This window comes from Pseudomonas sp. IT-P2 (genome assembly GCF_949767575.1).
GTDB lineage: Bacteria > Pseudomonadota > Gammaproteobacteria > Pseudomonadales > Pseudomonadaceae > Aquipseudomonas > Aquipseudomonas pharyngis.
Window position 1 is genome coordinate 57,672 of sequence record NZ_CATKQA010000007.1, and the last position, 57,671, is coordinate 115,342.

Sequence of the window (57,671 nt, forward strand, 5' to 3'; positions counted from 1 at the left end):
CGATCTGGTGCAGACTTGCCGCGATCTCTCGGACATGGCCGACGCCAGCATCGATCAGGCCTATCAATGGTTGTACCGCCGCCATTGCGAGCAGTTCGGCACGCCGACCGGCCGGCGCAGCGGCGAACCACAGCAAATGGTCATCCTCGGCATGGGCAAGCTCGGCGCGGTCGAGCTGAACCTGTCGTCGGACATCGACCTGATCTTCGCCTACCCCGAGGGCGGCGAAACCGTCGGCGTGAAGCGCCCGCTGGACAACCAGGAATTCTTCATTCGTCTCGGCCAGCGCCTGATCAAGGCCCTCGACCCGATCACCGTCGACGGTTTCGTGTTCCGTGTCGACATGCGTCTGCGCCCGTACGGCTCGTCCGGCGCGCTGGTGCTGAGCTTCAATGCGCTGGAGCAGTATTACCAGGATCAGGGCCGCGACTGGGAACGCTACGCGATGATCAAGTCGCGGGTGGTGGCTGGCGATCAGGTGGCGGGCGAGCAGTTGCAGGAAATGCTGCGGCCGTTCGTGTACCGGCGCTATCTGGACTTCTCGGCGATTGAAGCGCTGCGCACCATGAAGCAGCTGATCCAGCAGGAAGTGCGGCGCAAGGGCATGGCCGACAACATCAAGCTGGGTTCCGGCGGTATCCGTGAAGTCGAGTTCATCGCCCAGGCTTTTCAATTGATTCACGGTGGTCGCGACCTGAGTCTGCAACAGCGCCCTCTATTAAAGGTGTTGAGCACGCTCGAAGGGCAGGGCTATCTGCCGCCGGCGGTCATCAGCGAGCTGCGCGAAGGTTACGAATTCCTGCGTTACACCGAACACGCGATCCAGGCGATTGCCGACCGCCAGACCCAGATGCTCCCGGACAGCGCTCAGGATCAGGCGCGAATCGCGTTCATGCTCGGTTTCGCCGACTGGGAAGCGTTCCACGAGAAGCTGATGTTCTGGCGCGGCCGGGTGGCCTGGCACTTCGCGCAAGTGATCGCCGATCCCGATGAGGACGAGGGCGCCGAGAGTGAAGTGGTGGTCGGCGGAGAATGGCTGCCGCTGTGGGAAGAGGCGCAGGACGAAGAGGCGGCCTGTCGCCAGTTGGAGGAGGGCGGTTTCGCCGACGCGACCAAGGCCTTGAAGGCATTGGCGAGCCTGCGTGCCAGCCCGCAGTTGCGAGCGATGCAGCGTCTGGGGCGCGAACGTCTCGATGCCTTTATTCCGCGCCTGCTGGCTCAGGCGGTGGAGCACGAAAATCCCGATCTGGTGCTGGAGCGGGTGCTGCCGCTGGTCGAGGCGGTGGCCCGGCGTTCGGCTTATCTGGTGTTGCTGACGGAAAACCCCGGCGCGCTGCGGCGTTTGCTGACGCTGTGCGCCGCCAGCCCGTGGATCGCCGAGCAGATCACCCGTTTCCCGCTGCTGCTCGATGAACTGCTCAACGAAGGCCGCCTGTTCAAGCCGCCGCTGGCACCGGAACTGGCTGCCGAATTGCGCGAGCGCCTGACGCGGATCCCGGAGGACGACCTCGAACAACAGATGGAAGCCCTGCGCCATTTCAAACTGGCGCACCGCTTGCGGGTCGCTGCCTCGGAAATCGCCGGCAGCCTGCCATTGATGAAAGTCAGCGATTACCTGACCTGGCTGGCCGAAGCAATTCTTGAGCAAGTGCTGGCCCTGGCCTGGCGCCAGACCGTGGCCAAATACGGCACGCCGCTGCGCACCGATGGCACGCTGTGCGATCCCGGCTTCATCATTGTCGGTTATGGGAAAGTCGGCGGGATCGAGTTGGGGCATGGTTCGGATCTGGATCTGGTGTTCATCCACGATGGCGATCAGCAGGCCGAAACCGATGGCCCGAAACCCATCGATGGCACGCAGTTTTTCACCCGGCTCGGCCAGCGGATCATTCACTTGCTGACGGCGCAGACCAACTCCGGCCAGCTGTACGAAGTGGACATGCGCCTGCGTCCGTCCGGGGCGTCCGGGCTGCTGGTCAGTTCGCTCGGCGCGTTTGCGCGCTATCAGGAAAATGAAGCCTGGACCTGGGAACATCAGGCCCTGGTGCGGGCGCGGGTGCTGGTGGGCAGCCAGGATGTCGGCCAGGCGTTCGAGAGCGTGCGGGCCCAGGTGCTGGGCAAGGCGCGGGATCTGGCGAAGCTGCAGCAGGAAGTGAGCGAGATGCGCGCCAAGATGCGCGACAACCTCGGCAGCAAGAGCACCGCCGCCGGTACCGGGGCGAATGCCTTCGAGGCCACGGCGCCGTTCGACCTCAAGCAGGACGCCGGAGGTATCGTCGATATTGAATTTATGGTGCAATACGCGGCCCTGGCGTGGTCGCAGACCCACCCGCCGTTGCTGCGCTGGACGGACAATATCCGCATTCTGGAAGAGCTGGAACACGAAGGGCTGATGCCGGCCGAAGACGCCAGCCTGTTGCGCGAGGCCTACAAGGCCTATCGTTCCGCCGCCCACCGGCAGGCCTTGCAGAAGGACGCCGGGGTGATACCGGGCGATCAGTTCGCGGACGAACGGCGGCAGGTGATGCGGATCTGGCGTGAGCTGGGGCTAAGCTGATTCTCGAGACGGGGAGGCGTGAAGCCTCCCCGGTTCGTTTATGGAAACCACATGAATATTCTGATCGTTGGGCCCAGTTGGGTCGGTGACATGGTGATGGCGCAGACACTGTTTCAGTGTCTCAAGCAGCGCCACCCACAGTGCGAAATCGACGTGCTGGCCCCGGAGTGGAGCCGGCCGATCCTCGAACGCATGCCCGAAGTGCGCAAGGCCTTGAGCTTCCCGCTCGGCCACGGCGCGCTGGAGCTGGCGACCCGTCGGCGAATCGGCAAATCCCTGGCCGGTCAGTACGACCAGGCGATCCTGCTGCCGAACTCGTTGAAGTCGGCGCTGGTGCCGTTCTTCGCCGGCATCCCGAAACGCACCGGCTGGCGCGGCGAATTCCGCTACGGCCTGCTCAACGACGTGCGCACGCTGGATAAAGAGCGTTATCCGCTGATGATCGAGCGTTTCATGGCGCTGGCTTACGAGCCGAACGCCGAGCTGCCAAAACCTTATCCGCGCCCGAGCCTGCAGATCGATCCGGTGACCCGCGAGGCCGCATTGGCCAAGTTCGGCCTGACCCTCGACCGCCCGGTGCTGGTGCTGTGCCCCGGCGCCGAATTCGGTGAAGCCAAACGCTGGCCGTCCGAGCATTACGCCAAGGTCGCCGAGGCGCGCATCCGTGAAGGCTGGCAGGTCTGGCTGTTCGGTTCGAAGAACGATCACGCGGTGGGCGAAGACATTCGCGCGCGGCTGATTCCGGGCCTGCGCGAAGAGTCCGTGAATCTCAGTGGCGGCACTTCGCTGGCCGAGGCCATCGACCTGATGTCCTGCGCCGACTCGGTGGTCTCGAACGATTCCGGTCTGATGCACGTGGCCGCTGCGCTCAATCGCCCGTTGGTGGCGGTCTACGGTTCGACCTCGCCGGGTTTCACCCCGCCGCTGGCCGAGCATGTGGAAATCGTCCGCCTGGGTCTCGATTGCAGCCCTTGCTTCGATCGCACCTGCCGTTTCGGCCATTACAACTGCCTGCGCCAGCTGATGCCGGACGCGGTCAACGATGCCTTGCAGCGTTTGCAGGGCTCTGTGGTCGAGGTCCATTAACTTGCGGGTATTGCTGATCAAGACTTCATCGCTGGGCGACGTGATTCACGCGTTGCCGGCGCTGAGCGACGCCGCCCGGGCGATTCCCGGGATCAAGTTCGACTGGGTGGTGGAAGAAGGCTTCGCCGAGATTCCGACCTGGCACCCGGCCGTAGGCAAAGTGATTCCGGTGGCGATCCGCCGCTGGCGCAAAAACATCTGGAAAACCATCACCAGCGGCGAGTGGAAACGCTTCAAGCAATCCGTTCGGGCGAACAAATATGACCTGGTGATCGACGCTCAAGGCCTGCTGAAAAGCGCCTGGCTGACCCGCTACGTCAAAGCCCCGGTGGCCGGTCTCGACAAGGGCTCGGCCCGCGAGCCGATCGCCGCGCGTTTTTATGACCGCAAACTGGCGGTGGCCCGTGGGCAGCACGCCGTCGAGCGCGTGCGCCAGTTGTTTGCGATTGCTTTGGGTTACGACTTGCCCAAAGGCCTGGGCGATTACGGCCTCAACGTCGAGCGTCTGGTCGAGCTGCCGCGCAAGAATGCCTACGTGGTGTTCCTCCACGGCACCACCTGGGACACCAAGCACTGGCCGGAAGCCTACTGGCGCGAGCTGACCGAACGGGTCGGCTACCTCGGCGTCGGGATCAAGCTGCCGTGGGGCAATCCGCTGGAGAAGGCCCGGGCCGAGCGCATCGCCGCCGGTTTCAAACACGCCGAAGTGTTGCCGAAACTGAACCTGGCCGGGGTCGGCAAGGTATTGGCCGGCGCCCAGGCCTGCGTCGCGGTGGACACCGGCCTCGGTCACCTTGCCGCCGCTTTGGATGTGCCGACGATTTCCCTGTTCGGCCCGACCAATCCGGGCCTGACCGGCGCCTACGGCAAGCTGCAGATTCACCTCGGCAGCGATTTCCCGTGCGCGCCGTGCCTGCAAAAGAAATGTACGTATCAACCGACCGCGCAGGATGCCCGTCAGTTTGACCTGAAACGCGAGTGGCCCCTGTGCTTCACGCGTCTGAATCCCGAGCGTGTTGCCAGCCGACTGAGCACGTTGTTGATGGCTGAGGAGCTGCGCTGATGCAATTGGCTTTTGTCCTGTACAAATATTTCCCGTTCGGCGGTTTGCAGCGCGATTTCATGCGCATCGCCCTCGAATGCCAGAAGCGCGGGCACCAGATCCGCGTCTACACCCTGATCTGGGAAGGCGACGTGCCACCCGGCTTCGAAGTGCTGGTGGCGCCGGTCAAGGCGTTCTTCAATCACCGGCGCAACGAAAAGCTCAGCGCGTGGATGGAAGCGGACCTGGCCAAGCGTCCGGTGGATCGCCTGATCGGCTTCAACAAGATGCCGGGGCTGGACGTCTACTACGCCGCCGACGGTTGCTTCGAAGACAAGGCGCAGAACCTGCGCCATTCGCTGTATCGCCGCTGGGGCCGCTACCGCCACTTCGCCGAATACGAGCGTGCGGTGTTCGCCAAAGACGCGAAGACCGAAGTGCTGATGATTTCCGAAGTGCAGCAGCCGCTGTTCATCAAGTATTACGACACGCCACTTGAGCGCTTCCACCTGCTGCCGCCTGGCATCGCCCAGGATCGCCGCCGTCCGGCGGATGCCGACCAGATTCGCGCCGGTTTCCGCGCCGAATTCAACCTCAAGGACGACGAACTGCTGCTGGTGCAGATCGGTTCCGGGTTCAAGACCAAAGGTGTCGATCGCAGCCTCAAAGCACTGGCCGCACTGCCCGCCGAGCTGAAGAAACGCACCCGGCTGTTTGTAATCGGCCAGGATGACCCCAAATTGTTCCAGATGCAGAGTGCGACGCTGGGCCTGGGCGACAACGTGACGTTCCTCAAGGGGCGCAGCGATATCCCGCGTTTCCTGCTCGGCGCCGACCTGTTGATCCACCCGGCGTACAACGAAAACACCGGCACGGTGCTGCTTGAAGCGCTGGTCGCCGGGTTGCCGGTGCTGGTCAGCGCGGTCTGCGGTTATGCCCATTACATCGCCGAGGCCGACGCCGGGCGAGTGCTGGACGAGCCGTTCGATCAGGCGCAACTGACGCAATACCTGACTGACATGTTGAACGACGACGCTGCACGGGCGGCCTGGAGCCGCAACGGTCTGGCCTTCGCCGAGACGGCCGACCTCTACAGCATGCCGCAGCACGCGGCCGATGTGATTCTGGCGGAGCACGCTTAAATGAAGTTGATGCTGGCTGAACCGTTCAAGAGCCTGTGGGCCGGACGCGACCCGTTCGCCGAGGTCGAGGGCTTGCAGGGTGAGGTGTACCGCGAGCTGGAAGCCCGCCGGACGTTGCGCACGGAAGTCGACGGCAATGGCTTTTTCGTCAAGATTCACCGCGGTATCGGTTGGGGCGAGATCTTCAAGAACCTGCTGACTGCCAAGCTGCCGGTGCTCGGCGCGGGCCAGGAATGGAAAGCCATCCAGCGCTTGCAGGAAGTCGGCGTGCCGACCATGACCGCCGTCGCGTACGGCGAGAAGGGCAGCAACCCGGCGGATCAGCATTCGTTCATCGTCACCGAAGAGCTGGCGCCGACCATCAGTCTCGAAGACTTCAGCATCGACTGGGTCAAGCAACCGCCGGAGCCGAAACTCAAGCGGGCGCTGATCGCCGAGGTCGCGCGCATGACCGGCATGATGCACCGCGCCGGGGTCAACCACCGCGATTGCTACATCTGCCACTTTCTGCTGCACACCGACAAACCGATCACCCCGGAAGACTTCAAACTCTCGGTGATCGACCTGCACCGTGCCCAGACCCGCCCGGCGATCACCCAGCGCTGGCGCAACAAGGACCTGGCGGCACTGTACTTTTCCGCACTGGACATCGGCCTGACCCGCCGCGACAAATTGCGCTTCCTCAAAGGCTATTTCCAGCAACCGCTGCGCCAGATCCTGGCCGAAGAAGCGCCGTTGCTGAGCTGGCTCGAAGGCAAGGCCAACAAGCTCTACGCACGCAAGCAACGTTACGGGGATGCGCTCTGATGGCGGGTTGGAATCTGGAGCCTGAGTACAGTGAACTTGCGCAGTATTTCGGTAGCCTCGAAGCGGTATTTGCCCTGCAGGGCGAGCGCCTGACCCGCGATCCCTTGTCCGAAGTCATTCGCGTGCAGCTCAACGGCGTCAACTATTACGTCAAGCGCTACAGCGGTGCCGGCAAGGGCCTGCGGCGTTATCTGGGCAAGCCCCGGGTGAAGATGGAATGGCAGAACCTCAAGCGCTTCGCCAAGTGGGGCATTCCCACCGCCGAAGTGGTGGCGTGGGGTCTGGAGCGCAACGGCATGGCTTACGATCGCGGGGCGATGATCACCCGTGAACTGCCGCGCACCGAAGACCTGTCGGCGCTGGCCGAGCGCAACGATCCCAAGCTCAGGGATCGTGCCTGGGTCGACGGCGTCAGCCGGCAACTGGCCGGTTATACACGTGTCATGCACGACCACCGCTTTACCCATAACGATCTGAAGTGGCGCAACCTGCTGATCGACGATCAGGCGCAGTTGTATCTGATCGACTGCCCGAACGGCGATTTCTGGCGCGGTTTCTGGCTCAAATACCGGATCACCAAGGATCTGGCCTGTCTCGACAAGGTGGCCAAGTATCACCTGTCGAACACCCAGCGCCTGCGCTTCTACCTGCAATACCGCCAGCGTGACCGGCTGAATGCCGCCGACAAGCAACGGATTCGCCACGTGGTGAGATTTTTCGAGGGACGCGAATGACTGATTTTCTGGCCGCTGAAGACCGTGCGCTGCTGGAACGCCACGGTCTCGGCACGTTCGATGCGCTGTGGTCCAAGCAGCTCGACGCCGTGGATGAGCCCAACACCGATGGCGGGGGCTGGAGCAGCGTGTTTCGTCTGGAGCTGGAGGGGCATGGCTATTACCTCAAGCGCCAGTGCAATTACCTGACCCGCACCCTGCACGCGCCCTTCGGCGAGCCGACGTTCGCCCGGGAATTTCGCAACATCAGTCGTTACAACAAGCTCGGCATCCCGGCGTTGCAGGCGGCGTTCTTCGGTGAGCGCAAGGTCAACGGCGAAGTCCGTGCGATCCTGCTGACCCGGGCGCTGGATGGCTGGGACGATCTCGATTCGCTGTTGCAGCGCTGGTCGGACCTCGATGCCGCGCAGCAATCGGCGATTCTCAAGTCTTGCGGCCTGTTGGCGCGCCATCTCCACAGCATGCGTCAGGTGCACGGCTGCTTCTATCCAAAGCACATTTTCCTGCGCGCCGAGGGCGACGGCTATCAGGCGCAGTTGATCGACCTGGAAAAGACCCGGCCGTTGCTGTTCGGTCTGCGTGACCGGGTCAAGGACTTGGAACCACTGCTGCGCCGAGCGCCGGAGTGGAGTGACGCGCAATTGCGTGAGTTGCTGGCGGCGTATCTCGATCAGCCGACGGGCAGTTCGCTGGTGGATGCCTGGGTCACGCGGCTGACCGCGCGGCGCAGTCGCAAGGAGACCCGCTGATGCAGCTGTCCGACCTGAAAAATGCCGGGCGCACGCCGAGTCTGCCGCTCACGGTTTCGCTGGCCGATGCGGCGGGCGTTGCCGATTTGCAGTTGCTCAGTCTGTTGCGGGTGTTGCCGGGGCAGCGTTACGTCGGTGCCGGTGTGTGGCGCGGGCGTCCGGTGCTGGCCAAGTTACTGGTCGGCAACAAGGCTGCGCGGCATTTTCAGCGTGAGCTGGAAGGGGTGAAACTGCTCGCTGCTCAGGGCATGACCACGCCGTTGCTGCTGGCTGATGGATTGATGGAGGGCGAGGGTGGCTGGCTGCTGTTCGAGTTCCTCGAAGGTGCCGAAAGCCTGGGCGATGCCTGGAACAAGGTCGAATCCTTGCCGGTGCTGGCCGACGAACAATCGGCGGTGCTGGCCGAAGCGCTTGGTGCCATTGGTCAGTTACACGGCAAAGGTTTGTGGCAGGAAGACCTGCACCTGGACAACCTGTTGCGCCACGGTGGTCAGCTGTATCTGATCGATGGCGCCGGCATCTGTGCAGAAAGTGCCGGCCAGCCATTGTCCCGGCAGAAAGTGCTGGAAAACCTCGGGGTGTTTTTCGCCCAGTTGCCCAAGTCGCTCGAGCCGTTCACCGAAGAATTGCTGGTGTATTACCTGCTGAGCAACAGTGAACACGCGCTGCCGCTGGAGGCCTTGCAAAAGCAGATCGACAAGGTGCGCGCCTGGCGCTTGAAGGACTTCCTGATCAAGGTCGGTCGTGAATGCACGCTGTTCAGCGTCAAGCGCGGCGCGTTCGGTCTGCGGTCGATTCGCCGCGAGGAGGAGCCCGCGATGCTGCCGGTGCTGGAACAGGCCGATGCCTTGCTCGATCAGGGCCATCTGTACAAGACCGGCGGCGCGGCCAGTGTCGGCAAGGTCGAGGTTGCCGGGCGTCCTCTGGTGATCAAGCGTTACAACATCAAGAATTTTGCCCATTGGCTCAAGCGCTTCTGGCGTCCAAGCCGCGCCTGGCATTCCTGGCGCGAAGGCAATCGCCTGGCGTTTCTCGGCATTGCCACACCAAAACCGCTGGCAGTGCTGGAAACCCGCTTTCTCTGGCTGCGCAGCAAGGCTTATCTGATCACCGAGTACCTGGCCGGACCGGACATCATCGAGCGTTTTGCGCCGTATGTTGAAAACGGTGCGGCGCCGGAAGCCGAGTTGCAGGCGCTGGATCAGCTGTTTGCACGGTTGATCGCCGAACGCATCAGCCATGGCGACTTCAAGGGTCATAACCTGTTCTGGCAGGAAGACCGCTGGGCGCTGATCGATCTGGACTCGATGTGCCAGCACGGCTCGGTGAGCAGCTTCGCTCCGGCCTATGCCCGGGATCGTGCGCGGTTCATGCGCAACTGGCCTGAGAGCAGTGCGCTGTATCAGGTAATTGATCAGCGCTTGCCCAGGGATGTAGCGGGCGCTGCGTGATTATTTTCGCCAGCGCGTAAGACGTTTCTGCAGTTGAATTCGGGTAAGGCATGTGGCGACAAATCCTTGTGATTTGTCCTACGGCCTTTCCGGAAGCCATGAACTGCCCCTCGCAAAACCCCGATGCTAGTTTGCCCCGACGTTCCCGGAGGGCAAATCTTGACCATCAAAAACGCTATCACGATCGGCGCATTATCCCTGGCACTGTCCGGCTGCGGCACCGCCGTCACGGTGTTGCAGGACGACGACGGCGCCACGCGCGGCCTGCGCAAACAGAAGACCTACTGTCAGTCGATTCCGCGCATCTACAGCGGGCTTGCCCATGATTTCTGCCTGCTGCACGCGCCGCCCGATCCTACCGGCATTCTGGTACCGGTCGTCCTGCTCGACCTGACCCTGTCCGGTGTGTTCGACACGGCTTTCCTGCCGTACACGATCTATCGCCAGGCGGTGGACGGGAATATCAGTGTTTATTGGCGACCAAGCCGTGGATAGTCCCATGGACAAGGGTTCTGTGGGTTGAACGACATGGGGCAATTCGCGCAGGGTCATTCCCGCCACGTTTACGCTATAATCCCGCCCTTTAGCTGTCTCTCGCCCGGTGCGAGGGCACATCATTTTTCAAGGCGCATCGCGCCTGAATGCAGACTAAAGAGGCTAGACCCCTGTGGCATTGACGATTCTTGGCCTGTCCGGCGCCCTTAGCCATGATCCTTCAGCAGCCTTGTACATCGACGGCAAGCTGGTCGCGGCGGCTGAGGAAGAGCGCTTCGTGCGCGATAAACATGCAAAGAACCGCATGCCCTACGAATCGGCGAAGTTCTGCCTGGAGCAGGCAGGCATCAAACCGTCCGACGTAGACGTGGTCGCGATTCCGTTCGCTCCGATCAGCATTTTCGGCAAGGCCCGCTGGCAGTACGCCAAGCGTTACTGGTACGCCCCGGACCGTGCACTCGACGCGATCCTGATGGGCAACCGTCGCTACAAGCGCTATCGCAACAAGATCGTCTGGTGTCTGGAGCAACTGGGCTTCGATCCGAAGAAAATCAAGATCGAGCCGGTTGAACACCACCTGGCCCACGCTTCCAGCGCCTACCACTGCTCGGGTTTCAAAGAGAAAACCGCGATCCTCGGCATCGACGGCAAGGGCGAGTACGCCACGACCTTCTTCGGTTATGGCGAGAACGGCAAGATCCACAAGATCAAGGAATTCTTCGATCCGGACTCCCTCGGCGGCCTGTACGGTGCGATCACCGAGTTCCTCGGTTTCGACATGCTCGACGGCGAGTTCAAGGTCATGGGCATGGCGCCGTACGGTGACGCCAGCAAATATGATTTCTCGCGCCTGGCTTCGTTCGAGAACGGCGAGCTGGTGATCAACACCGACTACGCCAACGTGATCGGCCTGCGTCGCTATAAAGAGAAGGGCAAGGGTTACTACTTCTCGCCGAAGCTGATCGAGTGGCTGGGTCCGAAGCGCGAAGGCGATATTGCCGACGAGCCGTACATCCATTACGCCGCCAGCATTCAGGCGCTGTTCGAAAAAATCGCGCTGCAGATGATCGACTACTACCTGGGCGACGTGCTCAAGGAAACCGGCAAACTGGCCTATGCCGGTGGCTGTGCGTTGAACGTCAAGCTCAACCAGAAAATCATCGCCCGTGATGACGTCAAGGAACTGTTCGTACAGCCTGCCTCCGGCGATGCTGGCACCGCAGTCGGCGCAGCAGCTTACGTGTCCAACGCCCGTGGCGTGCCGGTCGAGAAGATGGAACACGTCTACCTCGGCCCGTCGTACAGCAACGAAGACGTGATCGCCGCGTGCGCCCGTCACGAGAACAAGCCGACCTGGCGCAAGCTCGACAACATGCCGGAGCAGATCGCCAAAATCATGGTCGATGGCAACCCGGTGGCCTGGTTCCAGGGCCGCATGGAGTTCGGTCCGCGTGCACTGGGCGGTCGTTCGATCATCGGCTGCCCGAGCGTGGCTGGCGTGGCTGACCGCATCAACCACCAGATCAAGTTCCGCGAGCGCTGGAGGCCTTTCTGCCCGTCGATGCTCGACACCGTTGCGCCGCAGATGATCAAGATCGATCACCCGGCGCCGTTCATGACCTTCACCTTCGAAGTGGCGGAAGAGTGGAAGACCCGCGTGCCGGAAGTCGTCCACGAAGACGGTACGTCCCGGGCTCAGGTGCTCAAGCGCGAATACAACCCGCGCTACTACGACATGATGAAGGCGCTGGAAGTGCTGACCGGCAACGGCGTGTCCCTGAACACCTCGCTCAACCGCCGCGGTGAACCGATGATCTGCTCGCCGACCGATGCCCTGAACATGTTCTTCGGCTCGGATCTGCAGTACCTGATCATGGAAGACATCCTGGTGGTCAAAGAAGGCGCAAACGCTTATGACACGCTCGGCTGAACGCCATGTGCTGCAGTTCTGTCACGGCTATGACGGGCCGTTCCTCGACTGTGCGCGGCAGTACGCCAGCCTGTTCGCGGGCACCGGTTATCGGGTCACCACGGTTTTTTTGACCGGGGCTGCCGATAGCGAGGTGGCCGCAGCCTGCGCCTCCGATGAAGTGTTGTTCATGGAATACAGCTCCAAGGCCATTCGTGGCCTGAAGCTGGGCGCCATCGGCGATCTGCGCAAGATCGCCGCTTCCCGCAATTTCAGTTTCTGCATCGCCCATCGCTTCAAGCCGATCTACATCGCCTTGCTCGGCACTTCGCTGCCGGTGATTGGCGTGCACCACGCGTTTGGCGATTACAACCGCGGTTCGCGCAAACTTTTTGCGCACATTTTCCGCAAGCGTCTGAGCCTGCTCGGCGTGTCCGATGCGGTGCGCGACGACATGCGTCGATGCCTGCCGAAATGGCCGGCGGCGCGCATCCAGACCCTCTACAACCGCATCGATGTCTCGGCGTTGCAGATGAGTCAGGTGTCGGCCCGTGAAGCCCGCGAGACCCTCGGTCTGTCAGCGGATGCGTTCATTGTCGGCAACGTCGGTCGTCTGCACCCGGACAAGGATCAGGCCACGCTGCTGCACGGTTTTGCTGCGGCATTGTCCGGTCTGCCGGCCAACAGCCAACTGGTGATTCTCGGCAAAGGGCGTCTGGAACAAGACCTCAAGGAACTGGCCCGTGAACTGGGCATCGGTGATCGCGTGTTGTTCCTCGGCCAGGTGCCGGACGCGCGTAATTATTTCCGGGCATTCGATGTGTTTGCCTTGAGTTCCGACCACGAACCGTTCGGCATGGTGCTGCTGGAGGCCATGGCCGCCGGCGTGCCGTTGCTGGCCACGGCGTGCGGCGGGGCGAAGGAAGTGGTCGAAGGCGTCGGGATCCTGTTTCCGCTGGGTGACGCCGAGCATCTGGCCCAGGGCCTGAAACATCTGGCCGGTATGGACGAGCAGCAGCGTCGTCAGTGCGCCGAGATGATGTTCGACCGCCTGCGCGAGCGTTTCTCCGACCGCGCCGTACGCGACACCTTCTGGCATTTGCCGCAAGTTACCGATCTGGCACCGAGGGGCTGATGCTCAACCGATTTCAAGGCTGGCGCGAACGTGGCTGGTCGCCCGTTGACGCCTCAACTTATGCACAGGCCTGGCAGCGTTTTGGCGGCAGCGTCGCGACTCATCCCATGGTCGTCGAGCGTCTGGCGGATCTGGCCGGCATCCCGGTGCGCTATCTGGCCTGGGAGCAGCAGGGCGAAGTCAAAGCCGCGATCCCGACCTGGGGCCGCGACCTGGCCTTGTCCAAGGACGTGCTCAAGCGCAACGGCAAGAAAGGCTTGTTCGACCTGGGCAACGCCGAGCTGATCCTGCCGGCCGCCGTTGATGCCCAGGCCCCGCTGCGCCATCGCGGACGCTACCTGTCGGCGCTCAACGAAAACCGCTTCAGCGGCCTCAAGTTGCAGACCGAACAACTGGCCATGGCCCGTACCCCCGAAGAACTGTCGAAGAAGTTTCGCTACAACCAGCGCCGTGAACTGCGCCTGCTGGAAGAGGCGGGCGGCGTGGTGCGGCCGGTCAGCGACTTCTCCAGTGCGGAGTTGGCGGCGATCTACTGCGACCTGTTCCAGCGTCGCTGGGGTTTCCCGGCCACTGGCGCGGCACGCATGGCCGAAGTCATCGAACTGTTGCGCGAGCTGTTGATCGGCTCGGTGATCTTCCTCAACGACGCACCGATCGCCATCCAACTGGTGTACCGCGTCGAAGCCCCGGAGTGGATCAGCGTCGAGTACATCAACGGCGGCGTCGACCCCGAAACCCGTGAATTCAGCCCCGGCAGCGTCCTGAGTTTTCTCAATACGCAAAGTGCCTGGGAGCAGGCGCGGGCACTGAACAAGCCGCTGCGCTTTTCCTTCGGTCGCGCCGACCGTGAATACAAGGATCGCTGGTGCAATCCTGTGCCGGTCTTCACCGTATGAGTCAGCCCATGAGCCGCAAACAGCAACTGCTCAAACGTCACCGGCGCAATAAACGCATCGGCCTGCTGATCGCACTGATCGTGTTGATCATCCTCGGCGTGCTGGTGGCCTGGTGGTTGCCGCTGGTGCTGGCGGTGGTCGGCTGGATTGCCCACGAAGCGTGGTTCGCCGATCACCTGTTCTATTCGCCGAAAGACGATTACCAATACAGCTTTCCGCCGTTCACTCCGCAGCCAAAAGTGCATTTGAACGGTGAGCAATTGCGCCTCGACGAGGGCGTGATGCTGGTGGACGACGCCACACTGATCCTCGCCGTGAAGGTCAAAAGCAGCTTCCTGGGACGCTTCTTCGATCCTCGGGTCGAGTTGGCCGATGGCGCCCATCCCGACGTGCAGACGTTCGAGCGCGGCGTCAACGGTCTGCGTTATCTGAACCTCAGTGGACAGGCGCAGGCGCTGTCGCAAGGCCAGTTGCGTCTGCGCGGGCGCTTTTGCCGGGTCTCCGGCGAGCCGGTGCTGTGGGCGCTGGAGCAACCGGACTACCGTCAGCAGCGGGTGATGGTCATCGCCCCTCACGCCGACGATGCCGAACTGGCCGCCTACGGACTGTACAGCCAGGCCAAAGAAGCCTGGATCGTGACCCTGACCGCCGGCGAGATCGAAGCCGAACACTATCAACAGATGGGACTGAACAAGGTCGACGCGGCGCGGCTCAAGGGCCGCTTGCGTGCCTGGGACAGTCTTGCCGTACCGCGCTGGGCCGGTGTGCCGCAGGAACATTGCGTGCAACTCGGGTATTTTTGCCTGCAACTGGCGGCGATGCAGGCTGCGCCGAATCAACCCGTTGGCTCGCGGGAAGCCGATCTGAGCGACACACGCCTGTTCCGTCAGCTGAATCCGTTTGTCTTGCCAGGCGATGCCGACGGCGCGCCGACCTGGAACAATCTGCTGGCCGACCTGCGTGATGTGCTGTTGCGTGCGCGCCCGGATGTGATCGTGCTGCCGCACCCAACGCTCGATCCGCATCCCGACCATATCTGCGCCCAAGAGGCGGTGCTGGAAGCCTTGCGCGGTCTCGATTACCAACCGACGCTGCTCGGTTACGCCAACCATTTGCATGACAACGACCGTTGGCCGATGGGCGACAGCGGGCAGGGCATTGCCCTGCCGCCGACGTTCGATGCGACCCTCGCGATGCAGCCGCTGTGCCTGCCGCTGTCGATCGAACTGCAGCGGGACAAGGCCATGGCGCTGGGCATGATGCATGACCTGCAGCCACCGGCGCCGTTCAAGCGTCGCCTGCGCCGGCTGTTTCAGCGACTGCTGGCTGGTCGGCGTCCATCGGTCTACGGCGAGAACGAATTTTTCCGCAAAGCGGTCAGACGCCAGGAGTTGTTCTGGGTACTGAAGCAGAGCGAAACAGGCGCGACGGGATCGCACCGGGGAGAGGTATGAGTCAACGCGCAAAGGTGCTGCAGCTGCAGCCCGATTACAACGTCAAATCCCATGATTTCGCCGACCTTGCCGAGCAAATCGTCAAGGCGCTGCCGACCGATCGTTACGAAGTGACCGCCGCCTTCCTGCGCGGTAAACCCGGACCGGGCGAGGCGGTCAGCCGTGCCGACCGTTCGGTGTATTTCGAGTTTTCCGACAAGTCCCTCAAAGGCATGCGCCTGCGGGCGATGTGGCAGCTGTACAAGTTCTGCCGCCGGGAAAAGTTCGACGTGGTGATCTGCAACCGCTTCAAACCGGTGAACATGATGCTGACGCTCAACCGCTGGTTGAAGGTGCCGTTGTGCATCGGTATTTCCCACGGCTTCGGCGAGTACGACCGCTTCTACCGTCGTCGCCAGACTCAGCGCCTGATCGACCGCCACTGGCGTTTCGTCGGCGTTTCGCCGGCGGTCAAACAGTACCTGCTGGACTGCGATTGCGGTTTCACTGATCAGAACACCTACGCGATCACCAATGCCATCGACATCGAGCAGGCCGAGGGTTTGCAGCACAGCCGCGAACGTGCGCGCGAATTGCTGGGGATCGATCCGAAGGTGCGCCTGATCGGTGCGCTGGGGCGGCTGGTGTCGGTCAAGGGCCACACTTACCTGTTGCAGGCCTTCGCCCAACTCAAAGACAAATACCCGAACACCCAACTGGCAATCATCGGTGCCGGACGCCTGCAGGCGCCGCTGGCCGCCGAGATCGAACAGTTGGGACTGAGCGGCCGGGCGCACCTGCTGGGCTTCAAGGAAAACGCCCTGCAATACGTGCGCGCGTTCGATATCTGGACCATGCCGTCGCTGGCCGAAGGTCTGGGCCTGGCCTTGCTGGAAGGCATGAGCGGGCATCTGCCGGTGATCGCCTCGAACGTGCCGGCCATGCTGCCGCTGATCGAGGGTGCCGGTGGCCTGTCTATCACCCCCAAGGACGTACCGAGCCTGGTGGCGGCGCTGGACACCTACCTCGCGCTGTCGGATGACGAGCTCAAGGCCAAGGGCGAGCAGGCTTACCGCTATTTGCAGGAACAGCACGACATCGAGGTTTTCCGCCAGGAATACCTGAACCTGATCGACTCCGGCCTGGAGCAGGCCCGCAAGGAACAGCCATGAGCGATACAAGTGCCCTGAGCGGTGCCCAGCCCCTGGTCACCGTCATCATCGCGTCCTACAACCACGGGCCGTACATCGAGGAAAGCATCCTCAGTGTCATCAATCAGACCTACCGGAACATCGAGCTGCTGGTGATCGACGACGGTTCGAAGGACGACAGCGTCGAGCGCATCAAGGCCTTGCAGGAAAAGCACGGCTTCGATTTCCGGGTGCAGCAGAACCAGGGCCTGACCAATACGCTCAACGGCGCCATCGCGCGGGCCAAAGGCAGCCTGATCGTACCGTTCGGCTCCGACGACATCATGTACCCGGACCGGATCGCCACCCAGGTCGCCTATATGGACGGCAAACCGGAAGTGGGCATCTGCGCCGGCAACATCGAGCTGATGGACGCCGACGGCAATCTCTATCCGGAAAAGCGTCAGCGCCGGGACGTGCCGTTCCGGCGCCTGGATTTTGATGACATGTTCCTGGAGCGCAAACCGTATCCGCCGGCGCCGACCCTGATGATCCGGCGTGAGGCGCTGGACAAGGTGGGCGGGTTCGACCCGACGATTCGTCTTGAAGATCTGTACATCGAGCTGAAAGTGACCCGCGCCGGGTACTTCATCGATGGCCTGAACGTGGTGATGGCGCGCTATCGCAAGCACGCCACCAATTCCTACAAGAACCACCGTTTCATGATCGAAAACATTCTGCGCACCTATGCGCTGTTCAGCGATCATCCGCTGTACGACGAAGTGCGCTACAAGTCGCTCAACTCGATGTTCCTGAAAACCGCCAACCGCGATCGCAAACTGGCGCGGGAGCTGCTGGCGCAGATTCCTTTCAAGGCCTGGAACAAGAAGACCTGGCGCGGTTTGGGCCGGTTGCTGTTCTCGCCGCTGGAAAAGGACTGAGGTCGTTGTCGCTCGCGGTCAGCGAGCGACTTTTTCCGACAGTTTCTTGCTGCCTTTCTGACGCTGGCGAATCCATTGCACCACGTTCCTGCCCGCATTCATGCCGGGTTGCTCGATGTAAAGGAATGTCGCGCTGCTGATCAGAATCAACAGGCACGTGCAGGCAGCCATCAACGGCAGGTAAACCCAGGTCTCACGGGCATCGAGGTCCAGCGCCAGCGGCAGGCGCTGAACCATCAGCCAGAGCACGAAACCATGGAGCAGGTAAGTGCTGTAGCTGATCTCCCCCAGCCAGCGGATGCTGCGCGGTTTCAAGGCGCCGAACAGGGTGTTGCCCGAAGCCACGATCACAAAAAACAGCGACAGCAGAAACAGCGGAGCGGTTTTGAACGCCCGGTTGAACACGGTGAACGCCAATGCCAGCGCCACCAGGGCAATTACGCTGGCCAGCGTCGTGCGGCTCCAGGCCACCAGCTGCGGGCGCCGGACCCAATAGGCGGCGGCAATTCCGCCGAGAAAACTGGCCAGGAAATGCTTCTTGAGCGAATGCTCCCAGCCGACCAACTGGTACAGCGCGTAAATCCCGATCAGGCACAGCACTACTTGCAGCCAGTTGCCGCGATAGACGAATACCACGGCCGCCAGTGGCAGCGCCAGATAGAAAAACACTTCGTAGGCCAGCGTCCAGGTGACGTTGGAGATCAGCATGCCGGTTTGCGGATACTGGTTGACGTCGGGGCGATCGAACGTCAGCCACAGCAGGCCCTGTTTGAACAGCTGTGACACCGGCTCCTTCAGTTGCCAGTTCTGCAGGTAGAACACGGTGACGAACACCGCCAGCATCAATGGCAGATACAGCGGATACAACCGGAACACTCGCGAAATACCGAAGGCCAGCCAGTCGTGCTGACGGCCCTGGGCCAACAGACGACTCCAGAACAGAAAACCGGTAATCATGAAGAACAGGGCCACGCTGCCCTGGCCCAGCATCGAGTAGAAATTGCTCGGCGGAAATTCGAACACGCCCGTGCGCAGAAAGATCCAGGTAATGATCGAGTGATGCACGAATACACCGAATGCCAGATAGCCGCGCAGGCCATCGATGCTGGCATAGCGGCTTTCACCCGAATGCTGCAGATGGCGTGCGATTTTCGGCACGGCCCGCAGCAGCAACGCGGCGGTGACGGTGGCCAGCAGATAGGCGGCCGGCGCAATGAACGGACTGGTCTGAATCATCAATGAACCCGAGCCGGCGTGTTGCCGGCCAGCACTTGCCTGTGCAGATTGTCTACGGCGGATTTCGACGCCGTTACGGCGTACCCCTGGAGCAGCGCTTCGAGGTGATCCTCGAACAGCCAGCGTTTGTCGACGGTGTAGCGTTGCATGTGGCGCAGATTACGCTGGCGCAGTGACAGGCTGAGGGGTGAAGGGTAGATCCGCAGGTCGGCCAGATCGATCAGCCCGAACTCGCCATCCTCCAGCACCAGCACATTGCCCAGATGCAGCGAGCGGAAATACACACCCTGCTCATGCAGGCCGGCCATGAATTTGCCAAAACGCTCCACCAGCGCCTGTCGCACGGCCGGCGCGGTGATTCCCTGCAAGACCTGGCGCAGGGTATGGCCTGGCAGCGGCGTGTAATGTACGGCACTGCTGCCGTCGTCGAGGCGATACAGGTTCAGCACCTGGGGCGTGGGAATGCCCATCCGGCGCAATTGCTCGCTGTTGACGGCAAACCGCTCGGAATACGGATTGAAACTGCCCGAGGTATACCAGCGGCGGCGGCGAAACAGCTTGAGAAAGCTGCCATCGGACAGGCGCAGCACCTTCGGCCCCAGACCGTCCTCTTCAATCACCTGAGCGTCAGTACTCAGCTGTTGCAGCGCGGATGCCGAAAGCTTCCGGACCGGCATCGTCAAAAGGCGTCGGGCACGCTGATTGATGCTCAGGGCTGCAATCAATGCCAGCGGAATCCACAGCAGGAACCAGTGCTCCTTGGGTCTCGAGATGATCCCGCCACCCTCGGTCAGTCCGGCGCCGATACCGAACACCAGCCAGGTCGAGGCGATGATCAGCAGCGGCTGCACGCGCTGGCGCCAACTGCTCAGCAACCCCCAGGCCTGAAAAAACAGCCAGGGCAGCATGCCGAGGATGCCGACGTAATAAAGCACGCCCAGCGCAAAACTGTGCGGTTCCTGAAAGTTGTAACCGACACCCGGGTCAATCGAAAGTGCGGCGTTGTAGCCGTGGCCGATCCATGGGTGTTCGGCGATTTTTTCCAGGGCTTGCTGCCAGATTTCGAAACGGTAGGAGTCACCGCGTTCGATGATCATCTTCGAGAACAGCACCGACACGGCTGCACCAGCGACCGCCAATGTCCCCAGCAGCACCAGCGAGCGTCGGTTCCAGCAAATCAGGCTCAGCCACAATGCCGCCATGGTCAGCGCCACCAGCGGGGTGCGCGAGCCGGTCCCGATCACGGCCATGAACATGATCAGCATCGCGGGGATGCTGAGCCAGTACAGCCGGCGATTCTTGCAGGTCATGCTCAGGCTGAGCCAGTAGGCGCAGAAAAATCCGAACAGATGGGAGCTGAGCAACGGGTTGTCAAACGCGCCGCCGCCGATCAGGCGCTCGCCGGGTGCAGAGTGGAGCACGAATGGAATCAGGAAAATGATCGTTGCGACCAGGGCCACCAGCGCGGCGCCGAACAGTAATGGCGAAAGAATGTCGCTGCGGTAACGAACCAGCAGGAAACACCCGGCGAACAGCATCAGGGTATGCAGCGGGGGTTTGAACATGCCGCCTATCGGCTCCCCCTGCGGCCCCCAGCAAAGGCTCAGCAGTGCCCAGGCGGCAAACAGCAGCAACGCAATGAATACTGGCTCACGCAGCATTTCCTTGAGTTCCCTGGGGCGCAGGCACAGTGCAATCAGCGTCGGAATGCTGAACAAACCGTAAAACAGCTTGTGATGAATACTGCGACCCGGCAGGAAAAACAGCGCGCACAAGAGCAGGAAGTAGCCGACGGGAAGTATCCACAGGCTGATGAAATCGAAAATTCGATTGGACGTACTGCTGAAGCCGCGAAGTTGCATGCTGAGAGATTCAATCCTGAAGTTGATCGGCCATTTCGATGATGGCTATTTGACGCTGAAAAAGACGCATAACAATAACAGCCTTTGGCCGATTGCCAGAACCCTGAAGAAGCTGTGCTAAAGTCAGCGTCCTTTTTATCGACTTTCGCGTGATATGACCGACTCCAGTCCCGCCGCAAGCCCTTCGAGCTTGAAAATCTACTTCCGCCTGCTCGGCTATGTCCGGCCGTACATCAGTCTGTTCCTGATCAGCATCGTCGGTTTTCTGATTTTTGCCTCGACCCAGCCGATGCTCGGCTACATCCTCAAGTACTTTGTCGACGGTCTGTCCAATCCCGAGGCAGTACTGTTTCCCACCGTGCCTTACCTGCGCGACCTGCAACTGCTGCAGGCCGTACCGCTGCTGATCATCCTGATCGCCGCCTGGCAGGGGCTGGGATCTTATCTGGGCAACTATTTCCTGGCCAAGGTTTCCCTGGGCCTGGTGCATGACCTGCGGGTACAGCTCTTCAACAACCTGCTGGTCCTGCCCAACCGTTATTTCGACAAGCATAACTCCGGTCACCTGATTTCGCGCATCACCTTCAACGTGACAATGGTCACGGGGGCGGCAACAGATGCGATCAAGGTCGTAATCCGTGAAGGCATGACGGTGATCTTCCTGTTCGCCTCCCTGCTGTTCATGAACTGGAAGCTGACGCTGGTGATGGTTGCGATCCTGCCGCTGATCGCCGTGATGGTGCGCACCGCCAGCAAGAAATTCCGCAAGCAGAGCAAGAAAATCCAGCTGGCCATGGGCGACGTGACCCACGTGGCGTCGGAAACCATCCAGGGCTATCGCGTGGTACGCAGCTTTGGCGGCGAAGCCTACGAGGAAAAGCGCTTCCTCGATGCCAGTCAGGGCAATACCGACAAGCAGCTGCGCATGACCCGCACCGGGGCTATCTACACGCCGCTGCTGCAACTGGTGATCTACAGCGCCATGGCGATCCTGATGTTCCTCGTGCTGTACCTTCGCGGCGACGCCTCGGCCGGTGACATGGTCGCCTACATCACGCTCGCGGGCCTGCTGCCCAAACCGATCCGTCAGTTGTCCGAAGTCAGTTCGACCATCCAGAAAGGCGTGGCCGGGGCCGAAAGCATTTTCGAGCAACTGGACGTCGAGCCGGAAGTCGATACCGGCACGGTCGAGCGCGACTCGGTCAGCGGTCGCCTCGATGTACGCAACCTGAGCTTCACCTATCCGGGCACCGAGCGTCAGGTGCTCGATGACATCAGTTTCTCGGTCGAGCCGGGGCAGATGGTGGCGCTGGTGGGGCGTTCGGGCAGCGGCAAGTCGACCCTGGCCAACCTGATCCCGCGCTTCTATCACCACGACAAGGGCGAGATCCTGATCGACGGTGTGGAAGTCGAGCAATACAAACTGCTCAATCTGCGTCGCCACATTGCCCAGGTGACTCAGCACGTCACGCTGTTCAGCGACACCGTGGCAAACAATATCGCCTATGGCGATCTGGCAGGGGCACCGCGCGAAGACATCGAAAAAGCAGCGCGTGATGCCTACGCGATGGACTTCATTTCGCAACTGCCCGAAGGCCTGGACACTCAGGTCGGCGAGAACGGCGTGCTGCTTTCCGGCGGCCAGCGCCAGCGTCTGGCGATTGCCCGGGCCTTGCTCAAGAACGCGCCGCTGCTGATTCTCGACGAGGCCACCTCGGCCCTCGACACCGAATCCGAGCGACACATTCAAGCCGCCCTGGATCAAGTGATGAAGGGCCGTACCACGCTGGTGATCGCTCACCGTCTGTCGACCATCGAGAAAGCCGACCTGATTCTGGTCATGGATCAGGGCCGGATCGTCGAGCGCGGCACCCACGACGACCTGCTGGCACAGAACGGCTACTACGCCCGTCTCAATGCCATGGGTCTCGACGCCCCGGCCGAAGACATCGCCTGATCCCCCGGAAAACCCTGTGAGAGCGGGCCTGCTCGCGACAGCGGTGCAACAGTCAACATCAATGTTGAAGGTGCATGCGTCATCGCGAGCAGGCTCGCTCCCACATTCATTTGTATCCAGTCCTTTACCCTTCTTGACCAAACCGGCATAAAACCGGCCGTCGCGCTTGTTAAGGTTCCTGAACGAACTCTGACTTCAATCGAAGGGGCCATCCTCTTCGCGCGGGTGCTGGCATGCTGCAACGTTATCTGTGGAAATTGCTGCCCAAGCCGCAGCGGGCCTTTCTGCTGGGGCGCCTGTCGGTGGTCGACCGGCAAGTGGTGAACAAGTCGATGTCGGCCAGTCTGGCGTTTCCCGCTGCCTTCGAGCAGCGCGACTGTCTGTTTATCCACGTGCCCAAATGCGCCGGCAGCAGCTTGTGTGCGGCGATGTTCGACGGCTGGCGTCCGGGACACTTGCCGTTGTACTGGTACGAAGAGCAATTTCCCGAGCAATATGCCGCCGCCTACAAGTTCGCCTTTGTGCGCGACCCGCTGGAGCGCGCCTATTCGGCTTACGCCTTTTTGCATGGCAACACCTTGAGCGGGCGCGATCACGCCGCTCAGCAAATGGTTCGGCAGTATCGGGATTTTGATGACTTTGTCGCACGCTGGCTGCACCCGGAGACGATTTCGCGGCAGCTGCACTTTGCTGCGCAAACCGACTTTCTCACCGATTCACTGGGGCATCTGGCCCTGGACTTCATCGGTTACCAGGAGCATCTCGAGCAGGATTTCAAACAGGTCTGCGAGCGCTTGGGGATGGTGTGTCAGTTGCCGCACGTCAACAGCTCCCGGCAGCGCCAACCGCTGAAGGCGCGGGAGTTCTGCTCGGCGCGAACCCGTCGGCTGGTGCGTCGGGCCTATCAGCGTGACTACGAGTTGCTCGGTTATGAATGAGGCTCTGCGCAGTCTGGCGACACTGCCTGTCATCAGCCCCTATAGCCTTGCGCTGTCTCGCCAGGCGCGAGCCGCGCTCAAGGGGCAGCGGCCGCGTTGCCTGTGGCTGACCGGACTGTCCGGCGCCGGCAAGTCGACCCTGGCCAATTCGCTGGACCTGCACTTGCATCAGTTCGGGCTGCACACATTTCTGCTCGATGGCGACAACGTACGCAACGGATTGTGTCGTGATCTGGGCATGGACGATGCCGGCCGCCGGGAAAACATCCGGCGCATGGCGGAAGTCGCCCGGCTGATGGTCGATGCCGGCCTGATTGTCATCGTCGCAGCGATCTCGCCATTTCGTGCCGAGCGAGACGCTGCGCGGCAACTGTTTGCCGAGGGCGACTTCATCGAAGTGCATGTGAGCACTTCGCTCAAAGAGTGTGAGCGTCGTGATCCTAAAGGCTTGTATCAGGCCGTACGTCAGGGCCGTATCCAGCATTTCACTGGTATCGACAGCCCTTACGAGGCGCCGTTGGCGGCGGAGTGCCGGATCGACACGCAAGCGCTCGAGTTGAGCGAAGCCTGCGAGCGGTTGGCAACTTTTCTGCTTAAAAAATGAGCAAAAAAGCCAGCTGTTTCATCCTGTTGCAGCCACCGCACAAGCCTTCGCCAACCCTGTGTTAATATCGCGCCCCTGTTCATTTTGTATGTGGGTTGCTCCATGAAGTTGTCCATGCCGCGATTCGATCAAGCCCCTGTCTTGGTGGTCGGCGATGTCATGCTCGACCGTTACTGGCATGGTGGTACCTCACGGATTTCCCCTGAGGCGCCGGTTCCTGTCGTTAAAGTCGAGCAAATCGAAGACCGTCCGGGCGGTGCCGCCAACGTTGCCTTGAACATTGCCGCGCTGGGTGCGCCGGCGTCGCTGGTCGGTGTGACCGGTGACGACGAAGCCGCCGACAGCCTGAGCAACAGCCTCAAGGGTGCGGGCGTGCGAGCCTTGTTTCAACGCATCGCGCACCAGCCGACCATCGTCAAGCTGCGGGTCATGAGCCGGCACCAGCAATTGCTGCGTATCGACTTCGAAGAACCGTTCGCCACCGACGCCCTGGCCCTCGGCGCGCAGGTCGATGATCTGCTCGAAGGCATCAAGGTGCTGGTGCTGTCCGACTACGGCAAAGGTGCCCTGAAAAACCATCAGGCGCTGATCCGGGCCGCTCGTGCCAAAGGCATTCCGGTGCTGGCCGACCCGAAGGGCAAGGATTTCTCGATCTACCGTGGCGCGAGCCTGATCACCCCGAACCTCAGCGAATTCGAAGCCATCGTCGGCGGTTGCGCCGATGAGCACGAGCTGGTGGCCAAGGGCGCGACGCTGATGCATGACCTGGATCTCGGCGCGCTGCTGGTCACCCGTGGCGAACACGGCATGACCCTGCTGCGTCCGGATCATCCGGCCCTGCATTTGCCTGCGCGGGCCCGTGAAGTGTTCGACGTGACCGGTGCCGGCGACACGGTGATTTCTACCTTGGCAGCCGCGATTGCTGCCGGTGAAGAACTGCCGCACGCGGTAGCGCTGGCCAACCTGGCAGCGGGCATCGTGGTCGGCAAGCTGGGTACGGCGGCGATCAGCGCCCCGGAACTGCGTCGCGCCATTCAGCGTGAAGAAGGTTCCGAGCGTGGCGTGCTGGGGCTGGAGCAACTGCTGCTGGCAGTTGCCGATGCCCGGGCGCACAACGAGCGGATCGTGTTCACCAATGGCTGCTTCGACATCCTGCACGCCGGCCACGTGACCTACCTCGAGCAGGCGCGAGCGCAGGGCGATCGGCTGATCGTCGCGATCAACGACGATGCTTCGGTCAGCCGCCTGAAAGGGCCGGGCCGGCCGATCAACAGCGTAGACCGGCGCATGGCGGTTCTCGCCGGTCTCGGCGCGGTGGACTGGGTCATCAGCTTCGCTGAAGGCACCCCGGAAAACCTGCTGCGCGAGGTCAAGCCGGACGTGCTGGTGAAGGGTGGCGATTACGGCATCGATCAAGTGGTCGGCGCCGATATCGTCAAAGCCTATGGCGGCACCGTTAAAGTGCTGGGGCTGGTGGAAAACAGCTCGACCACGGCGATTGTGGAAAAAATCCGCAAGTCCGAGTGATGCAAACATAAAGACCGCGCCTGCGACGACTCTCCGGAGTTACTCGCAGGCGCGGTCTTTTGCCATTCAGGAATTCACTTTCTTGCGCGGCACGATCTTCTTCAGCAATTGCCTGGCCTTGCCGCGCAAGCGCGCCAGCCCCGTGTCCTTGGGTGGCGGCGTCAAACCCTGCTGGCGCAGCCAGTCTTTCCAGCGAATCCGCTCATCGCGCACCAGCCAGCCGTCCTGCCGGGCGAAACTTTCCGCCAGATAAAGACCGCGAGTGCCCGCCGGGTACAACTGACCTTTCTTCAGCGTATACAACTCAGGCAGCGGTTCGCCGTCCTGCAACGGCATCAAGTACAGATCGGGGCGCTTGCGGTCGAGCCGGGCGACCAGTTGATCGCCTTCCAGTCGTTCATCGACATGGAACAGGCTGAGGTTCTTGGCTTCCTTGGGCACGTCCAGTCGCAAGTCGTAGATCAATTGCAGGGACGCGGTCGGCAAGTGCACGTAAGCCCTCGGCCGTTCGAGCAGTTGCAGATTGGCGCAGCGCACCGGCCGCGCCGAGCCGGACAGCGGCGTCAGGCGAAAGGGCAGGGCCTCGCGATAATGCAGCGCCGATGAGTACGGCGCCGGCAGCCAGGTGTCGTTGAAACGCCCGCCGAGCCAGCCTTCCGGTGTTTCCAGCAGGCATTCTTCGGCAATCTCCTGGATGGCCGTGTGCAGCGGGATATTCAGTTCATGCGCCGGTACGTAGCCGGAGATCAGTTTGAGCACCACATCACCGCGATCCTGCCGCCGCTGGCGTACCAGCACCCAATAATCGCGATTCTGCCAGTGCAGGGTCAGGCGCACCGAGACGCCGAGGTTGGCCAGCTCCAGCGCAAAGCGCTCGGCGTCGGCCACGCTGACCGGCTTGCGCCGCTGCAGGGTCTGGGCGAAATTCAACGGCATGCCCACGCTCTGGTAGGTCAGGCCTTCCGGCGTGGCTTCGACGAACAGCGGCAGCGTCTTGAAGTTGCTCGGGTTCTTTCTGATGAGCGTACGCGGCATGTCGGCTCCTGCTTAAGGCCGCGAGGCGGCGTCAGTGACCACGAAGGACCTGGGCAACGGTCGCAACGTTATGGGCGAGGTGCAGCGGATTGATCGTCCCGACAATGGCACTGGCCACGCCGGGCTGGGCGAACAGCAATTCGAAGCTGGCGCGCACCGGATCCACGCCGGGACTCAGGCACACATGACCGCTGGCCAGGGCCTTCTTCACCAGAATGGCTTTACCGTGGGCAGCAGCATAGTCAATGACCGCCTTCTCGTTTTGTTCGTTCAGATTGTAGGTGACCATCGCGCAGTCGCCTTGCTCCAGTGCTTTGAGGCCACCGTCGACGGTTTTGCCGGAGAAGCCGAAGCCGCGAATCTTGCCCTCGGCCTTCAGTGCCGCGAGGGTTGCGTAGACTTCGCTGTCGTTGAGAATCGCCAGATCGTTGCCGTCGGAGTGCACCAGCACCAGGTCGATAAAATCGGTTTCAAGACGTTGCAGGCTGCGCTCCACCGACATCCGGGTGTGAGCGGCGCTGAAGTCGTGACTCGACTGGCCGTCGACGAATTCTTCGCCGACCTTGCTGACGATCACCCAGTCCTGACGCTGACCGCGCAGCAGTGGGCCGAGGCGTTCTTCGCTGCGGCCATAGGCCGGGGCGGTGTCGATCAGGTTGATGCCCAGCTCCCGCGCCTGCTTGAGCAGCATGCGCGCAGCGTCGTCGTCGGGGATCTGGAAGCCGTTGGGATATTTCACGCCCTGGTCGCGGCCAAGTTTGACGGTGCCCAGGCCCAGCGGCGAAACCAGCAGGCCTGTGCTGCCCAGCGGGCGATGCAGATCGTGCAGGGTCGGCAGGCTCATGGCAGCAGTTGCTCCCAGGCGGGAACGCCCATCGGCGGTTTTGGCAGCTCGGGCAACGGAGCTGCGTGGCTTGGCTGGATGCCGTCGCGTTCCAGGGAGGCAATCACCCGGTCAGCGAAGTCCGGGGCCAATGCGAGCTTGGTTGGCCAGCCGACCAGCAGGCGACCTTCTTCGGCGAGGAACGCGTTGTCCGGGCGGGTAAGACCGGTTTGCAGCGGTTCGGCGCGATCGACGCGCAGGGTCGCCCATTGCACGGTGCTCAGGTCGATCCATGGCAACAACTGGCCAAGTTCTTTCTGGGCGGTGGCGATCTGTTCGGCCGGCTCACGGGCCACGCCTTCGGATTCGGCAATGTCGCCGCCCAGATACCAGACCCACTGACCGTCAGCGGCCGGGTGGGTGGTCACGGTGATGCGCGGTTTGGTGCCGCCACCGAGGCAGTGCGCGTACAGCGGCTTCAGGCCCGGGCCCTTGGCGATGATCATGTGCAGCGGCCGGCGTTGCATGGCCGGATGAGTCAGGCCCAAAGCAGTCAGCAGGTCGGCGGTACCGGCACCGGCGCTGAGGACGATGCGCTGGGCACGAATCTCGCGGCCATCGACTTTCAGACCGACCAGCACACCGCTTTCCAGTAACGGCTCGATGTCGTGGCCGGCGAGCAGACCGTCACCCGACAAATCCGCCAGACGCTGGATCAGGCTTGGCACGTCGATCACCAGCTCGGCGAGACGGTAGACCTTGCCCTTGAAGCGTTTGTCTTGCAGGGCCGGCGGCAGTTGATCGCCCTTGACCTGATCGACCCGGCCACGCACCGCTTTGCTGGCGAAGAAACTGGTCAGATTGCCGGCCAGTGTGCCCGGCGACCACAGGTAATGGGCTTCGGACAACAGGCGCACGCCGGTCAGGTCCAGTTCGCCGTTGCCGGCCAGGGCTTCACGCCAGCGGCGCGGCATGTCGGCGATGGCTTCCGAGGCACCGGTCAGCGCACCGTGCAGCGCGTACTTGGCGCCGCCGTGGATGATGCCCTGGGACTTCACACTCTGCCCGCCGCCGAGGCTGGCACTTTCCACCAGCACGGTCGAGAAACCCTGGCGACGCAGGCGCGCGTTCAGCCAGAGACCGGCGACACCCGCGCCGACAATCAGCACGTCGGTGGAAATTGGAGATGGCATGCAACGACCTCAAGGCTCAAATAAGCCGCAAGTTTCAAGCTTCAAGCTGCAAGCTGCAACCCGAAGGGGAAAAATCGGCTTGGCTTGGCTTGCAGCTTGTGGCTTGAAGCCTGTCGCTGCTGTTAATGGCCGGCGGTTTTCGAGAAGAGTTGAATCACCACCACGCCGAGCACGATCAGCGCCATTCCGAGCATCGCCGGGATATCCAGCTTCTGCCCGTAGATGAACAGCGCCGCGACACTGACCATCACGATGCCCATGCCGGCCCACACCGCGTAGGCCACGCCCACCGGCACGCTGCGTACCACCAGGGTCAGCATCCAGAACGCGATGCCATAACCGACGATGACCAGCAGCAGCGGCAAAGGCGTGCTGAAGCCTTTGACGGCTTTCATCGAAACGGTCGCGATCACTTCGGCACAGATGGCGATGGCCAGGTAGACGTAAGCGTTCATGTTCAAATCCTCGTGTGTAGCATTGCTTGCTGAGGCGGCATTCTAGTGACTCCCCAGATGGGGTAAAGTCATTACCTATCTGTTTAAAAGATGGGTTGGCCTGATGAGCATGCAATGGAATCTGGAGCAGTTGCGGGTGTTTGTCGGCGTTGCCGAGCAGCGCTCGTTTTCCGCCGTGGCACGTCAGCAGCGCAAGGCGCAGTCGGCGATCAGCAGCGCGATTGCCATGCTCGAGGACGACCTCGGTGTCAGCCTGTTCGAGCGTAGCAGTGGTCGCCAGCCGATTCTTACCGAAGCAGGGGAGGCGTTGCTGGAGGAGGCGCGTGAAGTGTTACGCCAGTGCGAGCGCCTGAACGGCCGGGCCGTGGCCATGATGCGCGGGCAGGAAGCGCAGCTGCGGGTGGCCCAGGATGAGGCGATGCCCTATCAGGCGCTGGTGGAAAGCTTCGCCGCGCTGGCCGAGCAGTTTCCCAGTCTGGAAGTCCAACTGACCAGCGCCGCCCAAGGTGAGGTTTCACGCAAACTGGTGGAGCGCCGGGCCGATCTCGGGCTGTTGTTCTATCACGATGAAATCCCTGAAGCGCTGGAGCGCCGGGTGCTGGGCAGTGTGGAAATGGTCACGGTCTGCGGCGTCAACCATCCCTTGGCAGCGCAGGCTTACGTCACCTGCCAGCAACTGGCGCAGCATCGGCAGTTGTTGATGTCGACCCAGACCAGCATTTATCCCGGCAACGAACCGGCCAGTCCGCAGGTATGGCGCGCTGACAGTTTCTACGTGATGGCCGAATGGCTGGTGCGTGACCTCGGCTGGGCCTGGCTGCCGCGCCACGTGGTGCAGTACTCGGCGTATCAGGGCCTCATGGTGGAACTGGACAGCGAATGGACGCCGCCGGCGCTGGTGGTGGAACTGGTCTGGCGCCGTGATGAACCGCTTGGACCGGCGGCGCGCTGGCTGGCGGAGCGATTTGCCATACACCTGCGGGCGATCGGCGGCAAAAGCCGATAAACTCCGCCGCCATGAATAGAACTCTCTACACCGCGCTGTTTTACCTGGGGCTGCCATTGGTGGCGATTCGGCTGTGGCTGCGCTCGCGCAAGGCGCCGGCGTATGCCAAGCGGATTGGCGAACGTTTCTCCTACGGCATGCCGACTCTGCAGCCCGGAGGTATCTGGGTTCATGCCGTGTCGGTGGGCGAAAGCATCGCCGCCGCGCCGATGATCCGCGCACTGCTGCAACGTTATCCACAGCTGCCGATCACCGTGACCTGCATGACGCCGACCGGGTCGGAACGCATTCACGCAATGTTCGCCAACGAGCCGCGCATCCAGCATTGCTACCTGCCTTACGACTTGCCCTGCGCGGCGGCGCGTTTTCTGGATCGCGTGCAGCCGAAACTGGCAGTGATCATGGAAACCGAGCTTTGGCCAAACCACATTCACCAATGCGCCAAACGCGGGATTCCGGTCGCATTGGCCAACGGGCGCCTGTCCGAGCGCTCCGCCAAGGGCTATGGCCGGTTCAACAAACTGACCGCGCCGATGCTTGCCGAGATGAGCCTGTTCGCCGTGCAGACCGAAGCCGAAGCCCAGCGCTTCCGCGATCTCGGTGCGCGGGCGGAGACAGTCGAAGTCACCGGCTCGATCAAGTTCGATCTGACCATCGACCCGCAACTGCTGCAACGCGCCGCTGAACTGCGCGGCCAATGGCAGGCGCTGGAGCGCCCGGTGTGGATCGCCGCCAGCACCCATGAAGGCGAAGACGAAGTGGTGCTGAATGCCCATCGCCGTTTGCTGGCCAACCATCCCGATGCACTGCTGATTCTGGTGCCGCGTCACCCCGAGCGTTTCAATTCGGTGTTCGAGTTGTGCCAACGCGAAGGTTTCGCCACGGTGCGTCGTTCGACCGGCGCGAGCGTCGATGCACAGACTTCGGTGCTGCTCGGCGACACCATGGGCGAATTGCTGTTTCTCTATGCCTTGGCCGACAGCGCGTTCGTCGGCGGCAGTCTGGTAGCCAACGGCGGGCACAATCTGCTGGAGCCGGCGGCGCTGGCGAAACCGGTGATCAGCGGACCGCATCTGTTCAACTTCCTCGACATCGCCGCGCAACTGCGCAGCGCCGGAGCCTTGGCCGAAGTGGATGACGCCGAAGGTCTGGCGACAGAAGTGCAGCGGCTGTTCGAGTTACCGCGCGATGCGCAACGCATGGCCGATGCCGGGCTGAGCGTGATGCGCCGCAATCAGGGCGCGTTGCAGCGCTTGCTCGATGGCCTGGGAAGGTTGATCGACCGCGCATAAAAAAACGCAGCCTCAGGGCTGCGTTTCTTGTTTAAGGCCGGGCCTTGAGCTGCGCTTCCGCTGCCTTGGCCAGATCCGGCGGCAGGAAATCCTTGTCCGGGTTGTAGTCGGCTTTCAGATAACGCGTCAGATCCTGTAAATCACCTGGGTTCAACGTCCCCGCCGCCTGCTTCAGCCGCAGGTTGTCGAGGATGTAGTCGTAGCGGGTGTTGTTGTAGTTGCGCACCGAGGTGTAGAGCTGACGCTGGGCGTCGAGCACGTCGACGATGTTGCGCGTCCCCACCTGGTAACCGATTTCCGTGGCTTCCACCGCGCTCTGGTTGGAAATGATCGACTGGCGGCGCGCCTGCACCTGCTCGACGTCGGTGTTTACCGCGCGGTGCAGGTTGCGAGTGTTCTCCACCACTTGCCGGCGCAGGCCTTCACGCTGTTGTTCGGTCTGGTCCAGCCGTGAGTAGGACTCGCGCACCTGGGAGCTGGTCAATCCGCCACTGTAGATCGGGATGTTCAGTTGCAGGCCCACAGTGCTCTGCTCGACGTTGCCACTGTACGGCGTACCGAACGCGTTCGGGTTGGAGAAGCCGAGGGCGTCGTTGTCGCCTTTCTCGTATTTGGCCACCGCGTCGAGGGTCGGCAGGTGGCCGGCCTTGCGCTGTTTCAGGGTCTGTTCGGCGGAGCTGACCGCGTAGTTGCTGGCCAGCAGATTGAGGTTCTGTTTCGCGGCGGTATCGACCCAGGCCTTGGCGTCGTTCGGCGCCGGCGGCAGGATCGGCAACGTGTGGACGATGCCCTGGATCGAGTTGTACTGGCGGTTGGTCAGGGTGATCAGCGCTTGGAACGCATCATCGACCTGACGCTGGGCGACGATCCGGTTGGCGCGTGCGGTGTCGTAACTGGCTTGCGATTGCAGCACGTCGGTCTTGTCCGACAGGCCCACGTCGAAGCGCTCGTTGGACTGGTCGAGCTGGCGCTTGAACGCGGCTTCCTCGGCCTTGGTCGAGGCCAGGTTGTCCTGGCTGCGCAGCACGTTGAAGTAGCTTTCGGCGGTTTGCAGGATCAGGTTCTGCTCGGTGGCCGAGAGTTGCAGCGCGGCCTGCTCATTGACGTCCTTGGCGGCCTGGTACTGGAACCAGCGATCGGCGCGGAACAGCGGTTGCGCCAGCGTCGCCTGATAGGAGTGCGCGCTGCGATTGGCGATGGCCGAGGGCTGGTCGATCGAGGTGCGCACATTGGCGACTTCAGCGCCGCCCGACAGGTTCGGCAGCAGCCCGGCGCGGGCCTGGGGCACCACTTCTTTCTGCGCACCGTACTGGGCGCGGGCGGCGGCCAGGTCGGCGTTGTTGTCGACGGCTTCCTGATAAACGCTGACCAGATCGGTCCTGGTCGATAAAGGCGCTTCTGCTGCCCAGGCCGTTGCGGTGGACGCACAAGACACGGCGACAGCCAGTGAGAGTTTGCGCAGCATGAGGCGATCCCTAGCATGAATATTATGGAAATAATCCGGGCGCCAAAGGTAAGGCGCGGCCCATGCAGCGTCAAGGCGCAGCATGGCGTAGCGAGTGTAGTAGCGCAGGCGGCAGGCAACAATCTGCCAATTGCGCCATTCATCATGGTGTTTGCCACGGTGTTGGCGTTCTTTGCCGGTTGTGTCTAGACTGGCCGGGTTCTTGTCGGGGTGCCTTGCTATGAGGCTGAGATCGAATAATTTCGGATCCCGTTGAACCTGATCAGGTTAGCGCCTGCGTAGGGAACAAGATTTCTCGTCACCCGGCGAGTCCTCTTGTGCTTCGTCCGGGATATTGTTCGACAATCGAACGCTCGACGACGATGCACAGCACCAGTCCTGGTGCGTCCGTGCCTTTCAGGTTCTGCTCCGACAATCCACTGCCTGGATGCTGTCTGGAGAGCCCGTGATGACTACAAAATCTAAAAATGCGATCAACCTGAGTGACTCGGCCAAGGTCGACGAGCAGTCGGTTCAACCGTTCACCCGTTCGCAAAAAGTCTACGTTCAGGGCTCCCGCCCGGACATCCGCGTGCCGATGCGCGAAATCACCCTCGATGTGACCCCGACCGACTTCGGCGGCGAAATCAACGCGCCGGTCACCGTCTACGACACCTCCGGCCCTTACACCGATCCGAATGTGGTGATCGACGTGCGCAAAGGCCTGGGCGACGTACGTTCGGCGTGGATCGACGACCGTGGCGACACCGAGCGCCTGCCAGGCCTGAGCTCGAATTTCGGTCAGGAGCGTCTGGCCGATCCTGAGCTGACCAAACTGCGTTTCGCTCACGTCAACAACCCGCGCCGCGCCAAGGCCGGGGCCAACGTCAGCCAGATGCACTACGCGCGCAAAGGCATCATCACCGCCGAGATGGAATACGTCGCCATCCGCGAAAACATGAAGCTGCAAGAGGCCCGCGCTGCCGGCCTGTTGAAGCAGCAGCACGCCGGCCACAGCTTCGGCGCGAGCATCCCGAATGAAATCACCCCTGAATTCGTGCGCGAAGAAATCGCCCGTGGTCGCGCGATCATTCCGGCCAACATCAACCACGTCGAGCTGGAACCGATGATCATCGGCCGCAACTTCCTGGTGAAGATCAACGGCAATATCGGCAACAGCGCGCTGGGTTCGTCCATCGAAGAAGAAGTGGCGAAACTGACCTGGGGTATTCGCTGGGGTTCGGACACGGTGATGGACTTGTCCACCGGCAAGCACATCCACGAAACCCGCGAGTGGATCATCCGTAACTCGCCGGTTCCGATCGGCACCGTGCCGATTTATCAGGCGCTGGAAAAAGTGAATGGCGTCGCCGAAGACCTGACCTGGGAGCTGTTCCGCGACACGCTGATCGAGCAGGCGGAGCAGGGAGTCGACTACTTCACCATCCACGCCGGCGTGTTGCTGCGCTACGTGCCGCTGACCGCCAAACGTGTGACCGGCATTGTGTCCCGTGGCGGTTCGATCATGGCCAAGTGGTGCCTGGCGCACCACAAAGAGAACTTCCTCTACACCCACTTCGACGAAATCTGCGAAATCATGAAGGCCTACGACGTCAGCTTCTCGCTGGGCGACGGTCTGCGTCCGGGCTCGATTGCCGACGCCAACGACGAAGCGCAATTCGGCGAACTGGAGACCCTCGGCGAGCTGACCAAGATCGCCTGGAAGCACGACGTGCAATGCATGATCGAAGGCCCCGGCCACGTGCCGATGCAGTTGATCAAGGAGAACATGGACAAGCAGCTGGAGTGCTGCGACGAGGCGCCGTTCTACACTCTCGGCCCGCTGACCACCGACATCGCACCGGGTTACGACCACATCACCTCCGGCATCGGTGCGGCGATGATCGGCTGGTTCGGTTGCGCGATGCTCTGCTACGTGACGCCGAAGGAACACTTGGGTCTGCCGAACAAGGATGACGTGAAGACCGGGATCATCACCTACAAGATCGCGGCCCATGCGGCGGATTTGGCCAAGGGGCACCCGGGCGCGCAGATCCGCGACAACGCCTTGAGCAAGGCGCGTTTCGAATTCCGCTGGGAAGACCAGTTCAACCTCGGTCTGGACCCGGACACCGCCCGTTCGTATCACGATGAAACCCTGCCGAAGGATTCGGCGAAGGTCGCGCATTTCTGTTCGATGTGCGGGCCGAAATTCTGCTCGATGAAGATCACTCAGGAAGTCCGCGAATACGCGGCCAACCAGCGGATCGACGCGGTCGACGTGGATGTCGCCCAGGGCCTGGCGGAACAGGCCGAGCGGTTCAGGAAGGAAGGCAGTCAGCTGTACAAGAAAGTCTAGCCACGAGCGGCAAGCTACAAGCTACAAGAGGAGAAGCAGTCCGCATATCGCTTCTGACTTGTAGCTTGCAGCTTGCAGCTTTTTTTCTGCTTCTCTGTGAGAAACGTCCTTGAGCATTCAACCCGGTACTTATTCCCCCGACCTCGCCGTGCCCGCCAACCAGCGTGTGTTCGGCGGTCGCGATCTGTTTTCCCTGTGGTTTTCCCTCGGCATCGGCCTGATGGTGTTGCAGACCGGTGCGTTGCTGGCGCCGGGGCTGGGCCTGTCGGGATCGCTGCTGGCGATCTTTCTCGGCACCCTGGTCGGCGTTCTGTTGCTGGCCGCCGTTGGCGTGATCGGCAGTGACACCGGCCTGTCGTCGATGGCCGCGCTGAAACTCAGCCTCGGCAGCAACGGCGCGAGCCTGCCGGCGCTGCTCAACCTGCTGCAACTGATCGGTTGGGGTTCGTTCGAAATCATCGTCATGCGCGATGCGGCCAGCCTGCTCGGCACCCGTGCGTTCAGCGAAGGTTCGCTGTGGGCCAGTCCGATGCTGTGGACGCTGTGCTTCGGCGCATTGGCGACATTGCTCGCGGTCAGCGGGCCGTTGACGTTCGTGCGCAAGATTCTGCGCAAGTGGGGCATCTGGCTGATTCTGGCCGCGTGCATCTGGCTGACCTGGAACCTGTTCGCCAAGGCTGACCTCGCCGCCTTGTGGGCACAGGCCGGGGATGGCTCGATGCCGCTCGCCGTGGGCTTCGACATCGCCATCGCGATGCCGCTGTCGTGGCTGCCGCTGATTGCCGACTACTCGCGTTTCGGCAAGAAGGCGAAGAACGTGTTCGGTGGTACGGCGATCGGTTTCTTCATCGGCAACTTCTGGCTGATGAGCCTCGGCGTGGCCTACACCCTGGCATTCGCGCCGAGCGGTGAAGTCAACGCGCTGCTGCTGGCACTGGCCGGCACCGGTCTGGGGATTCCGCTGTTGCTGATTCTGCTGGACGAGTCGGAGAACGCTTTCGCCGACATTCACTCGGCAGCGGTTTCCAGTGGGATTCTGTTGCGTCTGAAAGTCGAGCATCTGGCGCTGGCCATCGGTGTGATCTGCACCCTGATCGCCTTGCTCGCGCCGTTGGCGCAGTACCAGAACTTCCTGTTGCTGATCGGCTCGGTGTTCGCACCGCTGTTCGGCGTGGTGCTGGTGGATCACTTCATCCTGCGCAAGCGCAGTGCCCAAGTGGCGCCGGCCGCGTTGCGCTGGCCGGCACTATTGGCCTGGCTGGGTGGCATCAGCACCTATCACTTGTTGGCCAATCTGTACCCGGATGTCGGCGCGACCCTGCCGGCGCTGGTGCTGGCAGGGCTGCTGCAACTGGTGCTTGGCCGGGCTTTCAGTTACGGCCGGGAAACAGCTCGGGCTTGAGAATGCCGTTCAGGCGCGGGTAAGGGATCTTCAGTTCGACGTGGCCCAGCGCATAAGGCGCGATGGTGGTCACGTCGTACTTGAGGATCACGCCGCCGTAGGTCAGCGCCACGTTCGGGGTTTTGACGAACGGCCAGCTCTTCACGAATTCCGGTTCCTGATCGAGCTTGGTGCTGATCAGCCAGCTGTTGTGCGCCACTTGCGCCGCTTTCCAAAATGCCTCTTCCTGACCCGGCAGCAGCATGTCCGCCAAGGTCAGCACCTTGTGTTGCTGAAGCGAATAGTTGATGAAACCGCGTCCCGGCGTACCGTGGGCACCGCCGGTGTCCAGGTAGCTCGAGGTTTCGATGATCACCAGACCGTCATGCTGCTCGCGTACTTTCGCCTGCAAATAGCTGCTGTTGCGCGGGCCGGCGTTGGCCAGGAACTGCTCGCGATACGCTGCCAGCGTCGGCGCCACCGGGGCGTTCGGTGCGGTGCGGGTCATTTGCAGCAGGCGTTTTTCGATGATGCCGTCCAGCGCCGGTTCTGCCGGGAAGCGCAACGTATCGATGTTTACCAACGGACAGTCCTGGTTGGAACAACCGGGTTTCAGCGTTTCCGAGGCGTCGCGGGTGGTTTCCAGCGGCGTGCGCAGGTTGGGCTGGAACAGGCTGGCGCAGGCGCCCAGGGTCAGGGCGATGGCGGCCACGGAGGCAATTTTGAAAAGCGACATGGGCGTCCTTTCTGAAGCAGGGGAAGGCAAAAAGTTACCGCTTCGACTCTCAACGAAGCGGTCAGTTCGCCACTAAGCTAATTAGAGTGGGTTTCGCCTCCACCGTCCATCCCGCTGACAGCAAAGGGGCTGCATCAAACGTCACCGGCGCGTTAGGATGGCGCGAAGTCGAGGTCGCAGGTAAGGCGCCTCGTATTGGATTTGCAGTAAAGAGGATGCTCATGACCGATTTTGCCAAAGCCATTCCGACCGCCGTCGATATCGTGCGACGCGAGCAGTGCTACAAGGGCTTCTACAAGCTCGACCGTCTGCACTTGCGCCACGAACTGTTCGCCGGTGGCATGAGCCGCGAAATCAATCGTGAAGTGTTCGTGCGCCACGATGCGGTGTGCATGCTGCCCTACGATCCGCAGCGCGATGAAGTGGTGCTGATCGAGCAGTTTCGCGTCGGGGCTCTGGGCAAGGCGGACAACCCGTGGCTGGTGGAACTGGTCGCCGGTCTGATCGACAAGGACGAACAGCCGGAAGAAGTTGCTCACCGCGAGGCGCAGGAGGAAGCTGGGCTGGACATCAAAGCCCTGTGGCCGATGACCAAATACTTTCCATCGCCGGGCGGCAGCAACGAATTTGTGCATCTGTATCTGGGGCGTTGCAGCACCGAAGGCGCAGGCGGCCTGCATGGGCTGGAGGAAGAAGCCGAAGATATTCGCGTCACGGTCTGGGCCTTTGAAGATGCCTTGCAGGCCGTACGTGACGGACGGATTGCCAATGCGGCGAGCATCATCGCCTTGCAGTGGCTGGCGCTCAATCGCGCCGAAGTGAGGGGGCTATGGTCGTAAACAAGTTGCGCGATCGCTACCGCGTCGACCTCGCAGGGCTGCAAGCCGCCTGCGAGGCGAACTACGCGCGCCTGATGCGACTGTTGCCGGACATGCGCAGCGACCCCGAAGCGCGGCGCATCGCGGTAACCCAGGGCGACCAGATGCTCGGCGTGCTGACTCTGGAAGTGCTGCAGGCCTGTCCGTACACCACGACTCTGCAGGTGCGTCAGGAACACAGCCTGCCATGGCTGCCGGTGCCGCAACTGGAGGTGCAGGTCTATCACGACGCGCGTATGGCCGAGGTGATCAGTGCCGAGCATGCGCGACGCTTTCGCGGCGTCTATCCTTACCCGAATGCGGCCATGCACCAGCCGGACGAAAAAGCCCAGCTCAATCTGTTCCTGGGTGAATGGCTGAGTCATTGTCTGGCGTGCGGACACGAATACGCGGCAGTCCGATAACCAGCGCAAGTTGTGAACTGCGTCCGGTTCGCCGGTTTCTCTTTGTGGTGTCCCCCCGCATAATTGCCGCACCTATCCAGTCCCGCGATCCCGGGGGAGAACGCCTTGCCGAGCGTATCGACTTTGACCACCGCCGACACGGCGCTGCTGGTGCAACTCTCTGACAGCCATCTGTTCGCCGAGGCGGAAGGAGCGCTGCTGGGCATGAACACCCGTGAGAGTCTGCAAAAAGTCATCGAGCTGGTGCTCGAGCAGCAACCGCGGATCGACCTGATCGTGGCCAGCGGCGACCTGTCCCAGGACGGTACGCTGGAGTCCTATCAGCTGTTTCGCCAAATGACGGCACAGATCGATGCCCCCGCCCGCTGGATCCCCGGCAACCACGACGAACCGCAAATCATGGCGCAGGCGACGGTGAAGAGTGCATTGCTGGAGTCTGTGGTGGATGTCGGCAACTGGCGTGTGACCCTGCTCGATTCGGCGGTGCCCGGATCGGTGCCGGGGTATTTGCAGGATGACCAACTGCAATTGCTCGCCCGCTCCCTGAGTGAAGCGCCGGATCGCCATCATCTGGTGTGCTTTCACCATCATCCTGTGTCGATCGGTTGCGCCTGGATGGAGCCGATCGGCTTGCGCAATCCGGAAGCGTTTTTCGACGTGCTCGACCGTTTCCCGCAGGCCCGCGCCGTACTGTGGGGACATGTCCATCAGGAAATCGACCGCGAACGCAACGGCGTAAGGCTGATTGCCTCGCCGTCGACCTGCATTCAGTTCGAGCCAGGCAGTGAAGATTTCAAGGTCGGCGAGCAGGCACCGGGGTATCGCTGGTTGCGCTTGTTGCCGGATGGGCGGCTGGAGACCGGCGTGGAGCGTGTCACCGGTTTTGATTTTCAGGTGGATTACGGCTCCAACGGTTACTGATTGACGGATGCAGCGCTGATTTCCTCGGGTGCTGGCCCAACATCCCCTGACTCCCTGTAAACTCCGCTTTCTTCAGCCGACGCCCAGGGAGCTCAAATGTCCGGTTCGATTCTCTATATCCATGGTTTCAACAGCGCGCCGGCCTCGAAAAAGGCCTGTCAGCTGGTCGAGGTGATGGAGCGGCTGGGTTTGAGCGACCAACTGCGTGTGCCGGCGCTGCATCACCACCCACGCGAAGCCATCGGTCAGCTGGAACAGGCAATCGCCGAACTCGGCCGGCCATTGCTGGTGGGAAGCTCGCTCGGCGGCTACTATGCGACTCACCTGGCCGAGCGCCATGGCCTGAAAGCCCTGCTGGTCAACCCGGCCGTCAGCCCGCACCGGATGTTCGACGGACACCTGGGCACCCAGAAAAACCTGTACACCGACGAAACCTGGGAGCTGACCCACGACCACGTGACGGCCCTGGCCGAGCTGGAAGTGCCGGCGCCGCAGGATCCGCAGCGATATCAGGTATGGTTGCAGACCGGGGATGAAACGCTGGATTATCGCCTTGCCCAGCAGTATTACCGGGCCTGTGCCTTGCGCATTCAGGCCGGCGGCGACCACAGTTTCCAGGGATTTGTTACACGATTGCCGGCATTGCTCGGCTTTGCCGGGATTGGCGCCGATACCTATCAGGCAATCGATTTCACCGCACTGTGAAGTCTTGCCCCATTTTCATTGAATCACTGACGACGAGACCCTATGGCCACTCCCAGCGCTAGCTCCTATAACGCCGACGCCATCGAAGTCCTCTCGGGCCTCGACCCGGTGCGCAAGCGCCCCGGCATGTACACCGACACCAGTCGGCCGAACCACCTCGCCCAGGAAGTCATCGACAACAGTGTCGACGAAGCCCTGGCCGGCCACGCCAAATCGATCCAGGTCATCCTCCACGCCGACCACTCGCTGGAAGTCTGCGACGACGGCCGTGGCATGCCGGTTGACATCCACCCGGAAGAGGGTGTTTCGGGCGTTGAACTGATCCTCACCAAGCTCCATGCGGGCGGCAAGTTTTCCAACAAGAACTACCAGTTCTCCGGCGGTCTGCACGGGGTGGGTATTTCCGTGGTCAACGCCTTGTCGACCCAGGTGCGGGTACGGGTCAAGCGTGATGGCAACGAATATGAAATGACCTTTGCCGACGGCTTCAAGGCCACCGATCTGCAAGTGATCGGCACCGTCGGCAAGCGCAATACCGGGACCAGCGTGTACTTCGCGCCGGACCCGAAATACTTCGACTCGCCGAAATTCTCCATCAGCCGCCTCAAGCATGTGCTCAAGGCCAAGGCCGTTCTGTGCCCGGGGCTGCTGATCAGCTTCGAAGACAAAGGCACCGGCGAAAAGGTCGAGTGGCATTACGAAGATGGCTTGCGCTCCTATCTGGTGGACGCGGTCAGCGAATTCGAGCGTCTGCCGGATGCGCCGTTCTGCGGCAACCTGGCCGGCACCAAGGAAGCGGTCGAGTGGGCGCTGCTGTGGCTGCCGGAAGGCGGCACCTCGGTCACTGAAAGCTACGTCAACCTGATCCCGACGGAGCAGGGCGGTACCCACGTCAACGGTCTGCGTCAGGGTCTGCTCGACGCGATGCGCGAGTTCTGCGAATTCCGCAGCCTGCTGCCGCGCGGCGTGAAGCTGGCACCGGAAGACGTCTGGGAGCGCATCGCTTTCGTTCTGTCGATGAAGATGCAGGAACCGCAATTCTCCGGTCAGACCAAGGAACGTCTGTCGTCCCGTGAAGCGGCGGCGTTTGTCTCCGGCGTGGTCAAGGATGCGTTCAGCCTGTGGCTCAACGCCAACCCGGAAACCGGTCTGGCCCTGGCGGAACTGGCGATCAGCAACGCTGGCCGGCGCCTGAAAGCCAGCAAGAAAGTCGAACGCAAGCGCATCACCCAGGGCCCGGCATTGCCGGGCAAACTGGCCGATTGCGCCGGGCAGGACCCGATGCGTTCCGAGCTGTTCCTGGTGGAAGGTGACTCCGCCGGCGGTTCGGCCAAGCAGGCGCGAGACAAGGAATTCCAGGCGATCCTGCCGTTGCGCGGCAAGATCCTCAACACCTGGGAAGTCGACGGCAGCGAAGTGCTGGCCAGCCAGGAAGTGCACAACATCGCCGTGGCCATCGGTGTCGATCCGGGCGCCGAGGACATGAGCCAGCTGCGCTACGGCAAGATCTGCATCCTCGCCGACGCCGACTCCGACGGTCTGCACATCGCAACCTTGCTCTGCGCCTTGTTCGTCCAGCATTTCCGCCCACTGGTGGATGCCGGTCATGTCTACGTGGCAATGCCGCCGCTGTACCGCATCGATCTGGGTAAAGAAATCTACTACGCCCTCGACGAAGCCGAGCGCGACGGGATCCTCGACCGTCTGGTGGCTGAGAAGAAGCGCGGCAAGCCGCAGGTCACCCGATTCAAAGGCCTGGGTGAAATGAACCCGCCGCAACTGCGCGAAACCACCATGGACCCGAACACCCGGCGCCTGGTGCAGTTGACCCTCGGGGACGACTTCGCCCAGACCTCGGAAATGATGGACATGTTGCTGGCGAAAAAACGCGCTGGCGACCGCAAGACCTGGCTCGAATCCAAGGGTAACCTCGCCGAGGTTCTGGCCTGATGCGGTTTGGCTGGGCCTTGGCGGGTGCATTGCTGCTGGGTTCGATGACGGTGTCGGCGGAGCCTGTGCAAGAGCTGCGCGTGCTCGCCGAACACCCGGTCGAAGGCATGCGCGGCGGCAACCTGTCGGGGCTGGCCTTGTGCGGCAATGACCTGTGGACCGTTTCGGACCGCGACGATGATCAGATCTACCGTCTCGATATCCGCGACCGGGTCTGGCAGGCTACGGCCGTACGCATCGATCCGCCGAAAGTGCCGGACAGCGGCTTGCCGTGGGGCATCAGTTCGCGCACCTGGGCGGCGTCGTTCATTCGGGGCGGGGATCTGGATTTCGAAGGCATCAGCTGTGACAGCGCAGGCAACCGCTACATCGTCAGCGAAGCCCACGCGGCCGTGCTGCAAGTGCCGCCGCAGGGGCCGTCGTCGTGGCTGAAAATCTCGCCGATGATGGTTCGCGAGGCGCGGGCCAGCGGCATGCTGCTGCAATTCAACGCGTTATTCGAAGGGCTGGCGATCAACCCGGCGGGCGATCAGATGTGGCTGGCTGCCGAGCGGCAAAGTCGCGGTTTGTTGCTGATCAAACGCCAGCAGACGGTGTGGGATTGTGACGGTCGCTGCGTGCTGCTCAGTGAAGGCGGCATGGAAATGCAACCGCCGCAGTTCCCGAAAGCCCGTCCGGTCAATCGGGATTTTTCCGATATCTCCCTGTTCAACGGCAAGCTGTTTACCCTTGAGCGCAACGCGTACCAGATCTGTCGTCGCGATGCGCAGACGGCCAGGGTCGAGCTCTGCTGGTCGTATGCGGCCGAGCTGTTGCAGGCCAATCGGCGTTATTCACAGAACTTCGGCCTGGAAGAGGCGCTGGTGGTCGATGCTCAAGGCGCCTGGATCGGCGTCGACAACAATTTCGGCCCTCGCGCCGACGGCGAGGTTCGCCCGATCATCTGGCGTTTCGCCGCGCCTGAGGGTGGCTGGAGCGCCAAGCCGTGAGCCAGCAACCGCCGGGCAAGCGCGCCGGTCGGGTGCTGATGATTCTGGCGTGGTGCGCGGCGCTGTTTCTGGCCACGCGGTTTTTCAGCCAGTGGGAAGAACGCCAGCGTAATCCCAATGTGGAAGTGGCTTCGCAGCAGGGCAACGGCTTTATCGAAGTGAAATTGATCGGCAACGCCCAGGGACATTTTGTCGCCAGCGGCCTGATCAACGGTCGGCCGGTGGAGTTCATGCTCGACACCGGCGCGACCGATGTGGCAATCCCGGCCGAGGTGGCGAAAGACCTCAGGCTGGAAGAAGGTTTCGGTGTGACCCTGAGCACGGCCAATGGCCTGAGCCAGGGCTATCGCACCCGTATCGACCGCCTGCAACTGGGCGACATCGTGTTGCGGGATGTCCGCGCACTGGTGGCGCCCGGCCTGCATGGCGATCAGGTGCTGCTCGGCATGAGCGCCCTGAACAAACTTGAATTTACCCAGCGCGGTGGCACCATGCTGCTGCGCCAGACAACGAACCGATGAGGCCCGCATGAGCGACTCCCTTGATCTCAGCCTGGACGGTGTAGAACGCCGCTCGCTGGCTGACTTCACCGAAAATGCCTACCTCAACTACTCCATGTACGTGATCATGGACCGCGCCCTGCCGCATATCGGCGACGGCCTGAAACCGGTACAGCGGCGTATCGTCTACGCCATGAGCGAGCTGGGGCTGGACGCCGATTCCAAGCACAAGAAGTCGGCGCGTACCGTCGGCGACGTGCTCGGCAAGTTCCACCCGCACGGCGACTCGGCGTGCTACGAAGCGATGGTGCTGATGGCCCAGCCGTTCAGCTATCGCTACACGCTGGTGGACGGCCAGGGCAACTGGGGTGCGCCGGACGATCCGAAGTCCTTCGCCGCCATGCGTTACACCGAAGCGCGGCTGTCGCGTTACTCCGAAGTGCTGCTCAGCGAATTGGGCCAGGGCACCGCAGACTGGGGCCCGAACTTCGACGGCACCCTGCAGGAACCGCTGGTGTTGCCGGCACGTTTGCCGAACATCCTGCTCAATGGCACCACCGGGATCGCCGTGGGCATGGCCACCGACGTGCCGCCGCACAACCTGCGCGAAGTCGCCACTGCGTGCGTGCGCCTGCTCGATGAGCCGAAAGCCACGGTCGAACAGCTCTGCGAACACATTCAGGGCCCGGACTACCCGACCGAAGCGGAAATCATCACCCCGCGCGCCGACCTGCTGAAAATGTACGAAACCGGCAAGGGCTCGGTGCGCATGCGCGCCGTGTACCACGTCGAGGACGGCGACATCATCGTCACCGCGCTGCCGCACCAGGTCTCCGGGGCCAAGGTGCTGGAACAGATCGCCGCGCTGATGCAGGCCAAACCATCGAAAGCGCCGCAGATCGCCGACCTGCGTGATGAATCCGACCACGAAAACCCGTGCCGCATCGTGATCATCCCGGTCAACAGCCGTGTCGATCACGAAGCGCTGATGCAGCACCTGTTCGCCAGCACCGAGCTGGAGTCGACCTACCGGGTCAACGTCAACATCATCGGTCTGGACGGCAAGCCGCAGCTGAAAAACCTCCGTGCGTTGCTGGTGGAGTGGCTGGAATTCCGCGTGCTGACCGTGCGTCGCCGCTTGCAATTTCGCCTCGACAAGGTCGAGCGTCGCCTGCACCTGTTGGACGGTTTGCTGATTGCCTACCTCAACCTGGATGAAGTGATCCACATCATCCGTACCGAGGAGCATCCGAAAGCCAAACTGATCGAGCGTTTTGCCCTCAGCGAAATCCAGGCCGACTACATCCTCGACACCCGTCTGCGTCAGTTGGCGCGACTGGAAGAGATGAAGCTGCGCGACGAGCAGGACGAACTGCTCAAGGAACAGGCCAAGCTGCAAGCCCTGCTGAGCAGCGAAGCCAAGCTGAAAAAACTGGTTCGCAGCGAACTGCTGAAAGATGCCGAAACCTACGGCGACGACCGTCGGTCGCCAATCGTCGAGCGCGCCGAAGCCAAGGCGCTGACCGAACACGATCTGCTGCCGAACGAGAAAGTCACCGTCGTGCTGTCGGAAAAAGGCTGGATCCGTTCGGCGAAGGGCCACGATATCGACGCCACCGGCCTGTCGTACAAGGCCGGCGACGGCTTCAAGACTTCGGCGGCGGGGCGTTCGAACCAGTCGGCCGTGGTCATCGACTCCACGGGCCGCAGTTACTCGCTGGCCACCCACACCCTGCCATCGGCACGGGGCCAGGGTGAGCCGTTGACCGGCCGTCTGACGCCGCCGCCGGGCGCGACGTTCGAATGTGTGCTGATGCCTGAAGAGGACTCGCTATACGTGATCGCTTCGGACGCCGGCTACGGTTTCGTGGTGAAAGGCGAAGACCTGCAGGCCAAGAACAAGGCCGGCAAGGCGCTGTTGAGCCTGCCGAACAATGCCAAGGTGATCGCGCCGCGTCCGGTCGCCGACCGCGAGCACAACTGGCTGGCTTCGGTAACGACCGAGGGTCGCCTGCTGATCTTCAAGATCAGCGATCTGCCACAATTAGGGAAGGGCAAAGGCAACAAGATCATCGGTATTTCCGGTGAGCGTGTGGCCAGTCGCGAAGAATATGTCACGGACATCGCCGTTCTTCCGGAAGGCGCCACCTTGGTGCTGCAGGCCGGAAAACGCACCTTGTCGCTGAAGGCCGACGACCTCGAACACTACAAAGGTGAACGTGGTCGCCGTGGTAACAAACTGCCACGTGGCTTCCAGCGAGTGGATGCGCTGCTCGTCGAAAACCTCAATTAGGCGTCCTAGACGCTCCGATCTACGATTTAACCCGTAGATCGGCGCTTTGGCGCTGGAGTCGGAACGCATATTCACGGATGATATGGCCTTTCCAAGCGCCGGCGTGGCCGAGCGTTATTCATATTTATTGAGTATTTTCACTGTGGTCAGCCTTGTGGCGGCCACCTGGACGGGATGATGACTTCTCTGCGCCCCCTTATTTTCCTGCTCGCCGGCGTTCTTGGTCTGGCGGGTTGCAGCGTTCACCAGCCGGTGTCGCTGTATCAGCTGGACAGCGGAAGTCCGGCCCAGCCTGCGCAAAGCGCGGGCATGGCAGTTTTGCTGGGCCCTGTGATCGTTGCCGATTACCTGCAACGGGAAACCCTGTTGCAGCGTCAGCCGGACGGCAGCCTGCAGGCCTCGACCGATGGTCGCTGGGCCGGTAGCCTTTCATCGGACATCGATCAGTTGCTGTTGCGTCAGGTTGCCGGGCATCTGGACAGTCAGCGCGTGGTGCTGGCGCCAGCGACCCTGGGCTTCACCCCGGATGTGCAGGTGCTGTTGACCATCACTCGTCTGGATTCCGGTGCCAAGCAACCGGCGATTCTGGACGCGCAATGGCGCCTGATCGACCGCCGTGGCCAGGTGCGTGACAACCGCATCGTCCATCTGCAGGAGCAACATGCCGGTACCACCGCCGCACAGGTGCAGGCGCAGGGCGTGTTGTTGCAGCGTCTGGCCGAGCAACTGTCGGTAGCGCTCAAACCGTTGGCCAATCAGCCACCGGTCGCCGAGGCGCCACGCAAGTCGGCACCGAAACCGGCAGCGCCGGCGGCGGAAGCCGAAAAGCAGCCGAAGATACCGATGGCTTCGCCGATTCGTACGGATATGGAAGTGTTTCGCTTCTAAGGCTGGAACGAGTCAGGACAGAGCCCGCCTTGTGCGGGCTTTGTTGTGTCTAGAGCGGTGAAAAGTCAAAGGCCCCTCACCCCCGCCCTCTCCCGGAGGGAGAGGGAGCCGACCGAGGTGTCTGGCGTTATCCATCGACCTGAAAGATCTTGGCGATTATGGATTTGGCGCAGTGCGGTCTTACGATTGTGGATTCGGCACGGCACGTTCAGGTCGGTGTAGATACCCAATATTCTCCTATCAGTCCCCTCTACCTCTGGGAGAGGGCTAGGGTGAGGGGGCTCCAAAGCCTGGCGCAATCACGAAAACCCCACGCACAAAAAAGCCCGCAGACAATCACTCGTCTGCGGGCTTCTTCACATCAAGGGCAGGGCCTCAGGCCCGACGCTCATGCATCCGCGCCAGTTGCCGCTCAAGCATTGACGGATAAGGCTCCATCAACCGCTCCACGCAGCAAGCCCCCTCAGGGCTGGCAATCGGCCGGATTCGTGCGCGCTGGCGAATCAGCGCGTCGTCACCAATCTTGCGCTCCACCAGCAGCAGGTTGCGGCTGTGTTGCGACAGGGCCAGGGCGTCCTGGGCGGAATCGGTCAGCAACAGGTCGATCTGGCTCAGGCCGAACAGTTCGTCACCCAGCGTCAAGCCCAACTGCAATTGCAGGGTGATGCCGCTGTCGGCGACTTCGATCTGCAACTGGTGGCCCAGCGCCCGCAGCAGCTCGCCGCAGCAGATGGCGTTGGTCAGGTAATCGTCGCCGCTGTCTTCGGTGTGGAACAGCATCAGCGTGCTGCCGTCGTTCAGGGTTTCGATTTCGCCCTGATACAGCGAAGCGGCCTGCTCCAGGCAGTCGCGATAGCGATCCTGCAACTCTTCCAGTCGTGCCCGCGGCAAGCGGCGCAGTTGTTCCTGCGAGCCCAATTGCACCGCCAGCACCGCCGTGTGTTGCGGCACGCTCGGGGTCGGTCGGCGCACGGCCGGTTGCGCGGTATCGCTCAGCGATTCGTCACGCAGGTCGGCGAACGGGTCTTCGTCATCGTCGTCTTCAACGGTGCTGACCACATGGCGTGGCGCAGGCTTCTGCGCAGCCATCGGGCGGCTTTCGTCGAAACTCGGATCACGCAGGTTGCGCACTTCGAATTCCGGCTCGTCGTCCTCGAACTCGGGTTCCGGCTCGGGCTCCGGTTCGGCCGGCTCAGGGGCGTAGTTGGCGTGTAACTGGCGGGCAAGATCGCCGATCTCGTCCTGACGCTCGATACCCGGCGTGTATTCGTCGATCCGGCGCAGCCACACGCGCAATTGCAGCAGCGGCGTGGAGATGTGCCGGCCCAGACGCAGGCTCAGGGCCAGGGACAGTGCCAGCAGGATTGCACTCAGGATGCCCATGCTTTGCAGGCTGATGGTCATCGGCTGCTGGAACTGATCCATGTCCAGGCTGATGCGCAGTTGTCCGGCGGTCACGTCCTGGAAGGTGATCTTGCTCTCGTACATGCCCTCGGCTTCGCCCAGCAGGCCGTGCTTGGGCCGCTGACCGGACTCGGCGAGGATGCGGTTGTCCACACTGTAGATGGCGGCGTGGGCCACCAGTTTGTTCTTGGTCAGGTTGTTGAGCAGCACGTTGAGGCTGAGGATGTCGTTGGACACCAGCAGTTCGGTGGCAGAGGTGGCGGTCTGCGTAGTCAGGCTTTCGCCCAGCGCATCGGCCTGCTCGTGCATGGCCTGCTTGAACTGCAGGCCCATCACGCAGGCATAGATCACCAGGGCCAGGGCGACCAGGATCACGTTATGGCTGGCAATGCGCAATGCAATCGGTACACGGCGGTGGCGCAGTGCACGGAAGATCAGCAGAAAGAAGTTATCGGTTTTAACTGGCGTGGGCCGGTTCACTGAGCTCGGCTCTTTTGTCCGTGAAGTTGACGCGCAGTATAGCGACAGGCCCTAGACCGGCAAAGCGCTGGCGGTGCCCGATGGTCACTGAAAGTGGGTAGAATGCGGTTTTTTTCCAGTTGCGGGGGTGCGCGTTGCGCGAAATCGTCCTGATTAACATCACGGGAGTCGACCGTCCGGGTCTGACGGCGGCCATTACCGGTGTTCTGGCCCAGGGTGGTGTGAATATCCTCGACATCGGTCAGGCGGTGATCCACGACATGCTGTCGTTCGGCATCCTCGTGGAAATTCCCGACTCCGAGCAAGGCAAGTCGGTGCTCAAGGACATCCTGTTCAAGGGCTATGAGCTTGACCAGCAGGTGCGTTTCACCCCGGTGTCCGAAGAGGATTACCAGCAATGGGTGGGCAATCAGGGCAAGAAGCGCCACATCGTTACCCTGCTGACCCGCAAGGTCACCGCCGGCCAGTTGCAGGCTGTGAGCTCGATCACCGCCAAATACGGCCTGAACATCGACCATATCGACCGTCTGTCGGGTCGCATGCCGCTGGACACCCCGGCTGACAAGGGCAAGGGCTGCATAGAGTTCTCCGTACGAGGCGAAGCGGCCGATCCGCAGGCCCTGCGCGCCGAGTTCCTCAGCGTGGCTCAGGAGCTGAACGTCGACATCGCCTTCCAGGAAGATTCGCTGTTCCGTCGCAACCGTCGTCTGGCGGTGTTCGACATGGACTCGACCCTGATCGAAGCCGAAGTCATCGACGAACTGGCCAAAGCCGCCGGCGTCGGCGACCAGGTTTCGCAAATCACCGAGCGGGCAATGGCCGGCGAGCTGGATTTTCGCGCCAGCTTCAAAGAGCGTCTGGCACTGCTCAAGGGCCTGGATGTCAGTGTGCTCGATTCGATCGGCGCCTCGCTGCGCCTGACCGAGGGCGCCGAAACCCTGTTTGCCGAACTCAAGCGCCTGGGCTACAAGACCGCGATTCTGTCGGGCGGCTTCACCTACTTCGCCAAGCAATTGCAGGCCAAACTCGGTATCGACTACGTGTTCGCCAACGAACTGGAAGTGGTCGACGGCAAGTGCACCGGCGTGGCAATCGAGCCGATCGTCGATGCCCAGCGCAAGGCCGATCTGCTGAAGCAGCTGGCTGAAAAAGAAGGTTTGCGTCTGGAGCAGACCATCGCCGTGGGCGACGGCGCCAACGACCTGCCGATGCTGGCGATTGCCGGTCTGGGCGTGGCGTTCCGCGCCAAGCCGCTGGTCAAGCAGTCGGCGAAGCAGGCGATCTCGACCCTGGGGCTGGATGGCGTGCTGTACCTGCTGGGCTTCCGCGATCGCGACGGACAGCTCTGACGTCGGCGCAGGATCGCAGCCCTCGGCTGCGGTCCTGGCTCAAAGGGATTTCCACAACGAGTCGAAATCTTCCTCGCTTCCGCCATTCTGCGCGGCCTCCAGCGAGCGATAGGCAAACTGATTGAAACTGTGAGTGCTTGCCACCCGCCGATCCAGCCCGGCGCGGTGCTCTTCACCCTGGGTGTTGATCAGCACTTTATTGCCTTCCTGAAACGGCAGCCGTGGCGCCAGTAACGTCGCCGGCAAGTCGATCGCACTGATTTCCGGCAATAACAACCCTCGCAGGTAATGGCTGTGATCATCCCGGGTGCGCACCAGCTGCAAGCCGCAGGGCTGAGCGTGGGGCGCCACCAGTTCGATGCCCATTTGCGTACCGGCGCCGCGCACCTGGCGGATCCAGCGCACCACGGCAATGCTCCAGCCCTGATTGAGGCTGTCCTGAATCCCGACCATTTCCCCGGCCTGCAATTCGGCAGGTACTTCCTTTGGCCAGGCCAGGCAGTAACCGCCGGGGCTGTGGTTGATGACGGGCAAGGCATAAGTCGGATAATGCGGCGGGCTGTCGGTGCCGCTTTCGTCGTCGGCCAGCGGTTCGTAGCGGATTTCCTCGTAGGGCAGCAATTCGTCGGACGTACCCTGTGGCGCGGCATCGAACGCCTGGCTCCAGCTGTCCTTTTCCCCCTGAACCACCGCGCGGCTGAAATTCGCCGCACGGGCGCCGGGGTGCTTGAGCAATTCGCTGAAAGTGCGTTCGCCGCCGAGGTAGAAGTGCAGGGCGCTCATGCCGACGCACACGGTCAGGTTGCCCTGGCCGACGGTGCGCTGAAAGCTGCGCTCGGCGGTTTCGCCCCAGGTCGCGTGCAGGTGTTGCAGGGTGTCGAGGGTCAGGCCGGCCGGCACGGGCAGCGGCGTCGTTGTGTCCTGATGCTGAAGGTGCGCCTCGATGGCATTCACCAGCGGTTGCGGATCAAAACCGAGCAACCCTGCCTGTTGCTCGCTGCGAAACTGCGAGCGGTAACGCGGGCCGGCGTCGATGTCTGCCGAGACCGCGAACAAGCCCGCGCCCGGATGGGCGGGCTGCAGCTTCAGCCACGCGCTCCAGGGTTCCACCACCTGGGCCAGGCGCGCGATCTGGTTCTGTCGCAACTGATTGCAGCGAGCGCTGCCCAGCAACAGGGCCGCGAGGTAGGTCTGCTCGACACTCAGATCTACGGTCAGACTGGCGAGGTCGTCGCGTACCCGGCGATGCTGCAGTTGCAGCTCGCAGGCGCAGCGAAACAATTGATGCAGTTCGAACCACAGCTGTTCCGGCGCCGGGCTGTACAACTGCGTGGCGCGAACCAGTTGCCCTTTCAGCGCGTGGGCCGCCCGCTGCAGCGCTTCGCTCACCAGGGCTGCACGATCCCGGGAGAACTTGGGCGCGATCCGCAGAATGATCTGTTTGTAACCGATGGCCAGCTGACTTTGCAGGGCCTGGCTCAGGTTGCTGATCTTGCGTGAACGCTCATCAAGCATGATCGCCTGATGCAGAAAATGCCGTTCCAGGTGCTGGCAGACGAAATACACCTCAGGCCGCAACAGCTCAAGCAAATGCAAGCGGTTGTCGCTGGGGGTCAGCAGTTGATTGAGTTCGTTGAGGCCTTGATACAGCAGGCGCGCGGTTTCGCCGATGTTGGCCTTGGGCAGGTCGGCGATCCAGCGTTTGAGGTCGCGCGGGGTGGCTTCACAGAAGGACAGGCGCAACTGCGTGGGCGTCGGGGCGCTCAGTGGTGGTCGGGATCGTGGCTCACTCATGCCGTGACAAGCTCCGGCGGCGAATAGGGCAATGCCCAAAACTCTAGCAGTTGTGGTCTGTTTCGCAGGTGTTTGTCAGGGTTTTTTACCGTTGGTCTACTGGCCTGGTGCCATTCCCGCAGGCGCTACTAGTCTCTCAGACGTGCGATCGGAAACGCACGGTTGCACGGCCTGCCGTCAACGTCGGGGCAGGTCTCCCGAAACTTCAAGGAGATGAGGTTCATGTCTAAATACGCAGTGGCAAATCAATGGGGCGGTAGTTCGGCACCTTGGCATCCGGGTGGAACCTGGGTGCTGGGCGCGCGGGACAACCAGAACGTCGTCGCGATCGAGATCAAGTCCGGCGACGGTGGCAAAACCTTTACCGGCACCATGACCTACGCCGGTGAAGGCCCTATTGGCTTCAAGGCTCAGCGCACTGGCCAGAACCAGTACAACGTCGAGAATCAGTGGGGTGGCAACGATGCCCCCTGGCATCCAGGTGGCAAGTGGGTGATCGGCGGGCGGGATAACCAGAACGTTATCGCGTTGAGCGTCACGTCGAGTGACGGCGGGAAAAACCTCAGTGGCACCAATACCTACGCCAACGAAGGGCCGATCGGCTTCCGTGGGCAGATAGAGTAACGGCGCCACCCAGGTCGTGTCCGCCCCTTCGCAGACGTGCGAAAGGGCGGATCAACCGGTTCATGCGTTCGACAGTGCCAAGGCCTGGCCCATCTGTACCGGCGAGCCGGCCTTCAGTTCTTCAACCCACTTCACCTGATCCGGCCCGAACAGCACGATCGCGGTCGAACCCAGTTTGAAGCGCCCCAGTTCCGCACCTTTTTCCAGATGGATCGGCGCACGGGCGGCTTCGTCGTAACGGAAGGTTTTCAGTTCGCGCTTCGGCGGCGTGACCAGACCGGCCCACACGGTTTCGATCGATGCCACGATCATCGCGCCCACCAGCACCACGGCCATTGGCCCGCGCTCGGTGTCGAAGATGCACGCTACGCGCTCGTTACGGGCGAACAGTTCCGGAACGTTTTCCGCGGTGGTCTGGTTGACCGAGAAGATCCGGCCCGGAATGTAGACCATTTCGCGCAGGGTGCCGGCCAGCGGCATGTGCACGCGGTGGTAGTCCTTCGGCGACAGGTAAACAGTCGCGAATTCACCGCCCATGAACGGCGCCGCATTCGCCGCATCGCCGCCCAGCAGTTCCAGCACGCTGAAGCTGTGGCCCTTGGCCTGGAAGATGCGGCCGTGTTCGATCGGGCCGAGCTGGCTGATCGCACCGTCGGCCGGGCTGAGGATCGCGCCCGGGGTCTGGTCCAGCGGACGTGCGCCGTCTTTCAGCGCGCGGGTGAAGAAGGCGTTGAAATGCTCGTAAGCGGTGACGTCTTCAACCAGTGCCTGCGACATGTCCACTTGATAACGCTTGGCGAACCAGGTGGTGAAGGCATTCTTGAACCAGCGCACGCGGCACTCTGCGACGCAGCCGGCCAGGCGCGACAGCAGGTGATGAGGCAGCAGGTACTGGCTGATGATAAACAAACGCTCTTTCATGACTGTCCTTAAAAATCCTTAAAGCTCGACGGGGGTGTCGGGGTGGTTGCCCCATTCGCCCCAGGAACCGGCGTAGCCCTTGACCCGCGGATAACCGAGGGCCTTGGCCACCAGATAAGTGAAACCGGACCGGTGATGGGTCTGGCAGTGGGTAATGATTTCTTTGTCTTTGGTGATCCCGAGGCTTTCCAGGATCTGCGGCATGTCGGTGCGGATGCGCAACTGGCGCGCCTGATCCATGCCCGCCGTCCATTCGAAATTGACCGCGCCGGGGATGTGCCCGCCCTTGGCTGCCAGGACCTTCTCGCCGGAATACTCCAGCGGCCCGCGAGCGTCCCAGATTGCCAGGTCGGCGGCGCCGAGACGGCTTTGCAGGTATTCGCGGGTGGCGGTCGGTTCCTCGTGCAGGGTCAGGGCAACCGGGCCACCCGCCGCCGGAGGAATCTGGATCGACATCGGCGAACCTTCCGCCAGCCACGCCGGCAGTCCGCCGTCGAGGTAGTGATACTTGTCGTGGCCGATCACGTCGAGCAGCCAGATGAAGCGCCCGGCCCAGCCGCCGCCTTCGTCGTCATAGACCACGTAGACCGCATCTTTGCGATGACCCAGCTCACCGAACAGTTCTTCGAGTTTTTCTTTGCTCGGCAACAGGCCCGGAGCCGGCGCCTGACCCAGCTGGGTGCGTTTCGGATCAACAAAACGTGCGCCGGGAATGTGTCCCTCGGCGTAGCGGGCGGCACTGGTCAGATCCACCAGAATCAGATCGCGGGATTCGAGGCGCGGCAGCAGGTCGCTCGGCTCGATCACCAGGGCCAGGCCAGAGAAATCAGACATGTGAGGTCTCCAGAGCACAAAGGGGAAGGATTGTAGCTGTCATTGGCCGCGCTGGCTAAAACTGTGCAGGGCTTTCTCGATGCACTGCGCGGTTTTGCCGAAGGCTTGCACAGTGATGTCGGCGAACGGCCCGCCACCCTGGTCGGCGACCACGATCATGATCACCCGGCCGTTGTTCACCAGCGAGCGCAGGAACAGGTGTTCGCCACGAAACAGCGCGCGCAGCGAGGGCGGCAGCAGGGCGGAAAACTGGGCGTTGTTGTCCGGGGTGATCCGCACTTGCGCCTGCTGCGTGAGCAAGCGTTGCAGCACCGAACTCTGGCTGACGACGAAATTGAGCGCAGCGGCTTCCTTCGGCAACCCCGAGGTTTGATGGACGCGCAGATTGGCGTGGCTGCGGTCGGCCATCAGGATCATCACCCGGCGCATGCCACTGGCGACCAGCGCATCGCGGGCGGCGACGGTCAGGCTCATGGCGTTGGTGAAGCGGCTTGGCACGGCCAGCAGCTCGGCGCATTGCCGGCGCCACTGGGTCAGGTCTTCAGCGGACGGCGCCGCAGCCGGGAGCATTCCGGCGGGCAGGCGACGGGTGCCCCACGGCCACAGCAGCGAAACCGCCGGGTGCCACAGGTCCGGCATGGAATGATGGCGAGCGCTGACGGCGGCCTGTTGGTGCAACTGCTGTTGCACCTCGTCCATCGAGATTTGCAGGTAGAGGCTGGTCAGGTACTGCCAGCGCTCACTGTGCGGACTGTCCCAGGCCTGTTGCGCCGAGAGTGCCAGACCGTTGGCCAGCAGCACGGTATTGGCCGGTTGATTGAGCCAGCGACGCAGGGTCGGGTCGTCGTCGAGGCGATTTTGCTGGCGCAGCGGATGATCGACGTCGCGGGCAATGCGCAGGACTTTGACCAGTTCGCGCTGCTCGGTCAGCAGCAGCCGATAACCTTGCTGCACCCAGACCGGCAGACGCCAAGCTTCGACCAGCGCTTCGCCGATTCTCAGCAGGCGCACACCGAACAGCTGCTTTTCCACGACTCGCGCTGATTCGCCCTTGTGGATAACCCGTACTTCCCACTCTTCAAGCAATTTGGGAAAGGTCAGCGCCAATGGCCACAGCGGCGACAGAAACAACAGGCTGCCCCAATGAATGTCCTGCCACAGTCGCGCCAGGCGACTGGCGAAAAAACCGTTGGCCTGTTGCGTGGCGTGCTGGCTGATCATCTGCAACTGGCGCAGGGGCTGGGGGATCTGCGCGGCAGGTTCGGCGGGCAGGCGAGCCAGCAGTTCTTCGGTGCGGGCAAGGCCGAGGCGATTGATCGCCACTTCGAGGTTTTCCGCCGGCGCAGTCATGTTGCCGTGGGTGTGGCGGTTGGCTTCGCGGATGATGCTCAGGGCCAGCGCCGGGCTGTCCTGCATCAGGTCGGCGATGTCGCGCAACGAGCTGCGGTCATCGCGAATCGCCCGGCAGACCCGGTCATGGGCGTCTTGCGGCACCGGCAGGCGAACGCTGTCGAGCAGCTTCACCCAACCATCGAGTGTGGTCGGTTTCACGTGTGGGACGTTCGTTTCATTAGCCATGTCTGGACGAGATCTTCACTGACTGTAGACGCGCCCGGCATGGGCTAAATTGGCTTTTCGCCTGAACTGGCTATAGTCTGGCGCAGTTTTGCCGATAAGTAGAAGAAGAGATTTTTTAACTTCCGAATATGACCTTGAACCCGACTTAAACAAGTACCTTTCTACCTATGGCTAAAATTATCGGCATCATCGTCGTATTCGCGAGCGTGCTCGGCGGATACGTGCTCTCCCACGGCAAGATTGCCGCCCTGATCCAGCCTTTCGAGGTAATGATCATCGGTGGTGCTGCACTCGGTGCATTCCTCCAGGCCAACCCCGGCTACATGACGATGCACGTGCTCAAGAAATCCCTGAGCATGTTCAGTTCGCGTTTCAGCCACACGTTCTATCTGGAAGTGCTGGGCCTGATCTACGAGATCCTCAACAAGAGCCGCCGCGAAGGCATGATGGCCATCGAGGGCGACATCGAAGATGCCGCCGCGAGCCCGATCTTCGCCAAGTACCCGGCGGTACTGAAAGACGAGCGCATGACCGCGTTCATCTGCGACTACCTGCGCATCATGTCGTCCGGCAACATGGCTCCCCACGAGCTGGAAGGCCTGTTCGACATGGAACTGTACAGCCTGAAGGAAGACCTCGAGCATCCGTCCCACGCGGTGAACGGCATTGCCGACGCCATGCCGGGTTTCGGTATCGTTGCGGCGGTACTGGGTATCGTGGTGACCATGGCCTCACTGGGTGAAGGCGATCAGAAATCCATCGGTCTGCACGTGGGTGCGGCACTGGTCGGTACCTTCTTCGGTATTCTCGCGGCGTACGGTTTCTTCGGCCCGCTGGCGCACTCCCTGGCCCACGATGCCAAGGAAGAGCTGAACGTTTACGAAGCCATCAAGGCCTCGCTGGTGGCTTCGGCTTCCGGCATGCCGCCATCGCTGGCTGTCGAGTTCGGTCGCAAGGTTCTGTACCCGGCTCACCGTCCAAGCTTTGCCGAGCTGGAACAAGCCGTTCGCGGTCGCTAAGTCATGGAAAATAACCAGCCGATAATCATCAAGCGCGTCAAGCGCATCGCCGGCGGGCATCACGGCGGGGCGTGGAAGATCGCCTTCGCCGACTTCGCGACGGCGATGATGGCGTTCTTCCTGGTGTTGTGGCTGCTGTCCACCGCGACCCCGGAACAGAAGATCGCCATCGCCGGTTACTTCAAGGACCCGGTCGGTTTCTCCGAGAGCGGCACGCCGTACATCATCGACCTGGGCGGCACGCCCACCCTGGCGCCGGAAAACACCCTCAACCCTGAAGTGAAGTCGCAACCGCAACCGGACAAGGTCACGGTCGACACCGAACAGGTTGAAGGCATGGCCGAACAGGTCGAGAAGGAACGCCTGGAACTGCTGCTGCAAGAACTGCAGAACAAGGTCGACGAGAACCCGCAACTGCAGAAGTTCAAGGACCAGATCCTCTTCGAGATCACGCCGAACGGCTTGCGCATCCAGATCATGGACGCCGAGAACCGGCCGATGTTCGACTCGGGTTCCGCACGGCTGAAGCCGTACTTCGAAGACATCCTGCTGGCCATGGCCGACACGATCAAAGCGGTGCCGAACAAGATCAGTATCAGCGGCCACACCGATGCCAAGCCTTATGTAGGCAATGGCGACTTCGGCAACTGGGAGCTTTCGGCCAACCGTGCCAACGCCGCCCGGCGTGCGCTGGTGGCGGGCAGTTATCCGGACTCGCAAGTGGCGCGTGTGGTGGGTTACGCCTCGTCGGCGCTGTTCGACAAGGAGAACCCGTTCAACCCGGT

At 62.1% G+C, this 57,671-nt stretch carries 49 protein-coding genes and 1 riboswitch (2 of these 50 cut by a window edge); of the genes, 36 read left to right on the top strand and 13 right to left on the bottom strand.

The genetic code is table 11. The features are described 5' to 3' along the window. The 15 genes from glnE to ACM6JM_RS05260 form a co-directional block, all read left to right on the top strand. Positions 1 to 2,557, top strand: partial view of a bifunctional [glutamate--ammonia ligase]-adenylyl-L-tyrosine phosphorylase/[glutamate--ammonia-ligase] adenylyltransferase gene (gene glnE / locus ACM6JM_RS05190; protein WP_414881410.1) — the 3' portion only. 383 nt of this gene lie to the left of the window's left edge; only the last 2,557 of its 2,940 coding nucleotides appear in the window; its start codon lies off the left edge, out of view; it ends in the stop codon at positions 2,555 to 2,557. Positions 2,558 to 2,608: 51 nt separating this feature from the next. Continuing rightward, on the top strand, positions 2,609 to 3,643 hold the full coding sequence (gene waaF, locus ACM6JM_RS05195; protein ID WP_039766536.1) for a lipopolysaccharide heptosyltransferase II: 1,035 nt from the start codon (positions 2,609 to 2,611) through the stop codon (positions 3,641 to 3,643). A 1-nt stretch (position 3,644) separates the two neighbouring features. Then, positions 3,645 to 4,706, top strand: coding sequence for a lipopolysaccharide heptosyltransferase I (gene waaC, locus ACM6JM_RS05200; protein WP_163973903.1), 1,062 nt, complete (start codon positions 3,645 to 3,647; stop codon positions 4,704 to 4,706). Beyond that, complete coding sequence (locus ACM6JM_RS05205) at positions 4,706 to 5,827, top strand: glycosyltransferase family 4 protein (RefSeq protein WP_039766540.1); 1,122 nt, start codon at positions 4,706 to 4,708, stop codon at positions 5,825 to 5,827. Before waaC ends, ACM6JM_RS05205 begins: the two co-directional genes overlap by 1 nt. Next, complete coding sequence (gene rfaP, locus ACM6JM_RS05210) at positions 5,828 to 6,634, top strand: lipopolysaccharide core heptose(I) kinase RfaP (protein WP_414881411.1); 807 nt, start codon at positions 5,828 to 5,830, stop codon at positions 6,632 to 6,634. It begins immediately after the preceding gene. Continuing rightward, positions 6,634 to 7,368, top strand: coding sequence for a lipopolysaccharide kinase InaA family protein (locus ACM6JM_RS05215; protein WP_039766546.1), 735 nt, complete (start codon positions 6,634 to 6,636; stop codon positions 7,366 to 7,368). Before rfaP ends, ACM6JM_RS05215 begins: the two co-directional genes overlap by 1 nt. Further along, positions 7,365 to 8,117 (top strand): lipopolysaccharide kinase InaA family protein, encoded by a 753-nt coding sequence (locus ACM6JM_RS05220; protein WP_103386570.1) that lies wholly within the window; start codon positions 7,365 to 7,367, stop codon positions 8,115 to 8,117. Before ACM6JM_RS05215 ends, ACM6JM_RS05220 begins: the two co-directional genes overlap by 4 nt. Then, the gene (locus ACM6JM_RS05225; RefSeq protein WP_103386571.1) at positions 8,117 to 9,568 is read left to right on the top strand and encodes a lipopolysaccharide kinase InaA family protein; all 1,452 of its coding nucleotides are present in this window, start codon (positions 8,117 to 8,119) and stop codon (positions 9,566 to 9,568) included. Before ACM6JM_RS05220 ends, ACM6JM_RS05225 begins: the two co-directional genes overlap by 1 nt. 159 nt (positions 9,569 to 9,727) lie before the next feature. Then, on the top strand, positions 9,728 to 10,063 hold the full coding sequence (locus ACM6JM_RS05230; protein WP_039766553.1) for a YceK/YidQ family lipoprotein: 336 nt from the start codon (positions 9,728 to 9,730) through the stop codon (positions 10,061 to 10,063). Positions 10,064 to 10,235: 172 nt separating this feature from the next. Further along, positions 10,236 to 11,993, top strand: a complete 1,758-nt coding sequence (locus ACM6JM_RS05235) for a carbamoyltransferase (RefSeq protein WP_007952261.1) — start codon at positions 10,236 to 10,238, stop codon at positions 11,991 to 11,993. Beyond that, entirely contained in the window at positions 11,977 to 13,107 is a 1,131-nt protein-coding gene (locus ACM6JM_RS05240; protein WP_414881412.1) for a glycosyltransferase, read from the top strand. The genes ACM6JM_RS05235 and ACM6JM_RS05240 overlap by 17 nt, the downstream gene beginning before the upstream one ends. Continuing rightward, positions 13,107 to 14,003, top strand: coding sequence for an antimicrobial resistance protein Mig-14 (locus tag ACM6JM_RS05245; protein WP_103386573.1), 897 nt, complete (start codon positions 13,107 to 13,109; stop codon positions 14,001 to 14,003). The genes ACM6JM_RS05240 and ACM6JM_RS05245 overlap by 1 nt, the downstream gene beginning before the upstream one ends. Positions 14,004 to 14,011: 8 nt before the next feature. Next, a complete protein-coding gene (locus tag ACM6JM_RS05250) occupies positions 14,012 to 15,457 on the top strand; it encodes a PIG-L deacetylase family protein (protein ID WP_414881413.1) in 1,446 nt (481 codons plus the stop codon). Continuing rightward, positions 15,454 to 16,608 (top strand): glycosyltransferase family 4 protein, encoded by a 1,155-nt coding sequence (locus tag ACM6JM_RS05255; RefSeq protein ID WP_039766564.1) that lies wholly within the window; start codon positions 15,454 to 15,456, stop codon positions 16,606 to 16,608. The genes ACM6JM_RS05250 and ACM6JM_RS05255 overlap by 4 nt, the downstream gene beginning before the upstream one ends. A 14-nt stretch (positions 16,609 to 16,622) precedes the next feature. Beyond that, entirely contained in the window at positions 16,623 to 17,507 is an 885-nt protein-coding gene (locus ACM6JM_RS05260; RefSeq protein ID WP_103386603.1) for a glycosyltransferase, read from the top strand. An 18-nt stretch (positions 17,508 to 17,525) separates the two neighbouring features. Here ACM6JM_RS05260 and ACM6JM_RS05265 read toward each other — a convergent pair whose 3' ends face one another. Further along, positions 17,526 to 18,743 (bottom strand): acyltransferase family protein, encoded by a 1,218-nt coding sequence (locus ACM6JM_RS05265; protein WP_414881414.1) that lies wholly within the window; start codon positions 18,741 to 18,743, stop codon positions 17,526 to 17,528. Further along, positions 18,743 to 20,605 (bottom strand): O-antigen ligase family protein, encoded by a 1,863-nt coding sequence (locus tag ACM6JM_RS05270; protein WP_414881415.1) that lies wholly within the window; start codon positions 20,603 to 20,605, stop codon positions 18,743 to 18,745. Before ACM6JM_RS05270 ends, ACM6JM_RS05265 begins: the two co-directional genes overlap by 1 nt. A gap of 154 nt (positions 20,606 to 20,759) precedes the next feature. Between ACM6JM_RS05270 and msbA the strand changes: the two genes are divergently transcribed. The 4 genes from msbA (at position 20,760) to hldE (ending at position 25,631) form a co-directional block, all read left to right on the top strand. Continuing rightward, complete coding sequence (gene msbA, locus ACM6JM_RS05275; RefSeq protein WP_039766570.1) at positions 20,760 to 22,562, top strand: lipid A export permease/ATP-binding protein MsbA; 1,803 nt, start codon at positions 20,760 to 20,762, stop codon at positions 22,560 to 22,562. A gap of 233 nt (positions 22,563 to 22,795) precedes the next feature. Continuing rightward, entirely contained in the window at positions 22,796 to 23,500 is a 705-nt protein-coding gene (locus tag ACM6JM_RS05280) for a sulfotransferase family 2 domain-containing protein (protein ID WP_039766573.1), read from the top strand. Next, the gene (gene cysC, locus ACM6JM_RS05285; RefSeq protein WP_039766574.1) at positions 23,493 to 24,104 is read left to right on the top strand and encodes an adenylyl-sulfate kinase; all 612 of its coding nucleotides are present in this window, start codon (positions 23,493 to 23,495) and stop codon (positions 24,102 to 24,104) included. Before ACM6JM_RS05280 ends, cysC begins: the two co-directional genes overlap by 8 nt. A gap of 102 nt (positions 24,105 to 24,206) precedes the next feature. Next, on the top strand, positions 24,207 to 25,631 hold the full coding sequence (gene hldE / locus ACM6JM_RS05290; RefSeq protein ID WP_039766576.1) for a bifunctional D-glycero-beta-D-manno-heptose-7-phosphate kinase/D-glycero-beta-D-manno-heptose 1-phosphate adenylyltransferase HldE: 1,425 nt from the start codon (positions 24,207 to 24,209) through the stop codon (positions 25,629 to 25,631). 66 nt (positions 25,632 to 25,697) lie between these two features. Here hldE and ACM6JM_RS05295 read toward each other — a convergent pair whose 3' ends face one another. From ACM6JM_RS05295 to ACM6JM_RS05310, 4 genes are all read right to left on the bottom strand, one after another. Further along, the gene (locus ACM6JM_RS05295; RefSeq protein ID WP_074689616.1) at positions 25,698 to 26,666 is read right to left on the bottom strand and encodes a metal ABC transporter ATPase; all 969 of its coding nucleotides are present in this window, start codon (positions 26,664 to 26,666) and stop codon (positions 25,698 to 25,700) included. A 31-nt stretch (positions 26,667 to 26,697) separates the two neighbouring features. Continuing rightward, positions 26,698 to 27,510, bottom strand: coding sequence for an aldo/keto reductase (locus ACM6JM_RS05300; protein WP_103386579.1), 813 nt, complete (start codon positions 27,508 to 27,510; stop codon positions 26,698 to 26,700). Further along, a complete protein-coding gene (locus ACM6JM_RS05305; protein ID WP_103386580.1) occupies positions 27,507 to 28,682 on the bottom strand; it encodes an NAD(P)/FAD-dependent oxidoreductase in 1,176 nt (391 codons plus the stop codon). Before ACM6JM_RS05305 ends, ACM6JM_RS05300 begins: the two co-directional genes overlap by 4 nt. Positions 28,683 to 28,804: 122 nt before the next feature. Beyond that, a complete protein-coding gene (locus tag ACM6JM_RS05310) occupies positions 28,805 to 29,137 on the bottom strand; it encodes a DMT family transporter (protein ID WP_085654394.1) in 333 nt (110 codons plus the stop codon). A 103-nt stretch (positions 29,138 to 29,240) separates the two neighbouring features. Here ACM6JM_RS05310 and ACM6JM_RS05315 point away from each other — a divergent pair, with 103 nt between their 5' ends. Next, the gene (locus ACM6JM_RS05315; RefSeq protein WP_414881416.1) at positions 29,241 to 30,143 is read left to right on the top strand and encodes a LysR family transcriptional regulator; all 903 of its coding nucleotides are present in this window, start codon (positions 29,241 to 29,243) and stop codon (positions 30,141 to 30,143) included. Positions 30,144 to 30,154: 11 nt separating this feature from the next. Next, on the top strand, positions 30,155 to 31,435 hold the full coding sequence (gene waaA, locus ACM6JM_RS05320; protein ID WP_414881417.1) for a lipid IV(A) 3-deoxy-D-manno-octulosonic acid transferase: 1,281 nt from the start codon (positions 30,155 to 30,157) through the stop codon (positions 31,433 to 31,435). 31 nt (positions 31,436 to 31,466) lie between these two features. Here waaA and ACM6JM_RS05325 read toward each other — a convergent pair whose 3' ends face one another. After that, entirely contained in the window at positions 31,467 to 32,900 is a 1,434-nt protein-coding gene (locus ACM6JM_RS05325) for a TolC family outer membrane protein (protein ID WP_039766588.1), read from the bottom strand. A 196-nt stretch (positions 32,901 to 33,096) separates the two neighbouring features. Next, positions 33,097 to 33,202: riboswitch (TPP riboswitch) on the top strand. A 146-nt stretch (positions 33,203 to 33,348) separates the two neighbouring features. Between ACM6JM_RS05325 and thiC the strand changes: the two genes are divergently transcribed. Further along, positions 33,349 to 35,238, top strand: a complete 1,890-nt coding sequence (gene thiC / locus ACM6JM_RS05330; protein ID WP_103386582.1) for a phosphomethylpyrimidine synthase ThiC — start codon at positions 33,349 to 33,351, stop codon at positions 35,236 to 35,238. A 109-nt stretch (positions 35,239 to 35,347) separates the two neighbouring features. After that, positions 35,348 to 36,640 (top strand): putative hydroxymethylpyrimidine transporter CytX, encoded by a 1,293-nt coding sequence (gene cytX, locus ACM6JM_RS05335; protein ID WP_414881418.1) that lies wholly within the window; start codon positions 35,348 to 35,350, stop codon positions 36,638 to 36,640. Here cytX and ACM6JM_RS05340 read toward each other — a convergent pair. Next, on the bottom strand, positions 36,609 to 37,355 hold the full coding sequence (locus ACM6JM_RS05340) for an RsiV family protein (protein WP_414881419.1): 747 nt from the start codon (positions 37,353 to 37,355) through the stop codon (positions 36,609 to 36,611). The genes cytX and ACM6JM_RS05340 overlap by 32 nt on opposite strands. Before the next feature lie 221 nt (positions 37,356 to 37,576). Here ACM6JM_RS05340 and ACM6JM_RS05345 point away from each other — a divergent pair, with 221 nt between their 5' ends. From ACM6JM_RS05345 to ACM6JM_RS05385, 9 genes are all read left to right on the top strand, one after another. Beyond that, positions 37,577 to 38,194, top strand: coding sequence for an NUDIX domain-containing protein (locus ACM6JM_RS05345; RefSeq protein WP_007952223.1), 618 nt, complete (start codon positions 37,577 to 37,579; stop codon positions 38,192 to 38,194). Beyond that, a complete protein-coding gene (locus ACM6JM_RS05350) occupies positions 38,185 to 38,637 on the top strand; it encodes a DUF1249 domain-containing protein (RefSeq protein WP_039766596.1) in 453 nt (150 codons plus the stop codon). Before ACM6JM_RS05345 ends, ACM6JM_RS05350 begins: the two co-directional genes overlap by 10 nt. A gap of 105 nt (positions 38,638 to 38,742) precedes the next feature. Next, positions 38,743 to 39,558, top strand: coding sequence for a 3',5'-cyclic-AMP phosphodiesterase (gene cpdA / locus ACM6JM_RS05355; RefSeq protein ID WP_103386584.1), 816 nt, complete (start codon positions 38,743 to 38,745; stop codon positions 39,556 to 39,558). Between the two features lie 96 nt (positions 39,559 to 39,654). Then, on the top strand, positions 39,655 to 40,263 hold the full coding sequence (locus ACM6JM_RS05360; RefSeq protein WP_039766600.1) for a YqiA/YcfP family alpha/beta fold hydrolase: 609 nt from the start codon (positions 39,655 to 39,657) through the stop codon (positions 40,261 to 40,263). A gap of 42 nt (positions 40,264 to 40,305) precedes the next feature. Next, a complete protein-coding gene (gene parE, locus ACM6JM_RS05365; RefSeq protein ID WP_039766602.1) occupies positions 40,306 to 42,213 on the top strand; it encodes a DNA topoisomerase IV subunit B in 1,908 nt (635 codons plus the stop codon). Then, on the top strand, positions 42,213 to 43,202 hold the full coding sequence (locus tag ACM6JM_RS05370) for an esterase-like activity of phytase family protein (protein WP_039766604.1): 990 nt from the start codon (positions 42,213 to 42,215) through the stop codon (positions 43,200 to 43,202). The genes parE and ACM6JM_RS05370 overlap by 1 nt, the downstream gene beginning before the upstream one ends. After that, positions 43,199 to 43,723 carry a TIGR02281 family clan AA aspartic protease gene (locus ACM6JM_RS05375; protein ID WP_039766607.1) on the top strand — a complete coding sequence of 175 codons (525 nt, stop codon included), beginning with the start codon at positions 43,199 to 43,201 and terminating at the stop codon, positions 43,721 to 43,723. The genes ACM6JM_RS05370 and ACM6JM_RS05375 overlap by 4 nt, the downstream gene beginning before the upstream one ends. Before the next feature lie 7 nt (positions 43,724 to 43,730). Further along, positions 43,731 to 45,995 carry a DNA topoisomerase IV subunit A gene (gene parC, locus ACM6JM_RS05380; RefSeq protein ID WP_064382912.1) on the top strand — a complete coding sequence of 755 codons (2,265 nt, stop codon included), beginning with the start codon at positions 43,731 to 43,733 and terminating at the stop codon, positions 45,993 to 45,995. A gap of 177 nt (positions 45,996 to 46,172) precedes the next feature. Further along, positions 46,173 to 46,883 (top strand): membrane integrity-associated transporter subunit PqiC, encoded by a 711-nt coding sequence (locus ACM6JM_RS05385; RefSeq protein WP_039766610.1) that lies wholly within the window; start codon positions 46,173 to 46,175, stop codon positions 46,881 to 46,883. Positions 46,884 to 47,258: 375 nt separating this feature from the next. Here the strand turns inward: ACM6JM_RS05385 and ACM6JM_RS05390 are convergent, their stop codons facing one another. Beyond that, the gene (locus tag ACM6JM_RS05390) at positions 47,259 to 48,767 is read right to left on the bottom strand and encodes an AhpA/YtjB family protein (protein WP_074689624.1); all 1,509 of its coding nucleotides are present in this window, start codon (positions 48,765 to 48,767) and stop codon (positions 47,259 to 47,261) included. Positions 48,768 to 48,901: 134 nt separating this feature from the next. Between ACM6JM_RS05390 and serB the strand changes: the two genes are divergently transcribed. Continuing rightward, positions 48,902 to 50,116, top strand: coding sequence for a phosphoserine phosphatase SerB (gene serB / locus ACM6JM_RS05395; RefSeq protein ID WP_039766615.1), 1,215 nt, complete (start codon positions 48,902 to 48,904; stop codon positions 50,114 to 50,116). Positions 50,117 to 50,155: 39 nt separating this feature from the next. On the opposite strand, the gene ACM6JM_RS05400 is transcribed toward serB, so the two are convergent. Further along, positions 50,156 to 51,910 carry a molecular chaperone gene (locus ACM6JM_RS05400; RefSeq protein WP_103386586.1) on the bottom strand — a complete coding sequence of 585 codons (1,755 nt, stop codon included), beginning with the start codon at positions 51,908 to 51,910 and terminating at the stop codon, positions 50,156 to 50,158. Between the two features lie 222 nt (positions 51,911 to 52,132). Here ACM6JM_RS05400 and ACM6JM_RS05405 point away from each other — a divergent pair, with 222 nt between their 5' ends. Next, a complete protein-coding gene (locus ACM6JM_RS05405) occupies positions 52,133 to 52,534 on the top strand; it encodes a hypothetical protein (RefSeq protein ID WP_039766619.1) in 402 nt (133 codons plus the stop codon). Positions 52,535 to 52,594: 60 nt separating this feature from the next. On the opposite strand, the gene asd is transcribed toward ACM6JM_RS05405, so the two are convergent. From asd to ACM6JM_RS05420, 3 genes are read right to left on the bottom strand one after another with little or no spacing between them, the layout of a single operon-like run. Continuing rightward, a complete protein-coding gene (gene asd / locus ACM6JM_RS05410) occupies positions 52,595 to 53,455 on the bottom strand; it encodes an archaetidylserine decarboxylase (RefSeq protein ID WP_007952166.1) in 861 nt (286 codons plus the stop codon). A gap of 18 nt (positions 53,456 to 53,473) precedes the next feature. Further along, the gene (locus ACM6JM_RS05415; protein WP_039766622.1) at positions 53,474 to 54,289 is read right to left on the bottom strand and encodes a rhodanese-like domain-containing protein; all 816 of its coding nucleotides are present in this window, start codon (positions 54,287 to 54,289) and stop codon (positions 53,474 to 53,476) included. A 39-nt stretch (positions 54,290 to 54,328) separates the two neighbouring features. Further along, positions 54,329 to 55,867: an HDOD domain-containing protein gene (locus ACM6JM_RS05420; RefSeq protein ID WP_414881420.1), complete on the bottom strand. Its 1,539-nt coding sequence runs from the start codon at positions 55,865 to 55,867 to the stop codon at positions 54,329 to 54,331. A 167-nt stretch (positions 55,868 to 56,034) separates the two neighbouring features. Between ACM6JM_RS05420 and motA the strand changes: the two genes are divergently transcribed. Then, entirely contained in the window at positions 56,035 to 56,886 is an 852-nt protein-coding gene (motA, locus tag ACM6JM_RS05425; RefSeq protein WP_007952169.1) for a flagellar motor stator protein MotA, read from the top strand. 3 nt (positions 56,887 to 56,889) lie between these two features. Beyond that, positions 56,890 to 57,671: the 5' portion of a flagellar motor protein MotB gene (motB, locus tag ACM6JM_RS05430; protein WP_039766626.1), read on the top strand. The gene runs 283 nt beyond the window's last position; 782 of the gene's 1,065 nt are visible here — the first part of the coding sequence; it begins with the start codon at positions 56,890 to 56,892; its stop codon lies off the right edge, out of view.

Excerpts from the sequence above, each read along its gene's own strand:
- waaF (WP_039766536.1), top strand. The coding sequence starts at position 2,609 with ATGAATATTCTGATCGTTGGGCCCAGTTGGGTCGGTGACATGGTGATG.
- ACM6JM_RS05205 (WP_039766540.1), top strand. The coding sequence starts at position 4,706 with ATGCAATTGGCTTTTGTCCTGTACAAATATTTCCCGTTCGGCGGTTTG.
- rfaP (WP_414881411.1), top strand. The coding sequence starts at position 5,828 with ATGAAGTTGATGCTGGCTGAACCGTTCAAGAGCCTGTGGGCCGGACGC.
- ACM6JM_RS05215 (WP_039766546.1), top strand. The coding sequence starts at position 6,634 with ATGGCGGGTTGGAATCTGGAGCCTGAGTACAGTGAACTTGCGCAGTAT.
- ACM6JM_RS05220 (WP_103386570.1), top strand. The coding sequence starts at position 7,365 with ATGACTGATTTTCTGGCCGCTGAAGACCGTGCGCTGCTGGAACGCCAC.
- ACM6JM_RS05225 (WP_103386571.1), top strand. The coding sequence starts at position 8,117 with ATGCAGCTGTCCGACCTGAAAAATGCCGGGCGCACGCCGAGTCTGCCG.
- ACM6JM_RS05240 (WP_414881412.1), top strand. The coding sequence starts at position 11,977 with ATGACACGCTCGGCTGAACGCCATGTGCTGCAGTTCTGTCACGGCTAT.
- ACM6JM_RS05245 (WP_103386573.1), top strand. The coding sequence starts at position 13,107 with ATGCTCAACCGATTTCAAGGCTGGCGCGAACGTGGCTGGTCGCCCGTT.
- ACM6JM_RS05250 (WP_414881413.1), top strand. The coding sequence starts at position 14,012 with ATGAGCCGCAAACAGCAACTGCTCAAACGTCACCGGCGCAATAAACGC.
- ACM6JM_RS05255 (WP_039766564.1), top strand. The coding sequence starts at position 15,454 with ATGAGTCAACGCGCAAAGGTGCTGCAGCTGCAGCCCGATTACAACGTC.
- ACM6JM_RS05265 (WP_414881414.1), bottom strand. The coding sequence starts at position 18,743 with ATGATTCAGACCAGTCCGTTCATTGCGCCGGCCGCCTATCTGCTGGCC.
- ACM6JM_RS05270 (WP_414881415.1), bottom strand. The coding sequence starts at position 20,605 with ATGCAACTTCGCGGCTTCAGCAGTACGTCCAATCGAATTTTCGATTTC.
- msbA (WP_039766570.1), top strand. The coding sequence starts at position 20,760 with ATGACCGACTCCAGTCCCGCCGCAAGCCCTTCGAGCTTGAAAATCTAC.
- ACM6JM_RS05280 (WP_039766573.1), top strand. The coding sequence starts at position 22,796 with ATGCTGCAACGTTATCTGTGGAAATTGCTGCCCAAGCCGCAGCGGGCC.
- cysC (WP_039766574.1), top strand. The coding sequence starts at position 23,493 with ATGAATGAGGCTCTGCGCAGTCTGGCGACACTGCCTGTCATCAGCCCC.
- hldE (WP_039766576.1), top strand. The coding sequence starts at position 24,207 with ATGAAGTTGTCCATGCCGCGATTCGATCAAGCCCCTGTCTTGGTGGTC.
- ACM6JM_RS05295 (WP_074689616.1), bottom strand. The coding sequence starts at position 26,666 with ATGCCGCGTACGCTCATCAGAAAGAACCCGAGCAACTTCAAGACGCTG.
- ACM6JM_RS05300 (WP_103386579.1), bottom strand. The coding sequence starts at position 27,510 with ATGAGCCTGCCGACCCTGCACGATCTGCATCGCCCGCTGGGCAGCACA.
- ACM6JM_RS05305 (WP_103386580.1), bottom strand. The coding sequence starts at position 28,682 with ATGCCATCTCCAATTTCCACCGACGTGCTGATTGTCGGCGCGGGTGTC.
- ACM6JM_RS05310 (WP_085654394.1), bottom strand. The coding sequence starts at position 29,137 with ATGAACGCTTACGTCTACCTGGCCATCGCCATCTGTGCCGAAGTGATC.
- ACM6JM_RS05315 (WP_414881416.1), top strand. The coding sequence starts at position 29,241 with ATGAGCATGCAATGGAATCTGGAGCAGTTGCGGGTGTTTGTCGGCGTT.
- waaA (WP_414881417.1), top strand. The coding sequence starts at position 30,155 with ATGAATAGAACTCTCTACACCGCGCTGTTTTACCTGGGGCTGCCATTG.
- ACM6JM_RS05325 (WP_039766588.1), bottom strand. The coding sequence starts at position 32,900 with ATGCTGCGCAAACTCTCACTGGCTGTCGCCGTGTCTTGTGCGTCCACC.
- thiC (WP_103386582.1), top strand. The coding sequence starts at position 33,349 with ATGACTACAAAATCTAAAAATGCGATCAACCTGAGTGACTCGGCCAAG.
- ACM6JM_RS05340 (WP_414881419.1), bottom strand. The coding sequence starts at position 37,355 with ATGTCGCTTTTCAAAATTGCCTCCGTGGCCGCCATCGCCCTGACCCTG.
- ACM6JM_RS05345 (WP_007952223.1), top strand. The coding sequence starts at position 37,577 with ATGACCGATTTTGCCAAAGCCATTCCGACCGCCGTCGATATCGTGCGA.
- ACM6JM_RS05350 (WP_039766596.1), top strand. The coding sequence starts at position 38,185 with ATGGTCGTAAACAAGTTGCGCGATCGCTACCGCGTCGACCTCGCAGGG.
- ACM6JM_RS05360 (WP_039766600.1), top strand. The coding sequence starts at position 39,655 with ATGTCCGGTTCGATTCTCTATATCCATGGTTTCAACAGCGCGCCGGCC.
- parE (WP_039766602.1), top strand. The coding sequence starts at position 40,306 with ATGGCCACTCCCAGCGCTAGCTCCTATAACGCCGACGCCATCGAAGTC.
- ACM6JM_RS05370 (WP_039766604.1), top strand. The coding sequence starts at position 42,213 with ATGCGGTTTGGCTGGGCCTTGGCGGGTGCATTGCTGCTGGGTTCGATG.
- parC (WP_064382912.1), top strand. The coding sequence starts at position 43,731 with ATGAGCGACTCCCTTGATCTCAGCCTGGACGGTGTAGAACGCCGCTCG.
- ACM6JM_RS05385 (WP_039766610.1), top strand. The coding sequence starts at position 46,173 with ATGACTTCTCTGCGCCCCCTTATTTTCCTGCTCGCCGGCGTTCTTGGT.
- ACM6JM_RS05400 (WP_103386586.1), bottom strand. The coding sequence starts at position 51,910 with ATGAGTGAGCCACGATCCCGACCACCACTGAGCGCCCCGACGCCCACG.
- ACM6JM_RS05405 (WP_039766619.1), top strand. The coding sequence starts at position 52,133 with ATGTCTAAATACGCAGTGGCAAATCAATGGGGCGGTAGTTCGGCACCT.
- asd (WP_007952166.1), bottom strand. The coding sequence starts at position 53,455 with ATGAAAGAGCGTTTGTTTATCATCAGCCAGTACCTGCTGCCTCATCAC.
- ACM6JM_RS05415 (WP_039766622.1), bottom strand. The coding sequence starts at position 54,289 with ATGTCTGATTTCTCTGGCCTGGCCCTGGTGATCGAGCCGAGCGACCTG.
- ACM6JM_RS05420 (WP_414881420.1), bottom strand. The coding sequence starts at position 55,867 with ATGGCTAATGAAACGAACGTCCCACACGTGAAACCGACCACACTCGAT.
- motA (WP_007952169.1), top strand. The coding sequence starts at position 56,035 with ATGGCTAAAATTATCGGCATCATCGTCGTATTCGCGAGCGTGCTCGGC.